This is a genomic window from Diaminobutyricimonas sp. LJ205 (assembly GCF_009755725.1).
In the GTDB taxonomy this organism is placed as follows: Bacteria; Actinomycetota; Actinomycetes; order Actinomycetales; family Microbacteriaceae; genus Ruicaihuangia.
Genome location: NZ_CP046619.1, coordinates 2220945 through 2278615 on the forward strand (window position 1 = coordinate 2220945; position 57671 = coordinate 2278615).

The 57671-nt window shown below is 67.5% G+C and carries 56 protein-coding genes and 1 tRNA gene (2 of these 57 cut by a window edge); 15 read left to right on the top strand and 42 right to left on the bottom strand.

The features are described from left to right. The 9 genes in view from GO591_RS10825 to GO591_RS10865 are tightly spaced (at most 18 nt apart) and all read left to right on the top strand, a layout consistent with a single transcriptional unit that may run on beyond the window. Positions 1–453 carry the 3' end of a flagellar motor switch protein FliM gene (locus tag GO591_RS10825; protein WP_232466142.1) on the top strand. Its footprint begins 477 nt before the window's first position, so the window shows 453 of its 930 coding nt (coding positions 478–930); its start codon lies off the left edge, out of view; its stop codon occupies positions 451–453. After that, positions 450–1166, top strand: a complete 717-nt coding sequence (gene fliN / locus GO591_RS10830) for a flagellar motor switch protein FliN (RefSeq protein ID WP_157156835.1) — start codon at positions 450–452, stop codon at positions 1164–1166. Before GO591_RS10825 ends, fliN begins: the two co-directional genes overlap by 4 nt. 3 nt (positions 1167–1169) lie before the next feature. After that, on the top strand, positions 1170–1628 hold the full coding sequence (locus GO591_RS10835; RefSeq protein WP_157156836.1) for a FliO/MopB family protein: 459 nt from the start codon (positions 1170–1172) through the stop codon (positions 1626–1628). Beyond that, positions 1625–2455 (top strand): flagellar type III secretion system pore protein FliP, encoded by an 831-nt coding sequence (gene fliP, locus GO591_RS10840; protein ID WP_232466143.1) that lies wholly within the window; start codon positions 1625–1627, stop codon positions 2453–2455. Before GO591_RS10835 ends, fliP begins: the two co-directional genes overlap by 4 nt. A 1-nt stretch (position 2456) precedes the next feature. Continuing rightward, a complete protein-coding gene (gene fliQ / locus GO591_RS10845) occupies positions 2457–2732 on the top strand; it encodes a flagellar biosynthesis protein FliQ (RefSeq protein WP_157156837.1) in 276 nt (91 codons plus the stop codon). Between the two features lies 1 nt (position 2733). Continuing rightward, the gene (locus GO591_RS10850) at positions 2734–3495 is read left to right on the top strand and encodes a flagellar biosynthetic protein FliR (RefSeq protein WP_157156838.1); all 762 of its coding nucleotides are present in this window, start codon (positions 2734–2736) and stop codon (positions 3493–3495) included. Next, entirely contained in the window at positions 3492–4577 is a 1086-nt protein-coding gene (locus tag GO591_RS10855) for an EscU/YscU/HrcU family type III secretion system export apparatus switch protein (RefSeq protein ID WP_157156839.1), read from the top strand. The genes GO591_RS10850 and GO591_RS10855 overlap by 4 nt, the downstream gene beginning before the upstream one ends. A gap of 18 nt (positions 4578–4595) precedes the next feature. Then, positions 4596–6644, top strand: coding sequence for a flagellar biosynthesis protein FlhA (locus GO591_RS10860; protein WP_157156840.1), 2049 nt, complete (start codon positions 4596–4598; stop codon positions 6642–6644). Next, positions 6619–7557: a hypothetical protein gene (locus GO591_RS10865; RefSeq protein WP_157156841.1), complete on the top strand. Its 939-nt coding sequence runs from the start codon at positions 6619–6621 to the stop codon at positions 7555–7557. The genes GO591_RS10860 and GO591_RS10865 overlap by 26 nt, the downstream gene beginning before the upstream one ends. Here the strand turns inward: GO591_RS10865 and GO591_RS15800 are convergent. From GO591_RS15800 to GO591_RS10875, 3 genes are all read right to left on the bottom strand, one after another. After that, the gene (locus GO591_RS15800) at positions 7554–7694 is read right to left on the bottom strand and encodes a hypothetical protein (protein WP_167138779.1); all 141 of its coding nucleotides are present in this window, start codon (positions 7692–7694) and stop codon (positions 7554–7556) included. The genes GO591_RS10865 and GO591_RS15800 overlap by 4 nt on opposite strands. 80 nt (positions 7695–7774) lie before the next feature. Continuing rightward, positions 7775–8662 (bottom strand): M48 family metallopeptidase, encoded by an 888-nt coding sequence (locus tag GO591_RS10870; RefSeq protein WP_157156842.1) that lies wholly within the window; start codon positions 8660–8662, stop codon positions 7775–7777. 37 nt (positions 8663–8699) lie between these two features. Beyond that, a complete protein-coding gene (locus GO591_RS10875) occupies positions 8700–9266 on the bottom strand; it encodes a LemA family protein (protein WP_157156843.1) in 567 nt (188 codons plus the stop codon). A gap of 107 nt (positions 9267–9373) precedes the next feature. On the opposite strand from GO591_RS10875, the gene GO591_RS10880 reads away from it, so the two are divergent. From GO591_RS10880 to GO591_RS10890, 3 genes are read left to right on the top strand one after another with little or no spacing between them, the layout of a single operon-like run. Continuing rightward, positions 9374–10027 (top strand): TetR/AcrR family transcriptional regulator, encoded by a 654-nt coding sequence (locus GO591_RS10880; RefSeq protein WP_232466144.1) that lies wholly within the window; start codon positions 9374–9376, stop codon positions 10025–10027. 8 nt (positions 10028–10035) lie between these two features. After that, entirely contained in the window at positions 10036–10782 is a 747-nt protein-coding gene (locus GO591_RS10885) for an ABC transporter ATP-binding protein (RefSeq protein ID WP_157156844.1), read from the top strand. Further along, positions 10782–11510 carry an ABC transporter permease gene (locus tag GO591_RS10890; RefSeq protein ID WP_370455278.1) on the top strand — a complete coding sequence of 243 codons (729 nt, stop codon included), beginning with the start codon at positions 10782–10784 and terminating at the stop codon, positions 11508–11510. The genes GO591_RS10885 and GO591_RS10890 overlap by 1 nt, the downstream gene beginning before the upstream one ends. Before the next feature lie 53 nt (positions 11511–11563). Here GO591_RS10890 and GO591_RS10895 read toward each other — a convergent pair whose 3' ends face one another. Genes GO591_RS10895 through GO591_RS10910 form a run of 4 tightly spaced genes read right to left on the bottom strand, consistent with a single transcriptional unit; the run spans position 11564 to position 14989 of the window. Beyond that, positions 11564–12343, bottom strand: coding sequence for an ABC transporter permease (locus GO591_RS10895; RefSeq protein ID WP_157156845.1), 780 nt, complete (start codon positions 12341–12343; stop codon positions 11564–11566). Continuing rightward, a complete protein-coding gene (locus GO591_RS10900; RefSeq protein ID WP_232466145.1) occupies positions 12340–13119 on the bottom strand; it encodes an ABC transporter permease in 780 nt (259 codons plus the stop codon). Before GO591_RS10900 ends, GO591_RS10895 begins: the two co-directional genes overlap by 4 nt. Continuing rightward, on the bottom strand, positions 13116–13937 hold the full coding sequence (locus tag GO591_RS10905; RefSeq protein ID WP_157156846.1) for an ABC transporter ATP-binding protein: 822 nt from the start codon (positions 13935–13937) through the stop codon (positions 13116–13118). Before GO591_RS10905 ends, GO591_RS10900 begins: the two co-directional genes overlap by 4 nt. Before the next feature lie 5 nt (positions 13938–13942). Next, a complete protein-coding gene (locus GO591_RS10910) occupies positions 13943–14989 on the bottom strand; it encodes an ABC transporter substrate-binding protein (RefSeq protein ID WP_157156847.1) in 1047 nt (348 codons plus the stop codon). 138 nt (positions 14990–15127) lie between these two features. On the opposite strand from GO591_RS10910, the gene GO591_RS10915 reads away from it, so the two are divergent. Next, a complete protein-coding gene (locus GO591_RS10915; protein WP_157156848.1) occupies positions 15128–17281 on the top strand; it encodes a hypothetical protein in 2154 nt (717 codons plus the stop codon). Positions 17282–17594: 313 nt separating this feature from the next. Here the strand turns inward: GO591_RS10915 and GO591_RS10920 are convergent. From GO591_RS10920 to GO591_RS10980, 13 genes are all read right to left on the bottom strand, one after another. Continuing rightward, a tRNA-Leu gene (locus tag GO591_RS10920) sits at positions 17595–17671 on the bottom strand. A gap of 189 nt (positions 17672–17860) precedes the next feature. After that, positions 17861–19189, bottom strand: a complete 1329-nt coding sequence (locus tag GO591_RS10925; protein ID WP_157156849.1) for an NAD(P)/FAD-dependent oxidoreductase — start codon at positions 19187–19189, stop codon at positions 17861–17863. 37 nt (positions 19190–19226) lie between these two features. After that, complete coding sequence (locus tag GO591_RS10930) at positions 19227–20501, bottom strand: S8 family serine peptidase (RefSeq protein ID WP_232466146.1); 1275 nt, start codon at positions 20499–20501, stop codon at positions 19227–19229. Then, positions 20474–20986, bottom strand: coding sequence for a DUF501 domain-containing protein (locus tag GO591_RS10935; RefSeq protein ID WP_157156851.1), 513 nt, complete (start codon positions 20984–20986; stop codon positions 20474–20476). The genes GO591_RS10930 and GO591_RS10935 overlap by 28 nt, the downstream gene beginning before the upstream one ends. Beyond that, complete coding sequence (locus GO591_RS10940; RefSeq protein ID WP_157156852.1) at positions 20983–21492, bottom strand: FtsB family cell division protein; 510 nt, start codon at positions 21490–21492, stop codon at positions 20983–20985. Before GO591_RS10940 ends, GO591_RS10935 begins: the two co-directional genes overlap by 4 nt. 10 nt (positions 21493–21502) lie before the next feature. Next, entirely contained in the window at positions 21503–22783 is a 1281-nt protein-coding gene (eno, locus tag GO591_RS10945; RefSeq protein WP_157156853.1) for a phosphopyruvate hydratase, read from the bottom strand. A 131-nt stretch (positions 22784–22914) separates the two neighbouring features. Continuing rightward, positions 22915–23448 (bottom strand): ferritin, encoded by a 534-nt coding sequence (locus GO591_RS10950; RefSeq protein WP_157156854.1) that lies wholly within the window; start codon positions 23446–23448, stop codon positions 22915–22917. 48 nt (positions 23449–23496) lie between these two features. Further along, on the bottom strand, positions 23497–23937 hold the full coding sequence (locus GO591_RS10955; protein ID WP_157156855.1) for a GNAT family N-acetyltransferase: 441 nt from the start codon (positions 23935–23937) through the stop codon (positions 23497–23499). 21 nt (positions 23938–23958) lie between these two features. After that, positions 23959–25191 carry a histidine--tRNA ligase gene (gene hisS / locus GO591_RS10960; protein WP_157156856.1) on the bottom strand — a complete coding sequence of 411 codons (1233 nt, stop codon included), beginning with the start codon at positions 25189–25191 and terminating at the stop codon, positions 23959–23961. A 301-nt stretch (positions 25192–25492) separates the two neighbouring features. Continuing rightward, a complete protein-coding gene (locus GO591_RS10965) occupies positions 25493–26158 on the bottom strand; it encodes a nucleoside triphosphate pyrophosphohydrolase (protein WP_157156857.1) in 666 nt (221 codons plus the stop codon). Positions 26159–26252: 94 nt separating this feature from the next. Beyond that, positions 26253–29879, bottom strand: coding sequence for a transcription-repair coupling factor (gene mfd, locus GO591_RS10970; protein ID WP_157156858.1), 3627 nt, complete (start codon positions 29877–29879; stop codon positions 26253–26255). A gap of 178 nt (positions 29880–30057) precedes the next feature. Continuing rightward, positions 30058–30645: an aminoacyl-tRNA hydrolase gene (gene pth / locus GO591_RS10975; RefSeq protein WP_232466147.1), complete on the bottom strand. Its 588-nt coding sequence runs from the start codon at positions 30643–30645 to the stop codon at positions 30058–30060. Between the two features lie 26 nt (positions 30646–30671). Beyond that, the gene (locus GO591_RS10980) at positions 30672–31274 is read right to left on the bottom strand and encodes a 50S ribosomal protein L25/general stress protein Ctc (RefSeq protein ID WP_157156859.1); all 603 of its coding nucleotides are present in this window, start codon (positions 31272–31274) and stop codon (positions 30672–30674) included. 208 nt (positions 31275–31482) lie between these two features. Between GO591_RS10980 and GO591_RS10985 the strand changes: the two genes are divergently transcribed. Beyond that, entirely contained in the window at positions 31483–32196 is a 714-nt protein-coding gene (locus tag GO591_RS10985) for a FadR/GntR family transcriptional regulator (RefSeq protein WP_157156860.1), read from the top strand. Positions 32197–32249: 53 nt separating this feature from the next. Here GO591_RS10985 and GO591_RS10990 read toward each other — a convergent pair whose 3' ends face one another. The 10 genes from GO591_RS10990 to GO591_RS11035 form a co-directional block, all read right to left on the bottom strand. Beyond that, positions 32250–33281: an L-idonate 5-dehydrogenase gene (locus GO591_RS10990; RefSeq protein WP_157156861.1), complete on the bottom strand. Its 1032-nt coding sequence runs from the start codon at positions 33279–33281 to the stop codon at positions 32250–32252. 53 nt (positions 33282–33334) lie between these two features. Continuing rightward, positions 33335–34108, bottom strand: a complete 774-nt coding sequence (locus tag GO591_RS10995) for an SDR family oxidoreductase (protein ID WP_157156862.1) — start codon at positions 34106–34108, stop codon at positions 33335–33337. Positions 34109–34190: 82 nt separating this feature from the next. Beyond that, on the bottom strand, positions 34191–35591 hold the full coding sequence (locus GO591_RS11000; RefSeq protein ID WP_157156863.1) for a GntP family permease: 1401 nt from the start codon (positions 35589–35591) through the stop codon (positions 34191–34193). After that, positions 35588–36106, bottom strand: a complete 519-nt coding sequence (locus GO591_RS11005; RefSeq protein WP_198295460.1) for a gluconokinase — start codon at positions 36104–36106, stop codon at positions 35588–35590. The genes GO591_RS11000 and GO591_RS11005 overlap by 4 nt, the downstream gene beginning before the upstream one ends. A gap of 264 nt (positions 36107–36370) precedes the next feature. Further along, complete coding sequence (locus tag GO591_RS11010; protein ID WP_232466148.1) at positions 36371–37324, bottom strand: sugar kinase; 954 nt, start codon at positions 37322–37324, stop codon at positions 36371–36373. Beyond that, complete coding sequence (locus GO591_RS11015) at positions 37312–37950, bottom strand: bifunctional 4-hydroxy-2-oxoglutarate aldolase/2-dehydro-3-deoxy-phosphogluconate aldolase (protein WP_232466149.1); 639 nt, start codon at positions 37948–37950, stop codon at positions 37312–37314. Before GO591_RS11015 ends, GO591_RS11010 begins: the two co-directional genes overlap by 13 nt. Before the next feature lie 5 nt (positions 37951–37955). After that, positions 37956–39152 (bottom strand): galactonate dehydratase, encoded by a 1197-nt coding sequence (dgoD, locus tag GO591_RS11020; protein WP_232466150.1) that lies wholly within the window; start codon positions 39150–39152, stop codon positions 37956–37958. Positions 39153–39156: 4 nt separating this feature from the next. Beyond that, entirely contained in the window at positions 39157–40032 is an 876-nt protein-coding gene (locus GO591_RS11025) for a carbohydrate ABC transporter permease (protein WP_157156864.1), read from the bottom strand. Further along, positions 40029–40949: a carbohydrate ABC transporter permease gene (locus GO591_RS11030; RefSeq protein ID WP_232466151.1), complete on the bottom strand. Its 921-nt coding sequence runs from the start codon at positions 40947–40949 to the stop codon at positions 40029–40031. The genes GO591_RS11025 and GO591_RS11030 overlap by 4 nt, the downstream gene beginning before the upstream one ends. Before the next feature lie 103 nt (positions 40950–41052). Further along, entirely contained in the window at positions 41053–42348 is a 1296-nt protein-coding gene (locus tag GO591_RS11035; protein WP_232466152.1) for an ABC transporter substrate-binding protein, read from the bottom strand. A gap of 135 nt (positions 42349–42483) precedes the next feature. Here GO591_RS11035 and GO591_RS11040 point away from each other — a divergent pair, with 135 nt between their 5' ends. Further along, on the top strand, positions 42484–43263 hold the full coding sequence (locus GO591_RS11040; protein WP_157156865.1) for a FadR/GntR family transcriptional regulator: 780 nt from the start codon (positions 42484–42486) through the stop codon (positions 43261–43263). An 85-nt stretch (positions 43264–43348) separates the two neighbouring features. Here the strand turns inward: GO591_RS11040 and GO591_RS11045 are convergent, their stop codons facing one another. The 12 genes from GO591_RS11045 to GO591_RS11100 all read right to left on the bottom strand — a co-directional run. Further along, positions 43349–43879 carry a gluconokinase gene (locus tag GO591_RS11045; protein ID WP_232466153.1) on the bottom strand — a complete coding sequence of 177 codons (531 nt, stop codon included), beginning with the start codon at positions 43877–43879 and terminating at the stop codon, positions 43349–43351. After that, positions 43876–45114, bottom strand: coding sequence for a D-mannonate dehydratase ManD (gene manD / locus GO591_RS11050; protein WP_157156866.1), 1239 nt, complete (start codon positions 45112–45114; stop codon positions 43876–43878). Before manD ends, GO591_RS11045 begins: the two co-directional genes overlap by 4 nt. Before the next feature lie 38 nt (positions 45115–45152). Further along, a complete protein-coding gene (gene uidB, locus GO591_RS11055) occupies positions 45153–46583 on the bottom strand; it encodes a glucuronide transporter (RefSeq protein WP_232466154.1) in 1431 nt (476 codons plus the stop codon). 45 nt (positions 46584–46628) lie between these two features. After that, positions 46629–48410 carry a beta-glucuronidase gene (gene uidA / locus GO591_RS11060; RefSeq protein ID WP_157156867.1) on the bottom strand — a complete coding sequence of 594 codons (1782 nt, stop codon included), beginning with the start codon at positions 48408–48410 and terminating at the stop codon, positions 46629–46631. 156 nt (positions 48411–48566) lie between these two features. Next, positions 48567–49334: a VOC family protein gene (locus tag GO591_RS11065; RefSeq protein ID WP_157156868.1), complete on the bottom strand. Its 768-nt coding sequence runs from the start codon at positions 49332–49334 to the stop codon at positions 48567–48569. 78 nt (positions 49335–49412) lie between these two features. Then, positions 49413–50804 (bottom strand): mannitol dehydrogenase family protein, encoded by a 1392-nt coding sequence (locus GO591_RS11070; protein ID WP_157156869.1) that lies wholly within the window; start codon positions 50802–50804, stop codon positions 49413–49415. Then, positions 50801–52201, bottom strand: coding sequence for a glucuronate isomerase (gene uxaC, locus GO591_RS11075; protein WP_157156870.1), 1401 nt, complete (start codon positions 52199–52201; stop codon positions 50801–50803). Before uxaC ends, GO591_RS11070 begins: the two co-directional genes overlap by 4 nt. A 72-nt stretch (positions 52202–52273) precedes the next feature. Further along, positions 52274–53266, bottom strand: coding sequence for a zinc-dependent alcohol dehydrogenase (locus GO591_RS11080; RefSeq protein ID WP_157156871.1), 993 nt, complete (start codon positions 53264–53266; stop codon positions 52274–52276). Between the two features lie 38 nt (positions 53267–53304). Next, entirely contained in the window at positions 53305–54165 is an 861-nt protein-coding gene (locus GO591_RS11085; protein ID WP_232466155.1) for a sugar phosphate isomerase/epimerase family protein, read from the bottom strand. A 96-nt stretch (positions 54166–54261) separates the two neighbouring features. Then, on the bottom strand, positions 54262–55311 hold the full coding sequence (locus GO591_RS11090; RefSeq protein WP_198295461.1) for a LacI family DNA-binding transcriptional regulator: 1050 nt from the start codon (positions 55309–55311) through the stop codon (positions 54262–54264). A 69-nt stretch (positions 55312–55380) separates the two neighbouring features. Continuing rightward, on the bottom strand, positions 55381–56244 hold the full coding sequence (locus GO591_RS11095) for an ATP-binding cassette domain-containing protein (RefSeq protein WP_157156872.1): 864 nt from the start codon (positions 56242–56244) through the stop codon (positions 55381–55383). Continuing rightward, positions 56241–57671, bottom strand: partial view of a dipeptide/oligopeptide/nickel ABC transporter permease/ATP-binding protein gene (locus GO591_RS11100; protein ID WP_157156873.1) — the 3' portion only. The gene runs 369 nt beyond the window's last position; only the last 1431 of its 1800 coding nucleotides appear in the window; the start codon falls outside the window, past its right edge; it ends in the stop codon at positions 56241–56243. Before GO591_RS11100 ends, GO591_RS11095 begins: the two co-directional genes overlap by 4 nt.

A 57671-nucleotide genomic window follows, 5' to 3' on the forward strand; every position in this document is an offset into this window, starting at 1 on the left:
GACACGATCCACTACAACTCCCAGTTCGCGCAGGCCGCCGCCACCACGGAACTGATGATCGTCGCGCGCTTCGAGATCCGGGTCGGTGAGAACAGCACGCACGCCACCCTGGCGATTCCGGCGGATGTGCTGCTGCCGCAACTCGGCGAAGCCAACCCGACCAGCACCACCGCGAACGCCAAGGAGCTGATGCGCGGCCAGCTCGCGCACACTCCGGTCGAGCTCGCGCTGCAGTTGGCACCGGTGAACGTCAAGCCGAATGTCGTGCTGCGCCTGGCCGTCGGCGACCTGATCGCCCTGCCGCATCCGACCCACCGGCCGATGAACATCGCCGTCGACGGACAACCGCTCGCCCAGGCGGCAGTGGGCTCGAACGGCTCGCGCCTGGCCTGCGTCGTCGTGGGCGAGAACACCAGCTCAGCACCGACCATGACCGAGGGGACCTCTCGATGACCACCACCACGCTGAACCAGACCGCCGCCGCCTCGGCCGAAGCGCTGATCGGGCTGCTGCCGAGCGCTGCCGCGATCACCGCGGCTCCGGCCACCGCCGCGCCGGCCGGTGCGGTCGAGAACTGCGTCGTCGCCTCCTTCGTCGGAGCGGTCTCCGCCGACTTCGGTGTCGTGCTCTATGACGGTGACGCGGTCAGCGCTGCCGCCGGCACCGACTCGCCGCTGGTCTCGGCCGCGGACGTGCTCCGGCCCGCCCTTGAAGCCGCCTCCGCGATGCTCGGCACCGGCGTGCTCGGCCCGGCCAGCATCGAGGATGCCGCCGCGCTGTTCGCCGACCCGGCCACCGCGGTCTTCGAACTCACCGCGGGCGGCACGCGCGCCGGCTGGTACGCCGTGCGGGTCCGTGAGAACGGCACGATCACCGGGCAGGGCGCAACCGCACCCGCCGACCGTGGCGCGATCGTCGGCAACCTGCACCGCATCAACAACGTCGAGATGGCGCTGACCGTCGAGATCGGTCGCACCCGGATGTCTGTGCGCGACGTGCTCGATCTGGAACCCGGCGCGGTGATCGAACTGGACCGCTCCGCCGGCGCCCCCGCCGACGTGCTGCTGAACGGCCGCCTGATCGCCCACGGCGAGGTCGTGGTCGTCGACCAGGACTACGCGGTGCGCATCACCAAGATCCTCGACGTCGCTGAGGGACTGGCCTGATCCGTGGAAACCCTCGAACTCACCCTGCGGGTCGTTCTTGCCCTCGCGGTGGTGTTCGGCCTGCTCTGGGTCGTGCAGCGAAAGGTCGCCGGGTCCAAGCGCACCCAGCCGGTCGCGCCGATCCAGGTGCTCGGGCGGCAGCGCGTCAGCCCGAAGGCATCGGTGGTGCTGATCGAGGCCGACGGCAAGCGATTCGTGCTGGGCGTCACCGACCAGGCGGTGACCGTCGTGCACGCGGAAACCACATCGGCCACGCCCGTCGAGCTGGGCTCTGACAGCCCGGCCGACGCGTTCGCCCGGTCGATGCGGACGGTGACGGATGTCCCGGCTCCTGCCCCCGCGGAGGACGACGTTCCCCTGCTTCGGCCCCGCCGCACCCGTGCCGCCTCGCCGATGGCGGGTTCGATCCTGTCCCCGGCGACCTGGCGGCAGACCCGCGACGCCTTCCGGTCACACCGGTGAGCAGGAACCGCTCAACCTGGACCACCGGGGTGGTCGTCACGCTCGCCGTAGCCGCCGCGGTGCTTGTCCCTCTGCTGCACGGCGCGCCGGCGTACGCCGTGCCCATCGACCCGGTGCCACCGACCGACCCCACCGCGCCGACCGCGCCCGATGACGGTGGCTTCTCGGTTGAGATCAACGGCCCGAACGGCGCACCGTCGGCCGCGATCGTCACCCTGGTCGGCATCACCCTGCTGTCGGTCGCGCCCGCGCTGCTGCTGATGATGACCTCGTTCACGAAGATCTTCGTCGTGCTGGCGATGACCCGGAACGCGCTCTCGCTGCCCTCGATCCCGCCGAACCAGGTGCTCGCGGGCCTGGCCCTGTTCCTGTCGCTGTTCATCATGGGCCCCGTGCTCACCGAGGTCTACGAGACCGGCGTGCAGCCCTACCTCGACGGAACCATGACCTTCGATGCGGCTGTGGAGACGGCATCCGGGCCCCTGCGTGAATTCATGCTTGCCCACACCCGCGAGGAAGACCTCGCCCTGATGACCCGCGCGGCCGACCTGCCGAACCCGGAGGACACCTCCGCCGTCGCGATGACCACACTGATCCCGGCGTTCATGATCTCCGAACTGCGCGCCGCCTTCATCATCGGCTTCGTCATCTTCGTGCCGTTCCTGGTGATCGACCTGGTCGTCGCCGCGGCGCTGATGTCGATGGGCATGATGATGCTCCCGCCGGTGATGATCTCGCTGCCGTTCAAGATTCTGCTGTTCGTGCTGGTCGACGGCTGGGGGTTGATCATCACCTCGCTGATCACCGGCTACCAGGTTGGGGGCTGACATGGATTCCAACGCTGTCCTCGACATCGGCCTGCAGGGCCTGCTGATCACCGCGAAGCTCGCCGCGCCCATCCTGATCACCGCGCTGGTCGTCGGCTTCGCGATCGGCCTGATCCAGTCGATGACCCAGATCCAGGAGGTCACCCTCTCCTTCGTGCCGAAGGCGGCCGCCGTGGCGATCGCGCTGGTGATCTCAGGGCACTGGATGATCTCCGAGCTGGTTTCGTTCACCAACAACCTGTTCGAGAAGATCCCGTCACTTCTCGGTGGCGGTTAGCGTGAACATCCCGCTGAACCTGCCGTGGATCGAGGCGGTCATGCTGGCCGGCGTGCGGATGACGGCCTTCATCGTGATCGCACCGCCGTTCTCGTACAACGCCATCCCCGCCAGGGTGAAGGCGATGCTCGGCATCGGTCTCGCCCTCGCCGTCTCACCAAAAGTCACTCCCGGATACGCGTCGCTCGGCACCGCGGAGTTCTTCGGCGCACTGGTGCTCGAACTGATGGTCGGCGCGATGCTGGGCTTTCTCGTGTTCATCGTCTTCTCCGCGGTGCAGGGCGCCGGTCACCTGATCGACCTGTTCGGCGGATTCCAACTGGCGCAGGGCTTCGACCCGCAGAGCATGGTCAACGGTGCCCAGTTCACCCGGTTGTTCCACATGACCGCGCTGGCCCTGTTGTTCGCCTCCGATGGCTACCAGCTGATCCTCCTCGGCCTCACCCGCACCTTCAACACGCTGCCGATCGGTGGCGGCATCGACCTCAGCTCCCCGGCGGAGGCCATGGTCACCGGGGTCAGCGAAATGTTCCTCTCCGCGGTGCAGATCGCCGGCCCGTTGCTGGTGGTGCTGTTCCTGGCCGATGTCGGGCTCGGCCTGCTCACGCGAGCCGCCCCGGCACTGAACGCATTCGCCATGGGCTTCCCGCTGAAGATCCTGATCACCCTCGTGTTCGTCGTGGTGGTCTTCGTCGCGCTCCCCCAGGTCGTCGCCGCGCTCACCGGTGACGCCGTCGGCTGGATCACGGGGGTGACTCGATGAGCGACACCGCCGAGGAACGCACCGAACAAGCGACCCAGAAGCGCATGAAGGATGTGCGCCAGAAGGGCAAGCTGACCCGGTCGCAGGATTTGACCGCCTGGGTCGGCGTGGGCGCCGCGGCTGTGATGGTGCCGACAACGATCGGGTTGGCCTCCCAGGCCGGAGCCACCCAGGCCGCCACCTTCACGAGCGTCATCGCGAACCCCGAACCGGCGCGCGCGGTCGCAGCCCTCGGCGACGGACTCGGCTCGATCACGGCATCCCTCACCCCCCTGTTCGCCGTGGTCGCGATCGCCGTGCTGATCGCTGCGGCAACGCAGGGCGGCATCCACTTCCGCCAGTTCAAGCCCCGCACCGAGCAGTTCAACCCGGTCACCGGCCTGAAGCGAATCTTCGGCCTGCAGGCCCTCTGGGAGGGCACCAAGGCGCTGCTCAAGGTCGTCGTGATCGCCCTGGTGCTGTGGGTCGTCATCCAGGGGATGATCCCGGTGCTCTCCTCCGCGGGCGGGCTGCCGGTGACGACGCTGCTGGATACCGCAGGCTCGGCCGCCGCCGCCCTGCTGCAGACAGCCGTCATCGCCGGCCTCGCCCTGGCCGCGATCGACCTCTTCGTCGTGATGCGGCGCAACCGCAAACAGACGCGGATGACGAAGAAGGAAGTCAAGGACGAGAACAAGAACTCCGACGGCGACCCGCTGATCAAGTCGCAGCGGCGCTCCCGCCAGCTCGCGCTGAGCCGGAACCGGATGATCGCCGCGGTCGGCTCCGCGGATGTCGTGCTGCTGAACCCGACCCACATCGCCGTCGCGCTCACCTACGAACCCGGCAAGTCCGCGCCGCGCGTGGTCGCCAAGGGTTCCGGTGAGGTCGCCGCACGCATCCGCGAGGAGGCCGAGAAGCACCGCGTGCCGATGGTGCGCGACGTGCCGCTCGCTCGCGCCGTGCACGCCGCCTGCGAGATCGGCCAGGAGATCCCCGTCGAGCTCTACAACGCCGTCGCCCGAGTGCTCGTGTTCGTGATGTCGCTGAAGACTCGCGGCGCAGGCCAGGGCGTCCACACCATGACCCAATCCGCCGCTTGATGTCAGGAGTCCAGTGACATGAACCGCAACCGCAACATCGCCAAACTCGCCGTCCCAGTCGGCGTGGTCGGCATCATCCTGCTGCTGGTCGTACCGGTGCCCTCACCGCTACTCGACGTGCTGATCATCCTTAACATCATGCTGGCGCTGGTCATCCTGCTCACCACGATGTTCGTGAAGAAGCCGCTGGACTTCTCGGTGTTCCCGTCACTGCTGCTGGTGGCGACCCTGTTCCGGCTCGGCCTGAACGTGGCATCCACCCGGCTCGTGCTCGGCGACGGCTACGCCGGCCAGGTGATCGAGGCGTTCGGGCACATCGCCGTCGGCGGCTCGATCATCATCGGCGCGGTGATCTTCCTGATCCTCGTCGTCATCCAGTTCGTGGTGGTCACGAAGGGCGCCGAGCGCGTCGCCGAGGTGGGCGCCCGCTTCACCCTCGACGCCATGCCCGGCAAGCAGATGGCCATCGATGCCGACCTGAACGCCGGCCTGATCACCGACGCGCAGGCCAAGGAACGCCGCGCCGAGGTCTCCGCCGAAGCCGACTTCTACGGCGCAATGGACGGCGCCTCGAAGTTCGTCAAGGGCGACGCCATCGCCGGCCTGGTGATCATCATCATCAACATCGTCGGCGGCATTGCGATCGGCATGATCCAGCGCGGCATGGAGATCGGCGAGGCCCTCGAGACCTACGCGCTGCTGACCATCGGCGACGGCCTGGTCACCCAGATCCCGGCGCTGCTGATGGCGGTGTCGACCGGCATGATCGTCACCCGCTCGAACGCGGAAGCCGACATGGGCTCCACCGCGTCGGCGCAGCTCAGCCAGTCCCGCAACGCGCTGATGATCGCCGGCGCCGCCGCGATCGTGATGGGCTTCATCCCCGGCATGCCGATCATCCCGTTCGTGCTGATCGGTGCGCTGCTGCTGCTCGCCGCGCAGCGGATCAAGGCGAGCGAACAGGCCAAGGAAGTCGAGGCCGCCGAGACCGCGGCGGTCGCTCCCCGCACCGAGACCACCGAGGACCTCATCGAACAGATGCGCGTGCACGCGCTGGAGATCCTGCTGGCGCCCGACCTGGTGGACGTGGTCTCCGGGTCATCCGATGACCTGCTCGCCCGGGTGCGGGCGCTGCGCCGCAAGATCGCCATGGACCTCGGCATCGTAGTGCCGCCGGTGCGCACCCGGGACAGCGTCGAACTGCCGCCGGCGACGTACGTGATCCGGATCGCCGGTGTCGAGGCCGCGCGCGGCACCGCCCCGTCGGGCAAGGTACTCGCCCTCGGCGACGCCCTCGACGCGCTGCCGGGCACCTCCACCCTGGAACCGGTGTTCGGGCTTGCCGGCAAGTGGGTGCCAGCCGAGATGCGGCACAGCGCCGAGATGACCGGGGCGACCGTCATCGACCGGGTGTCGGTGCTGGTCACCCACCTGTCGTCGGTGATCACCGGCAATGCCGCCCGGCTGCTCAGCCGCGAAGACGTCCGCCAACTCACCGAGAGCGTGAAACAGGTGAACCCCGCCGCCGTGGACGAGCTGATTCCCGGGCTGCTCACCCTCGCCGAGGTGCAGCGCGTGCTGCAGGGATTGCTGGTCGAGCAGGTGCCGATCAACGACCTGCCGCGCATCCTCGAGGCGCTCACCCTGCGCGCGAAAGCGTCCACCGAGCCCGAAGGACTCGTCGAGGCGGCCAGGCAGGCGCTCGGCCCGGCGCTGCTCAGCGCCCACCTCGACGGTCGAGTGCTGCGGGTGATCATGATCGACCCCCTGCTGGAGCAGGCCATGCTCGAGGCGCTGCGGCCGTCGGAGCTCGGCACCCAGATCCTGCTGGATCCGGCTCGCACCGAGCAGGTGATCAACTCGGCACGTGAGCAGGTCGCCAAGGTGGAAACCCGCGGCCAGAGCGCAGTGCTGGTCTGCGCACCCGCGCTGCGACCGGCGATCCGGCGGCTGGTGTCGGCATCGTCCGGCGGGCTGCCGGTGCTGTCGTACCAGGAAGTAACGTCGACTGGCGTCGACATCGAGACGGTGGGAGTGGTGCGTGGCGCCGAGACGCTTACAGCTTGAGGGTGCCTCGCTCGAGGAACTCACCGACCGGGTCTTCGCCGAACACGGATCGGCCGCGCGCATCGTCTCGGCCGAGAAGGTCACCACCGGCGGCATCCGCGGCTTCTTCGCCAAGCAGCACTTCGAGGTCATTGTTGAGCTGCCCGATCCCGGCCGCCGGTCAGCGCACCGGCAGCTCGACACGTCAGCGCGGCTGGGCATCGCCGCGCTGCTGGACGATGCGGATGCCGCCGAGGCGCAGTTGCACGGCGACGCCCCTCCGGCCGCAGTCTCCACAGGATCGCCCGACTTCGCCCGGCTGATGGACGATCTCACCTTCACGGTCGCGCCCGAGCCGGCGGCGCCTGCGTTCCCCGGATCGGCGGAAGCGGGGTTGCCCGGGCTGGGCGAACTGGCGGCGCGAGCAGCGGCAACGCCCGCGCTGGTTGCACCTTCCCGGCCGGCGCCGGCGCTGTCCCGTCGCGCCGGTGACCTGGTGCTCGTGGTCGGTGCCAGTCAGGACGCGTACACGGTGGCCAGGTCGATGGCTGCCGCGGCGGGCAGCCCGCAGGTTTTCGTCGGCGGCAGCCTGCTCGGCGCCGACCGGGTCGAGGACCGCCGCACCGCGAACGCCGCGCGCGCCCGCGGCGTGCAGGGCCAGCACAGCGTCTTCGTGGCGTTCGGGCTCGGCCGGGGCGGCCGCGAGGCCCATGAGCACGCGGCAGCCCTCACCGCCGTCGGCGCCGACCAGGTGTGGGTCGCGGTCGACCCCGGGCGAAAGCCCGAGGACACCGCAGCCTGGGTCGGCGTGGTGCGGGCCGCGGTGCCAGTCGACGGGATCGCGTTGGAGGGTGCGGAGGGCACCGCCTCCCCCAACACCGTCGACGGGCTCGGCCTGCCGATCGGCTGGCGCGACGGTCGCCCGGTTGGTTAGCGCTTCTTCTTCACCGAGTCGGTGATGTCGTTGCCGCTACGGTTCTCGACCTTGGACTTCTTGTCGGCGCGCTTCTCTTTGAGCGTCTTCGACGCCACGGTCTTGCCAGACGATTTCTTGGGCGACTTGTCAGCCATAGTCGGGCCCTTTCACTAGGGAGCCTGAATGGCGCCGGTGCCAGTCAACCGTACGCGACTTCCCGGCGCCGACAGACCAGTTAGAACTTCGTCGCGTTGTCGAGCAAGCGACGGATCCGGTCGGGCAGCGGCGGGTGCGTGGCGAACATGCGGTCGATCAGGCCAGGCTTGGTCGGATCGCTGATCCACATGTGCGCCATCGAGGTGTTCTGGCGGCGCATCGGCCGGCCGTATTCGCCGAGCTTGTGCAACGCGCTGGCGAGGGCCTCCGGATGCCGCGTGGTGAGCGCTCCGGTGGCATCCGCCAGGTACTCCCGCTCCCGCGATACCGCCGCCTGCACCATCGAGGCGACCAAAGGGGCGACCAGCATCGCCACGATGCCGACGACCAGCACGATCGGGTTGGAGTTGTTGTTGTTCCGGTTGCCGCCGGCGAAGAACGACATCCGCAGCAGCACATCGGCGAGGAAGCCGATCACGACGACCAGGCCGAACACGATCGTGGTCACCCGGATGTCGTAGTTCTTGACGTGCCCCATCTCGTGCGCCATGACGCCTTCGAGCTCGGAGTCCGTCATCAGCTCGAGCAGCCCGGTGGTCGCGGCAACGATCGCGTGCTCAGGGTCGCGCCCGGTCGCGAAGGCGTTCGGCGCCGGGTCGTTCACGATGTAGACCTTGGGCATCGGCATCCCGAGCGTGATCGAGAGGTTCTCCACGGTGCGGTACAGCCGCGGGTCATCCGCCTTGCTGATCTCGTGCGCGCCGGCCAGCGCCAGGGCCTGCCGGCTGGCGGCGAAGTACTGGATCACCACATAGATCAACGCGCCGACAATCGTGCCGATGAAGATCGTCCAGTCGCCGCCGCCCCAGATGTAGCTGGCGACGAATCCGAGCGCGGCGATGATCACGAGGAACAGCAGGATGATCAGGACGGTATTGCGCTTGTTCCGGGCTATCGCGCTATACAACTGTGCTCCACTCCGCGGCTGTCAGGCACCGCAGTGCTCAGAACTGCACGCGCGGCGGCTCGGCGATCGCCGCGGCGTCGTCAACCTCGAAGAACTCCCGCTCGCCGAAGCCGAGACCGCGCACGAACAGCGTGTTCGGGAACACCTTGATCTTCGTGTTCAGCTCGCGGACCCCGCCGTTGTAGAAGCGGCGGGAAGCCTGGATCTTGTCCTCGGTGTCGACCAGCTCGCCCTGCAGCTGCAGGTAGTTCTGGCTGGCCTGCAACTGCGGGTACGCCTCGGCGACGGCGAAGATCGACCGTAACGCCTGGTGCATGTGGTTCTCGGCGGCGGATGCCTCGGCAGGGCCGGACGCGGAGAGGGTCTCGGCGCGCGCGCGAGTCACGTTCTCGAAGACGGCCTTCTCGTGGGCGGCGTAGCCCTTGACCGATTCGATCAGGTTCGGGATGAGGTCGGCACGACGTTTCAGCTGGACGGTGATGTCGCTCCACGCCTCGTCAACACGGACGTTCAGCGTCACCAGGGAGTTGTACGTCGCCCACAGGTAGATCCCGACGATAACGACCAGCAGAACGATCACGCCGATGACGATGAGCAATTCCATAGACAGAATCATAAAGGAGCCGCTCTCAAATACCGCTGAATACCGGTGCTTCCCATCACACTCACGGCCAACTCGCGGTCGGCCGCGGCGGGCTTAAGCTCGGTTCCATGGCCACCGAATCGGATGCCGCCACCCCCGTCAAGCGCCGGGGTCGCCGCCGTGCGGACGAGGCATCCGATGCCCGCGCCCAGATTGTGACCGCGGCCGCCCAGGAGTTCGCCGCGCACGGGTACGACTCGGCATCCTTCCGCGCGATCGCGCGCCGCGCCGACGTCGACCCGGGCCTGGTGCGGCACTACTTCGCCGACAAGGCCGACCTGTTCGCCGAGGCGGTGACCGCCCCGGTGCGTCCGGACCGGATCGTTCGCGAGGTCCTCGCCGGGCCGCGCGAGGCGATCGGAGAGAACCTGGTGCGGCTGCTGCTGGCCAACATGGAGAGCCCGACCACGCAGAGCGGCGTGCTCGGCCTGTTGCGCACCGCGCTCGGACACGACTTCGCGGCCACCATGCTGCGCCAGTTCCTGGTGCGTGAGGTGTTCCATCGCATCGCGGACGCGATCGGCGTCGAGGACGGCGAGCTGCGGGCCACGCTCGCCGCGTCGCAGGTCGTCGGGCTCATGGTCGTGCGTTACGGGGTGCGCGCCGATCCGCTGGCGTCGGCGCCCGCGGACGAGGTGGTGCGGCGGGTCGGCCCGGTCATCCAGTGGCATCTGACCGGATTCCCGAAACCTCTTGACGACGGCTCCGCAGCGAGCGAATAATTCACCACATGGCGAATTATTCGGATGTCGCGATCCTCGCCGAAAACGTCAGCGTTCGACGGGGCAAGGTGCAGGCGCTTCAGAACGTGACCGTGCAGGTTCCGCGCGGTTCTCTCGTCGGCTTGCTGGGCCCGAGCGGCAGTGGCAAGACCACGCTGATGCGCAGCATCATGGGCGTGCAGCTCGGGGTCACCGGGCGGATCACGGTGCTCGGCTCGCCCGCTGGCAGCGCCGATCTGCGGCGCCGCATCGGCTACATGACCCAGGAGATCAGCGTTTACGACGACCTCACCGTGAAGCAGAATCTGGCGTACTTCCGGGCGGTGCTCGGGGCGCCACGCTCAGATGTCGACCGGGTGATTCTCGACACCGACCTCGGCGGGCAGACCGACCAGCTGGTCGGCTCGCTCTCCGGCGGCCAGCGCAGTCGGGTGTCGCTCGCGGCCGCCCTGCTCGGCAAGCCAGAACTGCTGGTGCTCGATGAACCGACCGTCGGCCTTGACCCGGTGCTGCGGGTCGAGCTGTGGACGATGTTCCGCGGTCTCGCCGAGCGCGGCACGACGTTGCTGGTCTCCAGCCACGTGATGGATGAGGCCACCCGCTGCGACCGGCTGCTGCTGATGCGCGATGGTGATGTGCTCGCCGACGAGACTCCGCAGGGTCTGCTCGAATCGACGGGGACGGATGATCCGGAGGCCGCGTTCCTCGCGGTCATCGCCCGCCATCCGAAGCCCGCGCGGGAGGAGGCATCCTGATGCGCCGCACCTTCGCAACCACCGGCCGGGTGCTCACCCAGATCCGGCACGACCCTCGCACGATCGTGCTGCTGCTGCTCGTGCCGAGCCTGCTAATCGGCCTGATGGCCTGGCTGTTCGAGAACACGCCGGTGTTCTCGGTGATCGGGCCGGCGATGCTCGGGCTGTTCCCGTTCATCGTGATGTTCCTGATCACGAGCATCACCACGCTGCGGGAGCGGCGCGGCGGCACCCTCGAACGGCTGCTCGCGATGCCGCTCGGCAAGTTCGAGTTCATCGCGGGCTACACGCTCGCGTTCGGGCTGCTGGCGATCATTCAGGCCCTCATCGCGGTCGGCTTCGCAGTCTGGGTGTGCGGACTCACGGTCGAAGGCGAGGCCTGGCTGCTCGTCGCGGTCGCCGTCTCCGACGCGCTGCTCGGCACCACACTCGGGTTGCTGGCCAGCGCGTTCGCGACCACCGAGTTCCAGGTGGTTCAGTTCATGCCGGTGTTCGTGATCCCGCAGATCCTGCTCGGCGGCATCCTCGTGGCCCGCGACCAGATGCCTGACGTGCTCGAGGCGATCTCGGACTGGCTCCCGCTGTCGCATGCGATCGAGGCGCTGAACACGGTCTCCACCGACGCCTCGGGAACCGAGATGGTGCTCTGGCACCTCGCCGCGGTGCTGGCGTTCGCGCTGGCCGCGATCGTGCTCGGCTCGATCACGCTGCGCCGGCGGACTCCGTGACGATTCGCTGATCGAGCTTGCCGAGATCTCGACAAGCTCGATCAGCGGTTTGCTCAGCGGACCGTGTCGCTCCCCCAGCGGCGCAGCACGAGCGACTCGACGAAAGCTGCGATCGCGTACAGCACCATCGACGCGAGCGTGATCGCGACGACGGATGCCCAGACCTCATTGATCTTCGCCCGGCCGATGGCCGAGACGATCGCGTAGCCGATGCCGTTGCCGGTGGCGAGCCACTCCGCGAGCAAGGCTCCGGTGATCGCACCGGGCACCGAGATCCGCACCGAGGCGAAGAACGCCGGCAGCGACGAGGGCATCGCGACGAGGCGCAACGCGGTCCACCGGCTTCCGCCGTAGACGCTGACCACATCGAGGATCTGCGGCGAGGCCGAACGCAGCCCGTAGACGATGTTCACCAGGGCGGGAAACAGCACCACGATGCCGCTCATCACTGCGACCACGGTGACCTCGCGGCCGAAGATCAGGATGATGATCGGCGCGAGCGCTACGAGCGGCACGCTGCGCAGCAGCATCGCGATCGGCATGAGCGCGTGTTCGATGCCACGGGACAGCGCGAACAGGATCGCCACCAGGATGGCCACCACCAGTCCGGCGACGAATCCGACCGAGGCATCCGTCAACGTCTGCAGCAGGTTGCCCCAGAGCACCTCGCGGTTCTCGGCCGCGGCCGGCATCGTGAACAGGTAATTCCAGACGTCGATCGGCCCCTTGCCTACGTATGGGGACACGTCGAACACCACGAGGGCGGCCATCCACAGCGCGACGATCGCGACCAGCGAGGCGACGCCGGTGAACAGGGCGCGGGTGAGCTTCATCGGGCGGCCTTTCCGGTCGACCAGGGGGTGACCAGCTTGGCGAGCAGCGCGAACACGGCGTATCCGGCTCCGGCGGCGAGGCCGGAGACCAGGGCGACACCCCAGACTCGCGCGACCTCGAGGCTCTGCTGGGCGTTGATCATGGCCGGGCCGAGGCCGGCGTCAACGCCGCCGATGTACTCGCCGAGCACCGCGCCGAGCACCGCAGCGGGAGCCGCGACCTTGAGCGCGTTCAGGATCGCCGGCAGCGCGGCGATCAGCTGCACCTTGATCAGTTGTTGCCACCGCCCGCCGCCGTATACGGAGACGAGGTCGAGGGCGGACTTGTCTGCCGAACGCAGGCCGAGCAGCGCACCGACCACGGTCGTGAAGAACACCGACATCGCGGCGAGGAAGATCGCGGTTCCGGAGGGTTCACCGGATGCCGGGGAGCCGATGATGATCCGGACGACCGGCCCGATCGCGACGATCGGGATGCAGTAACTGATCACGGCCAGCTGCATGGCGATCCCGCGGGTTGCGGGCAGCACCAGCACCAGCGCGGCAACCACGAGCGCCAGCCCATTGCCCCACAGGTAGCCGACGCCCGCCTCGGCGAGCGTGACGCTCAGGTTGCGCCAGTAGAACCCCGTGCCATCCTCGATCGCCTGCACGACGACGGCCCATGGCGTGGGGATCGTCTTACTCATGAACGTGGCGGCGACGAGCCACCAGAATGCCAGGATCCCCAGGAGCCCGCCGAGGCCGAGCATCCAGGCTGGGGCCTTGCGGGTCACACGGTCTCCTCGACGCGACCCGAGAAGAGCAGGTCGGAGGCGCGGTCGTGCAGTTCGTGGAACTCCGGGGTGCGCATCATCTCGGGCAGCCGCGGGCGGGGCAGGTCGACTTCGATGACCTCCTTGATCCGACCGGGCCGAGGGCTCATCACGGCGACGTGGTCGCTCAGGAAGATCGCCTCCGAGATGCCGTGGGTCACCAGCAGGGTGGTGGCCGGCTTCTCGGTCCAGATCCGCAACAGCTCGAGGTTCAGCCGCTGCCGGGTCATGTCATCGAGCGCACCGAACGGCTCGTCGAGCAGCAGCACCGAGGGGCGCACGACCAGCGACCGGGCAATCGACACGCGCTGACGCATGCCGCCGGAGAGCTGAGCCGGACGGGCCTTCTCGAAGCCGCCGAGGCCGACCAGCTGAATGAGCTCGGCGATGTACTCCTCGTCGACCGGCAGTCCGGCTACCTCGAGCGGCAGGCGGATGTTGCTGACCACGCTGCGCCACGGCAGCAGCGCGGCATCCTGGAACGCGATGCCGAGGCTGTGCGAGTTGCGCAACTGTTCCGGCGTTTGTCCGTCGACGGTCGCCTCCCCCGCGGTGGGCTCTTCGAGTCCGGCGAGGATGCGGAGGATCGTGGACTTCCCACAGCCGGACGGTCCGAGCAGGGAGGTGAACTCCCCCGCTTCAGTCGACAGGTCGACGTCGTCGAGCGCGCTGACGCGCTCACGGCCGAGCTTGAAGGTCTTGGAGAGTCCGGAGAGGTGAATGCCGGTGCCCGGGGAGTTGACTCCCCGGGCAGCGGTTGAAACGTCTGTGCTGGTCACTGGATTCAGTTAAGCAGTTCCGGGTGCTCTTCATAAACCTCAGCGAGCAGCGACATGTCGAACAGCTGGTCAGCCGCAATGTCGTACCCGGCGAGGGCGAGGATCTCGATGTTCGCGTCGATCAGCTCGTTGCTGATGGTGAACAGCCCGTTCGCGTCGGTCTCCTCGGTCACCACGAGCTGCTCGTTCTGGGCGATCGCCTGCTGCAGTTCCTTCTCCGGGTCCAGTCCGAGGTCGGCGCCGTAAACCTCGACCGCGAGCCGAGCGGACTCCTCGGGGTCGGCGAGGGCATCCTTCCAGCCGAGGATTTCGGCGTACAGGAACGCCTTCAGTGCCTCGCGGTTGGTGTCGATCGAGTCCTGGGTGACCACGAAGCTCTCGGCGATGAACGGCAGGCCGTTGTCGGCGAAGGGCAGCGAGTGCGGCTCGTGTCCGCCCAGTTCCAGCGTGAGGAGCTCGTTGGTGACGTAGCCGAAGAAGCCCTCGACCTCACCGTTCACCAGCACGCTCGGGTCGTACTCGACCGGCACGGTCTCGACCGACTCCGGGTCGATGCCGTTCGCCTCGAGCAGCGCCTCGAAGAGGGTCTCATTGCCGCCCGCCTGGACGCCGATCTTCTTGCCGACCATGTCCTCGGGGGTATCGATCGGAGCCGAGGGCAGCGAGACGATCGTGAAGGGGTTCTTCTGGTAGGTGGTACCGATGATCTTCAGCGGGGCACCCTCTTCGAGGATGACCGGGGCGACCGCGACCGGGCTGGAGAGTCCGACCAGCGCCTCCCCGGACAGAACGATCGACTCGGTCGCGCCGGGGCCGGCGAGGAGGTTGACCTCACTGAAGCCGGCTTCTTCGAAGTAGCCATTCTCCATCGCGAAGTATTCACCCGCGAACTCGGCGTTCTTGATCCAGGTGAGCTGGATCGACAGGTCGCCGAACCCTTCTTCGGCCGTGCTGCCGGATGCGTCAGAGCTGCTGCCAGAGCAGGCGGCAAGGGTGAGCGCTGCGGCCACTGCGGTCGCGGTGAGCGCGAGCGTACGAGTCTTTCGTGACATGGGGGTGCTGGGAACCTCTCAAGAGGGCAAGAAGGGGGACACGTCAACAATACCGACATGGTTGTTCCCCTTTTGTTACGGCAATCTTCACTAATCGGCTGACGTGTTTGTAGGTCTCCCCGTAGGGTGGAACGCACGGTGCACCCCTCGATTGCGAACGACTACCGCCGTTCGTCCCGCCACGTGGGCACGAATGCGCTTGCCCGGATGCTGGCTGTCGCAGCCATCGCCGGGCTCATTCTCGGTGGCTCATCACCGGCCTGGGCGACGACCGCGGAACCGACCCCGCCGGCCCAGAAGCAGACGCAGACGCCCACGGCAACGCCGACTCCGGATGTCACCAAGGAATCCACTCCGACCGCCGCGCCGCCGGACCTGACCTACCAGATCACGCCGACGCCCGCGGGCGACTTCATCCCGCAGAACCGGCTGAGCCTGACCGGCACGGCGACCACGGGCAACAAGGTGGTCGTCGCCGACGGAGCTGCGACGGTCTGCTCGGCCGAGGTCAAGGACGGCGCCTGGTCCTGCGTCGGTGACGTGAGCAATGGTGGCGTCACGCTGACCATCCGCGAGACGCTGCCGAACGGCAGCGTGGAGGAGGAGACATCCGCGAAACTGCGGGTGCTCGGGCCGCCGACCGTGGACGGCCCCTCCCCGGTGGTCACGACCGGGCTCATCAGCGGCGTCGGCTACCCCAACGCGCTGATCACGGTGGATGTCACCGGCCCGGTCTCGTTCACGCAGAGCGCCTGCCCTGCGGCGCTGACCAGCGGCTTCTGGTCATGTGCGCTCTCATCGGGCGGCGAGTTCCCCGACGGCACGTACCGCGTCACGGTGCGACAGGGCGCCCCGGACACCGGCCAGTTCTCGAACCCGTCGGCGGCGATGACGGTCGTGATCGACAAGACCGCGCCGGCGAGCCCGACCATCGATTCGGTGCGGGCGGGCGACCGCGTGATCGTTCAGCCGCACACCATCTCCGGTGCGGGCGAGGACGGCGGCGTCGTCGACCTGTTCATCAATCGAGACCGGCATTGCTCGGTCCCAGTGACCGGCGGCCGATGGGCGTGTGATGTGTCCGGCATCCCGGCTGGCGACCACACGTTTCAGGTTCTGCAGCGCGACGCTGCCGGCAACTACAGCGCCGTGAGCGACGGGTTCGTCGTCGTGTTCGGGATGCCGCATACGTCGACTCCGTCCCCCACACCGACGGCCACCCCCACGCCGACACCGTCCGAGACCACCGATCCGCAGACCGCCAGCCCGACACCGGCGCCCTCGCCGAGCGATCCCCCGGGAGCCACTTCCCCGCCGGACACTCCCCCGCAGCAGGCGCCGCCCACGCCGCTCACCTGGGGCACGCCGACTGACTTCGGCGTGCAGATCCCATCACTCGCTTCTTTCGCCGAGCACGGCACCCTGTGGGTGGCCCCACTGCTTGCGCTGGCCTTCGCACTGCTGGTCGCGCTTCCCTTGCGGCTGGTCTATCCGCTGCTCGCGGCCCGGATCCCACGGCCAGGCCGGCTCACCGGCCGGAACCAGGCGGTCAGCGCTGAGGACGAAGACACCCCGTTGGTGAAGCCCTGGGTGGTCATCGCCGGATCGGTGTTCGGGATGGCGCTGCTCGCGGCGCTGTCCGGCGGCATCCTCGGCGAAGTCCGGTACCTGCGCCTGGTCGTCGCGATCGGGATCGGGCTCGTCGTGCTGAACGGTGTCGGCATCGTGGCGAGCTCCTGGCTGGCTGCGCGGAAACTGCGGGTGGCGATGTGGTTCCGCTTCGTGCCGGGATATCTGGGACTCGCGGCGGTCGCCGCCCTCGCCTCCCGGATGATCGGCATCGAACCGCCGGTGATCCTCGGGGTGATCATCGCGAGCACGGTGCCGATGATTGCCGGCCAGGCGGCGCGCGGAGTGATCGGTCTCGCCCAACTGGTCACGCTTGCGGCTCTGGCCACCGCCGCATGGGCAGCGCACACCGCGATCGGCCCGGTGGACGGCTTCTGGGCGTCGCTGTTCTCCGAATCGCTCGCGGCGATCTGCCTGGCCGGGTTCGGGTCGGCCGTGCTGTTGACTCTGCCGCTGCGTGCGCTGCCCGGTCGGCTGGTCTACGAATGGTCGAAGCCGGCCTGGGTGATCGTCACCCTGGTCGTGGTCACGCTCGCGGCCGCAGTGCTCATGGCGCACACCGGCGCGCTCGTGGTCGGCGCGTTCCTGCTGGCTGGCGCGTTCGCGGCTGTCGCATGTGCGATCTGGGGCTGGGTGCGTTTCGTCGAGCCGGCGCGGCACTAGAGACATCCCCTCCCCCGCCGAGCCTGCGCGAGTGGTGTTATCGACTCGCCAGGAAATGCCTATCCCATGCACGATCATGGGCACTTTTTGGCGAGTCATTTTATTTGCGGATGCGCGAAGCCTCTCCCCCCTCTCCGACTCGCCACAAAACGCCCATCCCGCGCGACAACATGGGCGCTTTTTGGCGAGTCGGTTTGGCGAGTCGGTTTGGCGAGTCGGCTTGGCGAGTCGGTTTGGCGAGCGGACGCCTCGGATGATTCCACCGCACGGGCACCTGGGCGAACAGGTACCCGCCCGCTGTTCGCTGAGGGAATGGTGCCCCGGGAGGGACTCGAACCCTCAACTCCGCGATTTTAAGTCGCGCGCCTCTGCCAATTGGGCTACCGGGGCCCGCGCACGAGCCTAGCGGCGGGCAGCTCTGCGCGCAGGCGCTCGCCCTCCCCCGCGGCGCTAGCCTTTCGGCTCCGCGCCAGTGAAGTTGCGCTAGCGCAGAGCCGGAACACTAGCGCCACGGCTGTTACGGCGGGCAGGCGAAAGGCCCGCCACCGCTTCGGGTGACGGGCCTCTCGGTGAAGTGCGTTATGCCCGGGGCTTCGGGCGTGCAGCGAACTCCTCGAACTTGGCGCGGGGCTCCAGCACTGCCTCGATGGCGGCGTTGTCGCGGCCGAGGAAGAACTGGCCGGTCCAGTCGCCGAAGACGCGGATCTTGCGCTCCCACATCGGCATGGCCAGACCGTGGTAGCCGCGGTGCATGAACCAGGCGATGACGCCCTTGACGGCGATCTTCCCGGACTGGAACACACCGTGGCCGAGGCCGAGGCCGGCGACCGCTCCCATGTTCTTGTGGAAGTAGTCCTTCGGCTTCTCGTCACGCATGACCGCGACGATGTTCTTCGCGAGCAGCTTGCCCTGGCGCACCGCGTGCTGGGCGTTCGGCACGCAGAAGCCGCCAACGCCGCCTCCGGAGAGGTCGGGCACGGCCGAGATGTCGCCGGCAGCCCAGGCTCCCTCAACGATCTCGTCGGCGGTGCCGACGCGCAGGTCGGGGCGGGTGACGACGCGGCCACGCTCCTCGATCGGCAGGTCGGTGTTACGCACGATCTGCGGGTTGGCCATCACGCCGGCGGTCCAGACGATGAGGTCCGACTCGAAGGTCTCGCCGGTGGACAGCTCGACGACGCCGTCGACGGCCGACGCGAACTGCGTGTCCAGGTGAACCTCGGCGCCGCGCTGGGCGAGGTTCTTCAGCACCCAGTGGCTGGTCTCGAGCGACACCTCGGGCATGATCCGGCCCATGGCCTCGACCAGGTGGAAGCTGATGTCGTCGAATTCGATCTCGGGGAACTGCTTGAGCAGCGCGCTGGCGAGCGACCGCAGCTCGGCGAACACCTCGATGCCGGCGAAGCCTCCGCCGACCACGACGAAGGTGAGCAGGCGGGAGCGCTCCGGACCGGCAGGCAGCAGGGCAGCACGGGCGAAGTTCGAGATGACGCGGTCGCGGATGGCGACGGCTTCCTCGATGGTCTTCAGGCCGAACGCCTCATCGGCGACACCCGGGATCGGGAAGGTGCGCGATACCGCACCGCCGGTGACCACGACGATGTCGTACTCGAACGGGTACGCCTCGCCCTCTTCCGGCTGCAGCGTGGCGACGCGGTTCGCGTGGTCGATGTTGGTGACCTTCGCGGCGATGACCCGCGTGCGCTTCAGGTGACGGCGCAGCGGAACCACTGCGTGACGTGCCTCGATGGAGCCTGCGGCGACCTCCGGCAGGAACGGCTGGTAGGTCATGTACGGCAGCGGGTCAACGACCGTGACCTCGGCTTCACCTGACTTCAGCCACTTCTCCAGCTTGCGAGCCGTATAGAAACCGGCATAGCCGCCGCCGACGATCAGGATTTTGGGCACGAGTGGGGTCTCCTAGCGAAAATTTTCCGCACCGAGCCTACCGCCTCCGTAACTTCCGGAATTGCAGCACGGCGACGGCGACGAGCGTTATGAAAAGTGCCCCAAAACCCGTGAGAACCGCGAGTGGGACACCTACAAGACGTAACGAGTTTACCCCCGGCAACATTCCCAGCAAACCAACAGCCCTGTCCTCTTGCTTTGCCTCGGGAGTGGGGGCCGGCTCAGGTGCGGGTTCGTCTACCGGCGGGACTTGCACCGGGGCATCCGCTCGCCGGTGGAGCCGGATCCACTCGGAAAGGTCGCCCATCGGGTTCTTATCGACCTGCGGCACGATGTCGCGGACCGCGGCGGCAGCGTCGATCAGCCCGTTGCCGTAGAGCGGGTCGGGGCCGGGCGTTCCGGCATCCTCGGCGGTGGCGACGATCCGGTTGATCACGTTGGCGGCATCGAGCGCCGGGAACGCTGACCGCACCAGCGCGACCAGCCCGGCGACGATCGGCGTCGCCCCGCTGGTGCCCTGCCAGGTGACGTGCCCGCCGCCCGGCGCGGCGCCGACCAGGTCTTCGCTCGGCGCGGAGACGCCAATGGTGATGCCCTGCGACGAGGCGTCGAAGCTGGCCGTTCCGGACCGGTCGACGCCTGCCACGGTCAGCACACCCGGCATCGTCGCCGGCGCCCCGACCTCAACCGTGCCGCTGCCGCGGTTGCCGGCCGCTGCGACGACCACAACATCGTTCGCCATCGCGTACGAGAAGGCGTCGTCCCAGCTGGTCGGCCAGTCCAGGGTGTTGCGAGTGAGCGACATGTTGATCACGTCGGCGCCGTTGTCGACCGCCCAGCGCACGGCCTCGGCGATCTGGTCGTCGGAGGGCCGCGAGCCTTCACCGAAGCCCATCGACAGCGACAGCAGCGACGCCGCCGGGGCCACGCCGATCACCCCGTCGGTGCCGTTCGTGCCCCGACCGGCTGCGAGCGAGGCGACCATGGTGGCGTGGCCGTTGGTGCGCGGGTTGCCGACCGGAGTCTGCCCGTTGGCGGCACCCAGCCCCGAGAAGTCCTTGCCGCCGACCACCGCACCGGCCAGGTCGGGGTGGTTCGAGTCGATGCCGGAGTCGATCACGGCGATCGTGACGCCCTCGCCCTGGGTGGTGGTCCAGGCCTCGCGGATGCCGTAATCGTCCAGCCAGTATTCAAGCTCACGCACCTGGTCGGCCGAGGCCGGCGGGGCGATCAGGACGACGGATGCCAGGGCCAGCACCGCCGCCGGGGCGGCGAGCCGGCGCCTTACTCCGCGTCGTTGTAAGGCACGCACTCGCACACCTCCGGGCTCCAGGTGGCGCGCTCCAGCGCGAGGTCGCCGATCGGGTTCACCCCGGGACCTGCGGCCAGGGAGTGAGCGGCGAGCGCGTGCAGGCACTTCACCCGGGTGGGCATGCCCCCGGCGGAGATGCCGGCGATCTCGTCCACGTGCTCGATGCTCTCCCGGTCGGCGAGGTAGGAGTCGTGGGCGGCCTCGTAGGCGGCGGCGGTCTCGCCGGTGAGCAGTGCGGCCAGTTCGGGCATCACACCCTCGGCCTCGAGCGTGGAAATCGCGGCCGTGGCCGCCGGATGGCACATGTAATACAGCGTCGGGAACGGCGTGCCGTCATCCAGCCGCGGCTGCGTCGACACCACCGTCGGATTGCCGCACACGCAACGCGCCGCGATGCCGATCACGTTCCGCGCCGGGCGGCCGAGCTGCTGGGTGACGGTACGGATGTCCGCCTCGGTCGGCGGGTCGAATGGCGGCCTGGTCACTGCGCGGATCCTTGGATGTCGGGGGCTTGGAGCTGGTCAGGGGGCAACTCGGTGAGCCCGGCGGTGACGATTGAGCCGAGCATCGCGCTCAGCCAGTCGACCTCGGTGGTCTGGATCTCGTCGCTGATCGGCAGGCCATCGGCGGCGACCGGGGTCTGCCCGTCATCGATCACCAGATAGCTGACTTCGCCCGGGTAGACATAGTAGAGCCGCTCGCGCGCCTGAGCCTCCAAGTACGCTGGGTCGCCCCACCGGGCGACTTCCTGCTCGAGGTCTTCGACGGACTTCTCCTGCTCGGCGACGGCATCGCGCAACGCGGAGATCTGCTGTTGCTGCTCGATGAGCACGCGCAGGCTCGGTGCGAGCACCACGATCGCCGCGACCAGCAGGAAGAGCACGGAAACGGTGAAGCCGGAGAGCCGGATGCCGCGCAACCAGCTCCCCGGCGCCGTTTCCATCTGCGGCAGGGCGACCGGGACCTGCGTGGTCTTCTGCCGCTTCACCATGCCTTCGAGGTTAGGCGCTGAACCGCGGGAACGCGCTGCGACCCGCGTACACCGCGGAGTCGGCCAGCTCCTCCTCGATGCGCAGCAGCTGGTTGTACTTCGCGACACGCTCGGAGCGGGCCGGGGCACCGGTCTTGATCTGGCCGGAGTTGGTGGCGACGGCCAGGTCGGCGATGGTGGTGTCCTCGGTCTCACCGGAGCGGTGCGAGAGCACCGCGGTGTAGCCGGAGCGCTGCGCCAGCGAAACCGCGTCAAGCGTCTCGGTTAGCGTTCCGATCTGGTTCACCTTGACCAGGATCGAGTTGCCGACGCCGCGGGTGATGCCGTCGGCGAGGCGCTTCGGGTTGGTGACGAACAGGTCGTCGCCGACGATCTGCACCTTCGAGCCCAGCTCGCGGGTGAGGTGGTCGTAGCCCTCCCAGTCGTCCTCGGCCAGCGGGTCCTCGATGGTGACCAGGGGGTAGGCCGCGACCAGCTCGCTGAAGTACGAGGTCAGCTCGGCGGCGCTGAGCTGCTTGCCCTCGAACTTGTAGGAGCCGTTCTCGAAGAACTCGGTCGAAGCGACATCCAGACCCAGCGCGATGTCCTTGCCCGGGGTGAACCCGGCCTTCTGGATGGCCTCCATGAGGAAGTCGAGCGCTGCGCGGTTGCTGGCCAGGTCGGGCGCGAATCCACCCTCGTCGCCGAGGCCGGTGGCGAGTCCCTTGGCCTTCAGCTCACCCTTCAGCGCGTGGTAGGTCTCGACACCCCAGCGGAGTGCTTCGCTGAAGCTCTCGGCGCCGATCGGCAGGATCATGAACTCCTGGATGTCGACCGAGGTGTCGGCGTGCGCCCCACCGTTGATCACGTTCAGCATCGGCACCGGCAGCACGTGCGCGTTCGGTCCGCCGAGGTAACGGAACAGCGGCAGGTCGGCGCTGTCGGCGGCGGCCTTGGCGACCGCAAGCGAGACGCCGAGGATCGCGTTGGCGCCGAGGTTCTTCTTGTTCTCGGTGCCGTCGGCCTCGATCAGGGCAGCGTCGACGAGGCGCTGGTCGGATGCCTCGAAGCCTTCGATCGCCGGGCCGAGCTCGTCGAGTACGGCGTCGACGGCCTTCAGCACGCCCTTGCCGAGGTAGCGGTCCTTGTCGCCGTCGCGCAGTTCGTACGCCTCGAACGCACCGGTGGAAGCGCCCGAGGGCACCGCGGCGCGGGAAACCGTGCCGTCTTCGAGCAGAACCTCGACCTCCACGGTCGGGTTGCCACGGGAGTCAAGGATTTCACGGGCGCCAACGGCCTCGATCAACGACACGAAAGGTCTCCTTCAGAACTGGGATTGTCAGGCGGTCTGCCCTCAGCAATCCTAGACCGCGCCCTGTTGGTCGAGCCTGTCGAGACCGTGTGAGGGGGTCTCGGCAGGCTCGACCAGCGGGTGGCGTGCTTCTACAGGGCGCCGCCGGCCGCGTCCGGGTTATCCGACGACTGGCCGTGATCGCCGACGGTCTCGCGGGCGACGAAGTTCTCGATGTCGAAGTAGTTCGCCCCGGCCCGCTGCGCGATGGTGAGAAGCGTGGTCATCGACGCCACTTCCTCGACCTGCTCCTTGAGGAACCACAGCATCGCCTGCTCGCCGAGCGCGTCGTCTTCCTTGCGCGCGGCACGGAACAGGGCCTCGATCTGGCCGGTGACCTGCTTCTCCTGCGTCAGCGCGAGCTCGATCGGCTCCACCACGGTGCCGAAGTCGGTGCGGGGGGCTTCGACGCCCGGAATGGTCACGCCGAGATCGCGGTCCAGCCGGTACTGCACGAGCATCATCGCGTGGTTGCGCTCCTCGATCGACTGGCGGTAGAAGTGCCGGGCCAGCTGCGGCAGGTCGTGGTCATCGAACCAGACGGCGATCGCGATGTACTGCTGGGAAGCAGAGAACTCGTGGCCGATCTGCTGGTTCAGGAGCTCGTTGAAAGAAGTCTCGTTCATACGCCCGACGGTACTTGCGCCGGGGCCGCGGGCGCTAGGCAGGAAAGGCTAGCCTCCGTTGCCTGTGGTGGGCGCCCGATAGAACAGCTGGGAGCCATGGTCATCGACGCCGCGGACCGTGCCGACGTTCTCCCAGTGCAGTGAGGCCAGCAGCATCCGCATCGGGAAGTTGCTGTCCGGTGAGGCGGTGAACAGCCGGCCGGCGACCCGATCGGTGGCGGCGGACAGCAATGCCTTGCCGAGCCCGAGCCGGCGGTGGCTCTCGGCGACCGCGATCAGCGGCACGAACCTCTGGTCGAAGAAGGACTCATCTACGGCGATCACCCCGATCACGGCGCCGTCCAGCCGGGCGATGATCAGTTGCCCGGCGTCGAACCACGCCCGCAGGGCCAGGTGTCTGCGCTTGGCCGTGGCGACATCCGGCCAGGCCAGCATCGAGATCGCGGGCAGCTCGTCCTCACGAGGCAGGGTGATCACGACGCTGGGCACGTTCCGATGCTAGCGGCGAGCTCAGGACAGGTCGCGGAATTCCAGGTCGGATGCCACGGCTGAGTCGTTCACGAAGGCGAAGCGCGTGAAGCCCTCGCCCTGCAGCCGCTCGAGGATGTTCTTGATGTTCTTCGGCTTGCGCTCCAGCCGCACCCGGTGGCCGGCCTCGACGAGTTCGGCCTTGATCCGGCCGAGGGCGCCCGGGGTGACACCGGCGTCATAGAGCAGGGCCACGGCATCCGTTTCACCCTCCTCCTGGATCGCAACCAGGTCGACAAGTCGCTCGAAGCCGAGCGAGAAGCCGATCGCCGGCACGTCGGTACCGAGGAAACGGCCGATCATGCCGTCGTAGCGGCCGCCGCCGCCGAGGGAGTAACCGAGCCGGGGGTGCGCGACCTCGAAGATGGTGCCGGTGTAATAGCCCATGCCGCGCACCAGGGTGGGGTCGAAGACCAGGTCGGCGTTCGGCACGGCCGCCCGCAGTTCCAGCAGGGCCTGGTAGGCGTCGGTGTCCAGCCATGCGGGCGGGGCGCCGTCGAGCAGATCCCAGCCGCTGGTCTCGAGCGCGTCGGCGAGGCCGCCGGTCTGCACGCCCAGTTCGGTGAGCTCGGCGGCGACCCCGTCGACGCCGATCTTGTCGAGCTTGTCGATGGCGATGAGCGCGCGTTCGTGCAGTTCGGCCGGCACCTGCCAGTGCCCGAGCAGCGCCGTAAGGATGCGCCGGTCGTTGATGCGGATGCTGCAGCCCTCGAGTCCCAGCGCGTCCAGCGCGGCGCTGGTGGCGGTGATCAGTTCGATCTCGGCGAGCGGCCCGGCTTCACCGATGATGTCGATGTCGCACTGCATGAACTGCCGGAAGCGGCCCTTCTGCGGACGCTCTGCCCGCCAGACCGGGGCGATCTGGATGGCGCGGAACACCGGCGGCAGGGCGCCGTGGTGGCTGGCGTAGAAGCGGGCCAGCGGGACGGTCAGGTCGAACCGCAGGCCCAGGTCGGTGAGCTCGAGCGGCTCGGTGGCCTGTTGCAGGTCCTCGGTGGTGAGTCCGCGCTTGAGGATACCGAAGGCGAGCTTCTCGTTGTCGCCGCCGAGTCCGGCGTGCAGTCGCGAACTGTCCTCGACCACCGGGGTTTCGATCTCATCGAACCCGTGCGCCCGGTAGGTCTGCCGGATGATGGCGAGCACGCGTTCCCGTCGGCTCTTCTCGGCGGGAAGGAAGTCGCGCATCCCGCGCGGGGGGTTCACAGTGCTTGCCACCCGTCGATTGTTTCACGGCACCTGACCTCGCCCGCCACGCACACGACGGGGCGGCAACCGCTCGCCGTCTCCCCCGGCCGAACGGGGTACAACGCCGCGCCGAACTTTACCGCCGGAACGTTTGCCAATGGCATCGATTCCCATTAGCATCGGTATCGCTGGTCGGGCTTTTGGTCGCGTGAATGCACGTCTGGATCGGGTAGTCCAGGCCACAGTGCCCGCACCGAAATTCGACCGGTTGCGTTTCTCGTACATTCGGGTTGTAGTGAGAACGCCTAACGTCATCCGCCTGGTCTTCTGATCAGGCGGATGACTGTTTTTGCCCCTCGGCGTCGCGGATCTCGCCTTGCAGGTCGCGCAGCGTGGAGCGCAGCGCCCGCTCGGCGTCGAGCCCGTTCGCGCGGGCGGAGGCGACGATGGCGAGCAGCAGCGGGCCCAGTTCATCCTCTTCGGTGACATTGACCGCGGGGGCGGCGTCGGCGTCGATCAACCCGATCCGCTCGGCACGGCCGAGCAGCTTGTCGGCCAGCGCGAGGCTCGGCATTCCCTGCGGGATGCCCTCGAGCACGCTCGACCGATGCGTCTTCTCGGCCGACTTCGCGGCGTTCCAAACTTCGAGCACAGCATCGACCGTCGGCGCTGAGGCGTCGCCGAAGACGTGCGGGTGGCGGCGCACCATCTTCTCGGTGGCGGCGGCCGCGACATCCTGAATATCGAATTCCTCGCCCGGCGTGGTGGCCGCGATGTCGGCGTGGAAAACCAGCTGGTAGAGCACGTCGCCAAGCTCCTCCAGCATGCCGTCCCGGTCGCCGGTCTCAATCGCCTCGATGAGCTCGTACGTCTCCTCGATCAGGTAGGGCACCAGCGAGGCGTGGGTCTGTTCCTTGTTCCAGACGCAGCCGTCGGTGACGTCCCGCAGGCGGGAGAACTCGGAGGCGAGGTGGTCGAGCGCGGTGGCATCCGTCATGCGTCCCATGCTGTCATGCGCCCCTGAGTTAGCCGACAATGCTAGTGCCGCGAGCCGCAGACCAGCATTTTCGGCTAACTCACGACCAGAACGGTCAGGAGACCGCTTCGGATGCCGCGGTGGCAGCTGCAGGCTCGGTTGCGGGCGCCGGGAAGATGGCGTCGAAGAAGCCGGCCACCCAGACCAGCAACTCGGCGTCGCCGACCGGTTCGCCACCCTGCTTCGGCAGAGGCACAGAAATCGACGAGGTCTGCGCGAAATATCGTGAACCGGGGTACATCCGCTGCAGGCGCACCTGTAGTGAGTCCGGTAGCTCAGCTGGCGCGATGCGCAGGTTCTGGCCCATCACCACAACCTCGCTGAGCCCGGCCTTCTGCGCGCGCCGGCGCAGCCGCGACACGGTGATCAGGTTCTGCACCGGCAGCGGCACCTCGCCGTAGCGGTCGGTGAGCTCGTCGAGTACCGCGTCGATTGCGTCGTCCGGCGCCGCCGGCCCGCTCGCCGCAGACAGCTTCTGGTACGCCTCCAGCCGCAGCCGCTCGCTCTCGACGTACTCCTCGGGGATGTGCGCGTCGATCGGCAGTTCCAGCCGCAGCTCGGTCTGCCCCTCGGCGACGTCGCCCCGGAAGGCGGACACCGCCTCGCCGATCATTCGCAGGTACAGGTCGAAGCCGACGCCCGCGATGTGACCGGACTGCTCACCGCCGAGCAGGTTGCCCGCGCCGCGGATCTCGAGGTCCTTGAGTGCGATCTGCATACCGGCGCCGAGCTCGTTGTTGGCGGCGATGGTCGACAGCCGCTCGTGCGCAGTCTCGGACAGCGGCTTCTCGGCGTCGTACAGGAAGTACGCGTACGCCCGCTCCCGGGCGCGTCCGACGCGGCCACGCAGCTGATGCAGCTGGCTGAGCCCGTACTTGTCGGCCTGGTCGATGATCAGCGTGTTGGCGTTCGGGATGTCGAGGCCGGTCTCGACGATCGTGGTCGACACCAGCACGTCGAACTTGCGTTCCCAGAAGTCGACGATCACCTGCTCCAGCGAGGATTCGCTGAGCTTGCCGTGCGCGACGGCGACACGTGCCTCGGGCACCAGCTCGGCGATCTGCGAGGCGACCCGGTTGATCGAGGACACCCGGTTGTGCACGAAGAAGATCTGCCCCTCGCGCAGCAGTTCGCGGCGGATGGCGGCCGCGATCTGCTTGTCGGAGCGGGGACCTACGAAGGTGAGGATCGGATGCCGGTCCTCCGGCGGGGTGGCCAGGGTGGACATCTCGCGGATGCCGGTGACCGCCATCTCGAGGGTGCGCGGGATGGGCGTTGCACTCATCGCCAGCACGTCGACGTTGGTCTTGAGCTTCTTCAGCGCATCCTTGTGCTCGACGCCGAAGCGCTGCTCCTCGTCGATGATGACGAGTCCGATGTCCTTGAACTTGACCGAGTCGCTGAGCAGCCGGTGCGTGCCGATCACCACGTCGACGGTGCCCTGCAGCAGCCCGTCGATGGTCTCCTTGGCTTCCTTGTCGGTCTGGAACCGGCTGAGCGCGCGCAGGTGCACCGGGAACCCGGCGAAGCGTTCGGTGAAGGTCTCCAGGTGCTGCTTGACCAGCAGCGTGGTGGGCACGATCATGGCGACCTGCTTGCCGTCCTGCACTGCCTTGAACGCGGCACGCACCGCGATCTCGGTCTTGCCGTAGCCGACGTCACCGGAGATCAGCCGGTCCATCGGGATCGGCCGCTCCATGTCGGCCTTGACCTCGTCGATGGTCTGCAACTGGTCGGGCGTTTCGGCGTATGGGAAGGCCTCTTCCAGTTCACGCTGCCACGGGGAGTCCGGCGCGAACGAGTGGCCCTTGGACGCCATCCGCGCCGAATACAGCTTGACCAGCTCGACGGCGATGTCGCGCACCGCCTTGCGCGCCTTGCTCTTCGCGGACGACCAGTCGCTTCCGCCCATCTTGCTGAGGCTGGGCGCCTCGCCGCCGACGTAGCGGCTGAGCAGGTCCAGCTGGTCGGTGGGCACCGACAGCTTGTCGCCGGGATGCCCGCGCTTCGACGGCGCGTATTCCAGCACCAGGTACTCGCGGGTGCTCTTCACCGCGTTCCGGCCGCCGCTGGACACCTCGCGCTGCACCAGTTCGACGAACCGGCCGATGCCGTGCGTCTGGTGCACGACGTAGTCGCCCTTCTTCAGCGCCAGCGGGTCGACCACGTTCTTGCGCCGGGTGGCCAGTTTCTTCACCTGCCGGCCGCCGTAGCCGGCGCTGCGCCCGTAGAACTCCGCCTCGGACAGCACCGCAAGCTTCAGCTCGGCCGACTCGAAACCGTTCTCGATGCCCGCCTTGGTGAGGTAGGCGACTCCCGGCTCCAGCTCGGCAGGCAGTTCGTCGACGAGCCGGGCGGCGAGGTTCTGCTCGGCGAGCACATCGGCGGCACGCTCCAGCAGCCCGACGCCCTGCGCGGTGATGATGACACTCCAGCCGTCGCCGAGCCGTTCGGCGACGTGCCCGGTCGCGCCATCCGCTCGACCGGCGAAGCTCGGCACCGCGTCAGCCTCGACGCGCACGTAATCGTCGATCTCCTCGACCAGTTCGCTGTCGGTCGCACCCTCACCGAGCGCGGCGCCGCTATCGAAGGAACTGATCGTCCACCACGGGCGACCGGATGCCTGCATCCGCAGCCCGGACAGGGTGAGGAAGTCGCCAGCACCCAGGTCGATCGGCGCCTCGGCGCCGACGGTGGCGGCCTGCCAGGCCGCGGAGAGGAACTCCTTGTTGGTCTCGGAGAGGTGCGCGGCGCGGGTGGCGACCCGTTCCGGGCTGATCACGGCGATCGCGGCATCCGCCGGCAGGTAGTGCGTGATCGGCACCAGCCCGTCGATCAGCGCCGGGGCGAGCGATTCCATGCCGTCGACCGGGATGCCCTGGGAGAGTTTCTCGAGGATCGCGGACAGGCTCGGGAACTCGTGCAGCATCTCCCGGGCGCGCTGTCGCACCGGTTCTCCGAGCAGCAGCTCGCGGGCAGCGGGCAGGCGCAGTTCGTCGATCGGGTCGGGCAGCGACCGCTGGTCGGCGACGGAGAACAGCCGCATCTGTTCGATCTCGTCGCCGAAGAAGTCGACACGCACCGGGTGGTCGGCGATCGGCGAGAACACGTCGAGGATGCCGCCGCGCACGGCGAACTCGCCGCGGCGGGTGACCATGTCGACGCGGGCGTAGGCAAGCTCGACAAGGCTGCTGGCCAACTGCGCCAGGTCGTACCCTCGGCCGCCTGCGGTGAGCGTGATCGGTTCGAGTTCGGTCAGGTTGTCGGCGATCGGCTGCAAGGCGGCGCGCACCGACGCGGTCAGCACGATCGGTCCGACCGGTCCCTTGGACTGCCGCTTCGACCAGTCCTTCAGCCGGCGCAGCGCGTCGATGCGCTTGCCAACGGTTTCCGCGCTGGGGCTGAGTCGCTCGTGGGGCAGGGTCTCCCAGGCGGGGAACTCGATGATCTCGGCATCCGGAAGATAGCTGGCGAGCGCATCCCGCAGCGCCTCGGCTTCACGGCCAGTGGCTGTGATCGCGAGCAGCGCCTTGCGGTCGGGCCGCTGGGACAGCAGCCCGGCCAGCAGTGGCGCGCGCAGCCCGTCGCTGAGCGAGAAGTCTGCGCTGCCGGAGGCGAACCTCAGGGCGTTCTCGAACGTGCGGGCGCGCGAAAGGGCCGGAATTATCCGTTCGAGTATCACCCGACGATTGTACGCGCGCGCTGGAGCTGAGGGATCGCGTCAGCGCGCTGGAGCTATGCGAATCGCGCCAGCGATTCCGCGACGCCAGCGCCGCCGGAGCCTGCGACGGCGGTTCACGACTCCGTCGCCGCTGGTCGAGCTTGCCGAGATCTCGACAGGCTCGATCACCGGACGGGTATCAGACGCTCGGCGCGTGGAATTTCTGCTGCGCCGCGAGAAGTCCCTCGGAAGCGATCTGCAGGGCGGCGTCCGCGGCATCCGACAGCAGGTTCGGAAGCACCGCGCGCTCGGCGGACGCGAAGTCGTGCAGCACGTAGTCCGCCGGCGACTGGCGGCCGGGCGGGCGGCCGATACCGACCCGCACCCGGATGAAGTCCGGAGTGCCGACGGCCTTGATGATGTCGCGCACGCCGTTCTGTCCGCCGTGCCCGCCGCCGGACTTCAGTCGGATCGAGTCGAACGGGATGTCGAGGTCGTCATGGATGACGATGAGCTGCTCGGGCTCGATCTTGTAGAAGCGCAGCAGCGCGGCGACCGGTCCACCCGACACGTTCATGTAGGTGTTCGGCTTCGCGAGAATCAGCTTCGGGCCGGCCGGGAAGCTCCGCCCCTCGGCCACGGCAGCGTTCGTCTTGTGCGTCTTGAACGACGCGGACATCCGGTGCGCGAGCTCGGCGAGCACCATATGGCCGACGTTATGCCGATTACCGGCGTAGTCGGGCCCGGGGTTACCGAGCCCGACTACCAGCCAGTTGTTGCTGTCCACAGGGGCAGCTCTCCTGAAAAGGGGAATTACTCGGCCGACTCTTCAGCGGCGGCAGCCTCAGCTTCGCCCTCAGCCTCGCCAACCGAAGCGGCGGCGGGCACCATGATGTGCACGACGAGGAGTTCGGGGTCATCGGCCAGGGTCGCGCCCGTGGGCAGCTCGATGTCCTTGGTGTGGATCTGCGAACCCTCTTCGAGGCCCTCGATCGACACGACGACGCTCTCGGGGATGTGGGTCGCCTCGACCTCGAGCTTGATGGTGTTCAGGCTCGACACGTGGATGGTGCCGGGGTACGACTCGCCCTCGATGTGCACCGGGACCTCGACCTGGACCTTCTCGCCCTTCTTGACGACGATGAGGTCGATGTGCTCGATGATCTGGCGCACCGGGTCACGCTGCACGTCCTTGACGAGGGCCAGCTCCGGCTTGCCGTCGATGTCGAGCTCGAGCACGGCGTTGGCCTTGCGGATGATCAGCATGGTCTCGTGACCGGGCAGGGTCACGTGCTGCGGGTCGGTGCCGTGGCCGTAGATGACCGCGGGGATCTTGTTCGCAGCACGGATCTTGCGGGCAGCGCCCTTGCCGAACTGCGTACGGAGTTCTGCCGTGAGTTTGGTGTCGTCAGACATCCTGTGTCTCCTTCAGGGCCTGTGGGCCCGGTTCTATGTTCAACTCGAACGCATGTCAGCGTGAGGAAAGCCTGTGCCCACTCGCCGCGTCGATAACGGATGCGGATGCATCCCTCGCCGAAGTTCAGTGGCCGAGTCTACCGCACTCGGGCACCGCCCTCGGCATGTCAGGGGCGGTCCAGCGCCCGCCGCCAGTATCCTGAGCCGCGTGCCCCCGAGTTTGCATTCCCGAGTCGTTGATGACCTCGGCCGATTGATTGTCTCGGGCGACGCTGCCCCGGGCTCCGTGATGCTCGCTGATGAGCTGGAGCGACGGTTGGGGGTCAGCCGCTCGGTCATTCGCGAGGCGGTGCGCGTGCTCGAGTCGATGGGCCTCGTGGAGGCCGTGAAACGTGTCGGCATCCGGGTGCTGCCGATTTCGCGTCGGAACGCCTTCGATCCGCAGCTGATCCAATGGCGGTTGGGCGGGGACGGGCTGGGCGCGCAACTGCGCTCGCTCACCGAACTGCGGTCGGCGGTCGAACCCACCGCGGCAGAACTGGCCGCTCAGCACAGCCCGCCGGAACTCTCCGCCGAGCTCATGACGATCGCCGCGCAGATGCGCTCCGCCGGGCGGGCGGGCGACTTGGACCGGTTCCTCGAACTCGACATCCACTTCCACCGTCTGGTGCTGCACGGCTCGGGCAACGAGATGTTCGCGGCCCTGGACGATTCGATCGCGGCCGTCCTCACCGGACGCACCTCGCTCGGCCTGATGCCGACGCACCCGCATGAGGAAGCGATGCAGTGGCACGTCGACGTGGCCGACGCGATCCAGGGCGGACACCCGGACCGGGCACGGACCTCGATGGAGCAGATAATGCGACGCACGGTCTCCGAGGTGCAGTCGGTGTGGGCCGCCGAGCCCCGAGCGCTGGTGTGAAAAAGCGGCCGCAAGCCCACACGGGTGGACCTGCGGCCGCTCAGCTCAGAAGCTCAGAAGCTCAGCAGCACCTTGCCGGACACGGACGAGTCACGGGCCACTTCGAACGCCTGCAGCGCCTCGGATGCCGGAAACTCATGCGTAACGATCGGGTCGACGTACAGCGATCCATCCGCGAGTGCGGCGATGACCTCGTCGATCTCGTCGTTGAAGCGGAACGAGCCGACCAGTTCCAGCTCGCGAGAGATCGCCAGCGCGATGAGCGCGGGCTGCTCCCCCGACGGCAGCAGGCCGACCATGACGACTCGACCGCCACGCGCCGCACCCTGGAACGCCGAGGCCAGTCCGAAGCGGTTTCCGGATGATTCGAAGACCACGTCGGCCGCGACGGAGGCGATGGCCTCGGCATCCGTGGCCTGGATGGTCCGGGCGGCACCGAGCTTGACCGCGTTCTCAAGCGGCGCATCATGCACGTCGGTTGAGATGATCTCGGCGGCGCCGGCGCGCTTGGCGACGGCGGTGATGAGCAGGCCGATCGGCCCGGAGCCGGTCACGAGCACCCGCTTGCCCGTCAGGTCGCCGGCGCGCGAGACGGCGTGCCAGGCGACCGCAGCGGGCTCGACGATCGCGGCATCCCGCAGCGAGAGCGATTCGGGAAGGGTGCGCAGCATGCGTGCGGGAAGCGCGACGTGGCGGGCGAACGCGCCCTCGGTGTGCGGGTGGTGCGCGGCGCTGCCCAGGTAGGTGCCGCGGGTCGCGAGGTTCGCGCGCCCCTCCGGCCAGGTGCCGTTGGCAGTGGCCGGGTGCACAGCGACCCGCGTGCCGGCAACCGGTCCGGTTCCGTCCGCCGCCTGCTGCAGCACGGTCCCGACGACTTCGTGGCCGAGGATCATCGGCTCCTTCAGGATGGACTCACCCGCGGCGCCCTCCAGCCAGTAATGCAGGTCGGAGCCGCAGATGCCGCCATAGGCGATCTCGACGATGGCTTCGGATCCTTCCGGCGATGGCACCGCGATGGTCTCGACACGCAGGTCGCCCTTGCCGTGGGCGACGACGGCGAGGGTTTCGGTGGGGATCGTGGTCATGGTTACTCCTTGTTCCTGGTTCACGGTGCGTAGTTCACGGCGGGACGGATCGGTCAGACGACGACCGTCATCCCTCCGTCGATGAACACCACCTGGCCGTTGACGAAGTTCGAGGCGTCGCTCGCGAGCCACAGCGCCGGTCCGACGATGTCGGTGGTCGTGCCCCAGCGGTTCGCCGGCGTGCGGCCGAGGATCCAGGAGTTGAACTGCTCGTCGTCGACGAGGTTCTGAGTCATCTCGGTGTGGATGTAGCCGGGGGCGATGGCGTTGATCTGCAGGCCGTCCTTCGCCCATTCGGCGGTCATCGCTCGTGTGAGGTTGCGGATGCCCCCCTTGGATGCGGTGTACGGCGCGATGGTGGGACGGGCGAGGTCAGTCTGCACCGAGGCGATGTTGATGATCTTGCCCTTGCCCCGCGGGATCATGTGGCGGGCGGCCTCGCGACCGATCAGGAAGGCGCTGGTGAGGTTGGTGGTGAGCACTCGCTCCCAGTCGGCGACATCAAGGTCGAGCATCGGTACGCGATGCTGCACCCCGGCGTTGTTGACGAGGATGCTGAGCGGCCCGACCTCGGACTCGATCCAGGCGATGCCCTCGGCGGCCGCCTCGGCATCCGTCACATCGAATGCGCGCGCGAAGATGCGGTCCTCACCGAACTGCGCCGCGAACTCAGCGCGGGTGGCCTCCAAACGCTCGGCGTTCATCCCGTTGAGGACGACGATCGCTCCGGCCTGGGCGAGCCCTTCCGCGATCGCCTTGCCGATGCCACGGCTGGATCCGGTCACGAAGGCCACGCGACCGGTGATGTCGAAGAGTGGTGATGCCATGGGCATACGTCCTTTCGTTCAAGTGCAGGACGGGGGCCACGATCGCAATCGTGAGCCCCCGCCCTTCTCAGAGTGTGTAGTTCTAGAACATCCCGGCGATGAGGAAGAACGCCAGTGCCATCACGAAGCCGATGACTGCGATGAGCGCCTGCCCGACGGTCCAGGTCTTCAGGGTGGTCTTGGTGTCCATCTCGAAGAACTTGCTGACCAGCCAGAAGCCAGAGTCGTTCACGTGACCCGCGAACACCGAACCGGCAGCGACCGCGAGCACGATGGCGGCGAGTTCGAATGCGTTGAAGTCCGGGTTGCCCATGACCAGCGGCTGGATGAGTGCGGCCGCCGTGGTGAGCGCGACGGTCGCCGAACCCTGGGCGATACGCAGCGCGGCTGCAATGACGAAGCCGGCGACGATGACCGGCATGCCCATGGAATCGAGCGAGCCGGCGAGGGCATCGCCGATACCGGTCTGGCGCAGCACGTAGCCGTACATGCCACCGGCACCGGTGATCAGGATCACCGAGGACACCGGGCCGAGGGCACTGTCGATGACGGTCTCAACCAGGCTGCCGGGCTTGCGCTTGGACCAGCCGAGCAGCCACATGCCGAGCACCACGGTGATGAGCAGCGCAACCGGGGTCTCGCCGAGCGTGCGGAGCACCTGCACCCAGGTGTCCTCGAGCGAGACGACACCCGCCGTGGCGAGCATGTTGAGGCCGGTGTTCATAAAGATGAGCACGAGCGGCAGCAGCAGGAGCAGCAGGATGGTGCCGAGCGACGGCGTGGACTGGAAGGTCTTGTACCGCTGGTCTTCGCCGCTCAGGATCGAGGGCACCGGGATCTGGAAGCGGCGTCCAACCCAGCCGCCGAACCACTGACCGACAATCACCCAGGTGGGGATGGCGATCACGAGACCGAGTAGCAGCACCAGTCCGACGTCAGCGCCGAGCAGGCCGGTCGCAGCCACCGGGCCGGGGTGCGGCGGCACGAAGATGTGCATGACCGAGAACGCCACGGCAGCCGGGAAGGCATAGCCGAGGAAGGACCCGCCGAGGCGGCGCGCCACCGAGAAGATGATCGGCAGCATGACGACCAGGCCCGCATCGAAGAAGATCGGGAAGCCGAACAGCAGCGACGCGACGCCGAGCGCGAGCGGAGCCCGCTTCTCTCCGAACTTGCGGATGAGCGCGTCGGTGAGCACCTGGGCGCCACCGCTCAGTTCAAGCATCCGGCCGAGCATCGCGCCGAGACCCACCAGGAGCGCGACGCTGCCCAGGGTGTTGCCGAAGCCGGTGGTCGCCGTGCTCACGATTGAGCTCGCCGGCATGCCCGCCGCGACCGCGGTGAGCAAGCTGACGATGATCAACGCCAGGAAGGCGTGGATCTTGAACTTCATGATCATCACGAGCAGCAGCGCGATGCCTGCTGCCGCGATCCCCAGCAGAGCCGGTGCACTGAGCACCCAGTTCAGCTCCAATTCGGTCATCGTTGTCCTGTTTCTTTCTTGATGCGCCCGACGATCTCGTCGGGGGTTCGGGAAAGGTCGACGACGGCTCCCGCCTCGTCGGCCTCGAGCGGCTCGAGCGTCGCGAACTGCGAGTCGAGCAGGGTTTGGGGCATGTACTCGTGATTCCGCTGGGACAGGCGCTCAGCGATGAGCTCCTGGCTGCCACTGAGGTGAACGAACAGCAGACTGGGCACGATCTGGCGCATCAGGTCGCGGTACTGCCGCTTCAGTGCCGAGCAGGCCACGATGATGGAGTCGCCGGTCACGAGGGCGTCGGCGATGGTCTGCGCGATGCGCGTCAGCCACGGGCGACGGTCATCATCCGTCAGCGGATGTCCGGACGCCATCTTCGCTTTGGCTTCCGGCGTGTGAAGGTCGTCCCCGTCGATGAACCGACGGTCGAGAGATGCCGCGAGGTCCCGTCCGATGGTGGATTTTCCAGAGCCCTGGACGCCCATCACGATGATGGGGCGTGGGGAGTTCACATCGGTCATTGACGCTCCGGTACTGCTTAGCCAGACGGTTCACATCTGATAACTCAACAGGGGGCCGTCAATAAATCAGATTACATAGAAAACTGTAACAGTTGATTTCGGCTCGAAGGACAGCGCGCGTTCAGGAGCGTGCGTGAGCGGGGACAGCGTCCCGGACCGGGTTGGGTCACTCGCGGCGCACGATGAACGCGCGGGCGCACGGAAGATGCAGCGCCCGTGCGTCAATCGGGCGCCTCGACCGATCGGTCGAGCGGGAGAGGTTTGCTAGCGGACGGTGCTGCCCGCTGCCTGATCCAGCAGCGGCAGTTCGGCGCGGGTCGGCAGGCTCTCCCAGTCACCTGCGGCGGTGACCGCGAAGGCTCCGAGAGTCGTGCCGCGCTCGAGTCGGCCGGCGACATCCTCACCGTCCAGCAGCGCAGACAGGTAGCCGGCGGTGAAGGCGTCACCGGCTCCGATGGTGTCGACGACCGGCACGCGGCGCGCGGGAACTGACAGCGTCCCGCCCGCGTGGTACACCCCTGCGCCGTCGCCGCCGCGCTTCACGACGACCTCGCTGACGCCGGCGCGCAGCAGTTCGGCGGCCGCATCCGCCTCGGCGCCCTCGGCGACCAGGCCGAGTTCGTCGTCGGAGGCGAACACGATGGACGCCGTGCGTGCGATCGGGGCGAGGACCGCGGATGCCGCTTCCCGCGTCCAGAGCTTGCGGCGGTAGTTCACATCGAACGAGATCGTCACGCCGAGTCCTGCGGCACGGCGGGCCAGTGCGGTGATCGCTTCGGCGGCGGACGCCGACAGCGCGGCAGTGATGCCGGTGATGTGCAGCACGCGAGTGCCTGACCGCAACAGGTTCTCAACGTCGGCCACCTCGAGCGCCGAGGCGGCCGAGCCTGCCCGGTAGTAGGCGACGCGGGAGATGTCGGCGATCCGGGTCTCGACCAGCAGCAGGCCGGTCGGCCTGGTGGCATCGATCATCACCGCAGTGTCGACGCCCTCGGCACGCAGGGTGCGGGTGACCAGTGCGCCGACCTCGTCGTCGCCGAGCCGTCCGGCCCAGCGCACGCGGTGTCCGAGTCGGGACAGGCCGATGGCGACGTTGGACTCTGCCCCGGCGATGGTGATGTTCGCGCCGCCGCCGAGCCGCAGCATCCCGCTCGCCCGGACCGATCCCATCGATTCGCCGATGGTCAACACCTCGGCGTCAGCGCTCATCTCAGCCATGGGGCAACGGTATCCCGGAAGCGTGCGGCCCGATCGCGCAACGCGTCGAGGCTGCCGCCCTCCCCCGCGTCGCCGACGAGCGGGCCACCCAGCCCGAGCGCCACGGCGCCTGCGGCGAGATAGTCGGCCGCCTGGTCGAGACCGACGCCGCCGACTGCAAGCAGCGGCACCGTGGGCAGCGGATCGCGCAGCGCCTTGAGGTAGCTCGGTCCGCCGACCGACGCCGGGAACAGCTTCACCGCGGTGGCGCCCTGCTCCATGGCGGTGATCACCTCGGTCGGCGTCATCGCCCCAGCGAGCACCGGGAGTCCGATCCTGGCGCACTCGGCGATGCTGCCGACGACAGCGGGGGTGACCGCGAAGGTCGCCCCGGCGTCGCGAACCCGGTGCACGTCGTCGGCAGTCAGCACCGTTCCGGCGCCGATCCGGGCATCGGCCGGCGCCTCACGCGCGACGGTCTCGATCACCGCCAACGCGTCGGTGGTCGTGAGCGCCACCTCGACGTGGCGGACGCCCGCGTCGATCAGGGTGAGCGCCGCCCGCACAGAGGCGTCACGGTCGGTGCCTCGGATGATCGCGAGCAGCCGGTCTTGCCGCAGGCTGTCGAGCAGATCCACGTTCGTCACGCCGGTCACCACTCCGCCAACGATCCGTCCGAGTGCCGCCAGAGCGGGGTACGCCAGGCGTTGCCAACGGCGTCCGCGGCGCGAACCGCCTCCTCGTCGATCTCGATGCCGAGCCCGGGTGCGGTGAGCAGCTCGAAGTGGCCGTCGACGAATTTCAACGGTTCGGTGTCGGCGACGTAGTCGAGTACTTCGGCACCCTGGTTGTAGTGGATGCCGATGCTCTGCTCCTGGATCAGGTAGTTCGGCGTTGCGAACCCCACCTGCAGGCAGGCGGCCAGCGCGAGCGGGCCAAGCGGGCAGTGCGGCGCCAGCTGCACGTCGTAGACCTCGGCGAGTGCAGCGATCCTGCGCACCTCCGAGATGCCGCCGGCGTGTGCGAGGTCGGGCTGCGCGACGGCGATGCCTGCCTGCAGCACCGGGAGGAACTCCTGCCGGGAATACAGCCGTTCGCCGGTGGCGACCGGGATGGTCGTCGACCGGGTGAACTCGCCGATGGCGTGCGAGTTCTCGGGCACGAGCGGTTCTTCGATGAAGAACGGGTGCAACGGCTCTAGCAGCGGCGCGAGTCGGCGTGCCGTGGCCAGCGTGAACCTACCGTGGAAGTCGACCGCGACATCCCGCTCCGGCCCGAGCACCTCGCGGGCGGCGGCCACCCGCTGCACGACGGCGTCGAGTTCCGCGCTGGATCCCATCTTGCCCATGCGCCCGCTGGCGTTCATCTTGACCGCGGTGAGGCCGACCTCGATCTGAGCCTGAATGTGGTCGCGCACCTCACTGGGGTCGTCGCCGCCGACCCAGCCATAGGCCCGGATCCGGTCGCGCACGGCGCCGCCGAGCAGCTGGTGCACCGGAACGCCGAGGCGTTTGCCGGCGATGTCCCAGAGCGCGTGGTCGATCCCGGACACCGCCGAGGCGAGCACGGCTCCGCCGCGGTAGAAGCCACCCTTGGTGAGCACCTGCCAGTGGTCCTCGATCCGGCTGGCGTCCCGGCCGACGAGGTACTCGGCGAACTGGTCGATCGCGGTGCGGACGATGCCGGAGTTGCCCTCGAGCGACCCCTCCCCCCAGCCGACGATGCCGGACTGGGTTTCGATCCGCACGAACAGCCAGCGTGGGGCGACCAGGAAGGTCTCGATCCGGCTGATCAGGTCGGGTTGGTCCCGTGCGGCCGACGGGTCGTCGGCCGTGAGGTGGAGCGTCACGGGGTTATCCCTTCGTTGCGCCGGCGGTGAGGCCGGAGACGATGTATTTCTGGGTGAACAGTGCGATCACCATGATCGGGATGGTGATGATCACGGCGGCGGCCATCAATCCACCCCAGTCGATCGACGCGTAGGCGACGAAGTCGAAGATCGCGACCGGGAGCGTCTTCGTGCGCGCCCCGGACAGCACCAAGGCGAACATGAAGTTGTTCCACGAGAAGATGAAGGACAGGATGCCCGCGGTGGCGATTCCCGGCACCGACAGCGGCAGGCTGATCCTGAGGAACGCCCCGATCGGGGTGAGCCCATCCACCTGCGCCTGCTCCTCGAGCTCGAGCGGGAGCGAGTCGAAGAACGACATCATGATGTAGACGATCAGCGGCAGCGCGACGAACATGTGCGACAGGATCAGCACCTCGTAGCTGCCCACCAGGCGCAGGTTCGAGAAGATCAGGTACCAGGGCACCAGGAGGCTGACGCCGGGGATGATGCGGGCCAGCAGCACCAGCGCCGCCGACTTCTTCATCACGAACCGGCTCATCGAGTACGCCGCCGGCACACCCAGGATCAGCGACAGGGCCGTGGATGCGAGGCCGATCCAGAAGCTGTTGAAGATGTACTGCAGGTAGTTGGCCTGCCCGAACACCGTCTCGTAGTTCTGCATCGTCGGCGAGAACACGAACGCCGATTCCGGGTTGTAGATGTCGACGTTGGTCTTGAATGATGCGAGTACCATCCACGCCAGCGGGGCGACGAAGGTCAGCACGATGACCGCGAGCATGATCACCCGGAAGGCGGGGTAGGCGGCTGACTTGCGCTTGCGGGGCTGCCGTGTCCGCGGTGCGGTTGCCGGTGTCTCCCGAACAAGGGTCGAGGTCATGAGTTGCTCCTCTTCTTACGGATGGTGAGCAGCCAGATGCAGCCGATGATCATCAGGAAGAAGATGATCAGGACCGTCGACGAGACGCCGTAGTCGTTGTAGTCGAAGCTGAGGCCATAGGCGTAGACATTGAGCGTCTCGACCTCATGGAATGAGCCGCCGCCCTTGCCCTTGGTTGCGTACAGGATGTCGAAGGTCTTCAGCGCGTCGATGCCGCGCAGCAGGATCGCCGTGATGAAGGTCGGCATGATCAGCGGGAAGGTGACGTACCAGAACCGCTGCCAGGCGGTGGCGCCGTCGACGCGCGCCGCCTCATCGGGCTCGTCGGACAGCGAGGTCAGGCCGGCGAGCAGGATCAGCACGACCATCGGCGTCCACTGCCAGATGTCGATGAAGATCAGGGTGGGCAGCGCCGTGGTCTGCCCCGACAGCCAGGGCTGGGCGGGGATGCCGAACCAGGAGAGCATCTGGTTCGCGAAGCCGATGTTGGGCTCGAAGATCAGTCGCCACATCATGCCGACCGCGACCGGCGTTGCCACCAGCGGCAGCAGGATCGCGACGCGCACCCACTTCTCGCCGCGGAACGGGCGCCAGAGCAGCAGTGCGATGCACATGCCGAGGCCCATCTCGAACAGCAGCGCACCGCCGGTGAAGGCTGCGGTGCGCAGCACAGCCGGCCAGAACCGTTCGGTGTCGGTAAGAACGTCGAAGTAGTTCTCGAGGCCGATGAATTCGGACTCCGCCCTGACCGAGCCGGAGGCGTCGGTGAGGCTGAGGTAGAGGGTCCAGCCGACCGGGAAGATGATCAGCAAGGCCACGAAGACCATGGCGGGGGCCGCGAGGACCCACTTGCGGTTGTGATTGGCCCAGCGTGAGAACGCGTCGAAGGGGCCGCGGGGGCGGGCGAGTACGCTCACCGGTCACCTCTCTTGAATCGTGGACGCGGATGTGCGCCACGACGTCGTGGTTGGGGCGGGTGTGGCGGACCTGCCTGATGAGCAGGCCCGCCACATCCGTGTGTTACTCGTTCTCTTCGTCCAGGAATTCCTGGAACTTCGCCTGGGCGGCGGCGATTGCCGCATCGAGGTCACCACCGGTGATGGAGGTCACGATCGGCGCGCCCACGATCTCGCGGGCCTCGGCAACCGAGATCACGAGCGGGCGGTCGTAGCCGACACCGGTCTCGGCGCTGGCGAGGATCGCCTCGGCGAGGTCGGCCGGGTAGGTCTCGACGCCGGCCGGGTCCTCCCAGACCGAGGTGCGCGGACCGGGAACGCCGGCCTGCTGGATCTCGAGGGTCTTCTCCTTGCTGGTCGCCCATTCGATGAACTTCCACGCGTTGTCGTAGTTGCTTGACGCGGCGTTGATGCCGAGCGCCCACGACGGCACGTTGTAGGCGCGCGAGCCCTCGTCACCGGCGGGGAACTGGGCGAAGCCGACCGTCTCGGAGACGGTCGAGTTGGCCGGGTCGGCGGCGTTCTTGTAAAGGCTGTCGGCCTCGGTGTAGAACGCTGCGTTGCCCTGCGTGAAGATTGCCATGGCTTCCGGCCAGCTCATGTCGGTGCTGACGTTCTCCGGCCCGTGTTCACGGATCAGGCGCCCGTACAGCTCGTACGCCTTGCGGGCTTCCTTGGTGTCGAGGGTGGCGTTGCCGTCCTCGTCGAAGAAGTCGCCGCCGCTGGAGTGCAGGAAGCTGGAGAACTGGGTCACCGCAGCCGAGACACCGGTGCGGGCGACGAATCCGGCGATGCCGGGGTTCGCCGCTGCGATGGTTTCGGCCGCTTCCTCGAGCTCCTCGAGCGTGGTCGGAACCTCGAGTCCGGCTGCTTCAAGCAGGTCCTTGCGGTAGTAGAGCACCTCACGCTCGGTGATGATCGGCACGCCGACGACCTCACCCTCGAAGGTAGTCGCCCCGACCGGACCGGCCTGGAAGTCGTCCCAGTCCCATTCGGCGTTCTCGCCGACCGAGTCGGAGATCTCGGCGAGGTAGCCGTTCTGCGCGAACAGCTTGCCCTCCTGGAGCGGGCGGTACATCATCACGTCGATCTCATCGGTTCCGGCGTTGAGCTTGACGTTGTACTGGTCGGACAGCTGGTCCTCGCCGAGCTGGGTGAGGGTGACCTTGATGCCGGTCTCTTCCTCGAACTCCGGCAGAGCCTCCTTGACGATGTCCGTCCAGACGTGGTTCGCCAGAGTGACGTTGAGGACGTCCGAGCCCTCGTCACCACTGGTCGAACTGCACGAAACCAGAGTTGCTGCCGCGAGCGCTGCCGCGGTGACAACACCGGCGACGCGAATGCTGCTGTGCTTCTTCACATTGCCTCCATTCCGGGTGCCAGCGTCATCGCCAGGCACCAGGGCAGTCGCATCCTTACGTCTGCCTCAATGAGGGAGAATAGCCTTAATGATCTGATTTATTCAACCGGATGTGGCTTTGGGTATGATTTGCCAATGGATGCGCCTGCAAAACCGAGCCCGGACGCCGCAGTGGCGGCCGCCCAGCCCGTGACCGACCTGTCGGCGCTGCACAATCGGGTGCTCGATGCCCTCGGTCAGGCCATCTGCGAAGGCCGGCTCGCCGCCGACAGCACCATCACCACCGAGGAACTCGAACGGCACTACGGTGTGTCCCGGTCGGTCATCCGCGAGTCGCTGCGGGCGCTCGAGGCTATGGGCATGGTCACGTCGAAGCGGCGCGTCGGCAACCGCATCCTGCCGAGCGACGAGTGGAACGTGTACGACCGCAACGTCATCCGCTGGCGACTCGCGGGCCGCGACCGGCTCTCCCAGCTGAAGTCCCTGATCGAGCTGCGCACCGCGATCGAGCCGGCTGCCGCCGGTCTCGCCGCCAGCCGGGCGAGCCTCACCCAGGCCAGTGACCTGGTCGGGCTGGCCGGCAGGCTCTGGGCGGCCGGACGCGGCGGCGACAGCGAACTGTTCCTGGAGCTCGACGTCCAGTTCCACGCGCTGGTGCTGGACATGAGCGGCAACCAGATGTTCGCACGGCTGAATGACCTGGTTTCAGAGGTGCTGATCGGCCGTACCCATTACGGCCTGATCCCCCAGTTTCCGAACCATGAGGCGCTGCAATTGCACGTCGACGTCGCGGGCGGCATCCAGAGCGGCAACGCCGAAGCGGCCAGTCGGGCGATGATCCAGATCATGGAGCGCTCGATGGCCGAGACATCCGAATTATGGGAGCGGAACGCCCCGGTCGAGGCCTCGCCCTGACCGGCATCCGCGCCACCAGAAAGCCGCTCGCCGCACCCGATATGACGGGTGCGGCGAGCGGGTTTTCTGGTGCGGTGACTGGCAGCTAGTCGCGGCTGCGGACGCCCGCGACCGCCTGGTCGAGGATCTCGCGCACCGTGCCGGCAACATCAACGACGAAGCCCGGCTCGTCGGAGGCCAGTTCTTCGAGGGAGGCGAACTGGGAGTCCAGGAGGCTCGGCGGCATGAAGTGGTCGCTGCGTCCCTCGGTGCGGGCTCCGAGAACCTCGCGCGAGCCGTGCAGGTGCACGAACAGCGTGCCGGGCGCCTGCTGCCGGATCGCATCCCGGTAACGACGCTTGAGCGCCGAGCAGGCCATCACGAGTCCCGTGCCGGATCCGCGACCTGCAGCGAGCGCGTCACCGACCTTGGCCAGCCACGGCCAGCGATCGTCGTCGTCGAGCGGCTGGCCGGAGGCCATCTTCTCGATGTTCTCCATCGGGTGCAGGTCGTCGGCGTCGGCGAACGGGACGCCGAGGTCGCGGGCCAGCAGGGCACCGATGGTGGATTTACCCGACCCCGAAACGCCCATCACCACGATGATGGGCGCCTCGGTGTCGGTCGATTCGTTCGTCACCAGTCGTGCACCGTGCCGTCGGCGAGACGGTTGTACGGCAGGTAGGCGGTCTCGTACGGGTACTTGCCGGCCTCATCGACGTCCATGGTGACGCCGAGACCGGGCTTGTCGCCCGGGTGCAGGTAGCCGTCGATGAAGGTCATCGACTGGTCGAACACGGCGTTCGTCTTGTCGCCGTGCTGCATGTACTCCTGGATGCCGTAGTTGTGGATGGCGAGGCCCACGTGCAGCTGCGCGGCGAAGCCGACCGGCGAGATGTCGGTCGGTCCATGGAAGCCGGATTTGATCTGGTACTGGGCGGCGTAGTCCATGACCTTCTTCAGTGGGCTGATTCCACCGAAGTGCGTCGATGCTGCGCGCACGTAGTCGATCAGCTGTTCCTTGATGAGGTTCTGGAAGTCCCAGACGGTGTTGAAGATCTCACCGATGGCCAGCGGGGTGGTGGTGTGCTGGCGAACCAGACGCAGCGCCTCCTGGTTCTCGGCCGGGGTGCAGTCCTCGAGCCAGAACAGGTCGTAGGGCTCGAGCGACTTGCCGAGCTTCGCGGCCTGCAGCGGCGTCATCCGGTGGTGGCCATCGTGCAGCAGCGGGAGTTCGGGGCCGAACTCGTTGCGAACCGCCTCGAACACGGTCGGCAGGTGGCGCAGGTACGAACGGGTGTCCCAGTCCTCCACTGAGGGCAGTGCACCGCGCTGCGCGGGCTCGTGGTCGTAGCGCACGCCCTCGTTGCCGGGCAGGCCCTTGTTCGAGGCGATGCCGTAGATCGACTCGAGGCCGGGAACGCCGGTCTGCACGCGGATCGAGCGGTAGCCGAGCTCCTGGTGCTCGCGGATGCTGTCGAACAGCTCGGGCAGTTCCTTGCCGGATGCGTGGCCGTACGCCATCATTCCGTTGCGCGAGGCGCCACCGAGCAGCTGGTAGACCGGCATCCCGGCCGCCTTGCCCTTGATGTCCCAGAGGGCCATGTCGACGGCGGCGATGGACGCCATGGTCACCGGTCCGCGACGCCAGTAGGAGCTGCGGTAGAGGAACTGCCAGGTGTCCTCGATGCGGTGCGCGTCGACGCCGATGAGCAGCGGCACAACGTGCTCCTTGAGATACGAAACCACGGCGAGCTCACGCCCGTTCAGGGTTGCGTCTCCGAGGCCGACGAGTCCGTCATCCGTCGTCAGCCGAAGCGTGACGAAGTTGCGGTCCGGGCTGGTGACGATGACCTCGGCTTTTTCGATGATCACAGTTGTTTTCTTCCTCTTCTGGATGGTGGATCGGGGCTTTAGGGGCGGGCGTCCGAGCGCGGCACCTTGAATGCGGCGGTCGACAGCGCGGGATTGATTGCCGGTCCAGTCTGTCCGGCGGCGCGGCGCTCGGCGATCTCGGCGACGATCTCTGCGTGCCGCCTGTCAGTGAGCGGGTAGATCAGCATGATCAGGATAGCGAGCAGCGCGAACACCGCCGGAATTCCGCCGGTGGCGGCCCGGATGCCCCATTCAGCTGACACGGTCTGCTGGTCGGCACCCGCCTGGTAGCCGCCGAACGCAATCGCGTACGCGGCAAGCGCACCGCCGACGGCCTGGCCGGTCTTGCGGGTGAACGAGAACAGCGCGTAGGTGATGCCCTCGGTGCGCACCCCGGTCGTCCACTCGCCGTATTCGACGGTGTCAGCTTCGAGCGCCCAGACCAGCATGTTGACCAGCATGATGCCGAGCAACGCCAGGACCATGCCACCGAACGCCAGCGGAATGTTCTGCGCCGGGGTGAACAGCACGATCAGGCCGCCCACCATCATCAGCGCAGCCGCGGCGATGTACGAGCGCTTCTTGCCGAACCGGCGTACCAGGGTCGGCACGATGGCAGCGAGTGCGAAGGTGCCCACCAGCTGAACGATGGCGTAGACCCGGTACAGGCCGATGTCCCCGAGCACGTCGCGGAAATAGTACAGCTGCACGGTCTGCATCGCCATCATGCCGGTGAGGAACAGTACCGAGCTGAGGCAGAGCAGCAGCAGCGGCTTGTTGTGCCTGAGCGTCTCGAAGCTCTGCTTCATCGTGACGTTGTTCACGTCACGCTTGACTCGCTCCTTGGCGGTGAACACCGTGAAGAAGTAGAAGATGGTGCCGACGACCACGAAGCTCAGCGTGACGGTGGTGAACATGGTCTGCAGGTCGGCATCGGGTACCAGCAGCGGTGCAATGAAGATCCCCAGGAACGCCCCAACCACCGCGGCACCGATGGTGCGAGCGGCTGCGAGCTTGGACCGCTCCCCCGCGTCCTGGGTCATCGCCCCGGCCAGTGAGCCGTAGGGAATGTTCACCAGGCTGTACGCGAGGCCGAGCGCCGCGTAGGTCAGGTAGGCGTAGATCAGCATCCCGGTCTCGCCGATCTGCGGCACCGAGAAGGTCGCAACACTCAGCAGCAACAGCGGGATCGAGCCGAACATGATGAACGGCCGGAACTTGCCGAAGCGCTTGCTGTACGAGCGGTCGACCATGCGCCCGGCGAATACGTCGGCGAACGCGTCGAACACGCGGACGACGAGCAGCAGGGTTCCTGCAGCCGCGGCGGAGATGCCGGCGACATCGGTGTAATAGACGAGCAGGAACATCGTCGCCGTGGTGAAGGCCAGGTTGTTCGCCGCATCGCCGGCGCCGTAACCAACGATCGAGATCTTGGGAAGTTTGCCCAGGGTCTCAGGCTGATTCTTCATTGAATTCATTGCTTGGTACTTACTTTCTTTGTGCCGCGGGCGGGTCTACTGGCCGAAGTTGGTCCAGCGCTTCCGCAGCGCGTGCGCGGCGGCCTTGGGGCGGCGATCGCGGGTGAAGACACCCTTTTTATTGCCGTCGACGCGGAAGACCCCGTTCGACGTTTGGAAATCCGCGAAGTTCCAGACCTGCTCGCCGACGAAGGCGTCGATGCGGTCGAACACGCGGTGGTTCATCTCGAGGTAGGCGACCTGGTACTCCTCGGACCAGGGCGAATCGAAGATGGAGTGCACGCCGGGCATGGTGTCGGCACCGTACTCGGTCATGATGATCGGCTTGCCGAACTTGTCGGCCCAGCCGCGCAGTTCCGCCTCGAGGTGCTTCTCGGCGGCGACCAGGTCTCCGGTGTCGACGTACCAGCCCCAGTAACGGTTGAGGCACATGACGTCGAACAGGTCGGCGATCAGGTCGTTCTCGAAGGTGGCGAACATGACGTTCACGAAGGTCACCGGGCGGGTCGGGTCAAGCTCACGCGTGAGCGTCGCGAGCGGTTCGAAGTACTCGCGGGCGCCCTTCTCGCTCGACGAGGGCTCGTTCGCGATCGACCACATCACCACGCTGGGGTGGTTCTTGTCACGGGCGATGAGCTCGCGGATCGCCTGGGCGTGGGCAGCCTGGGTGGCGTCGTTGATGGTCTCGGGCGAGAAGGTGTCCTGCTTGATGCCGCCGAAGATGCCGCCGCCCATGGCGAGGTTCAGGCCGACTGCGGCGGTCTCGTCGATGACGACGATGCCGTGCCGGTCGGCGAACTCCATGACCTCTTCGGCGTACGGGTAATGCGAGGTGCGGAACGAGTTCGCGCCGATCCACTCCATCAGCTGGAAGTCGTGCACCAGGTAGGCGTTGTCGTGGCCCTTGCCGCGCACCGGCGAGTCCTCGTGCTTGCCGAATCCGGTGAAGTAGAACGGCGTGCCGTTGATCAGGAACTCGGTGCCGCGCACCTCGACCGTGCGCACGCCGATCGGCAGGGTGTAGCTGTCAACCGGGGTGCCGTCGCTCAGCGTCTCGACCGTGAGGTCGTACAGGTAACCGGCGCCGGGCTGCCAGAGCGTGACATCCGAAATGCGAACCGAACCGCTGGTGCCGGATGCCTCGCCGACCAGTCGTCCCGCGGCGTCGCGTACGCTGACCCGCACCTCGGCGGGAGCGGTGGTGACCGCCTCATAGTTCACGATGCCGGTGCTGCCCTCGACATCCGTGGTCACGGTGATGTCGTCGAGGCGCACCTCGGGGACGCTGTACAGCCACACCGACCGGGCGAGGCCGGCGTAGTTGTAGAAGTCGTGCAGGTACTTCTGGGTGCGGCGACCGTCTTCGTCGACCGTGATCGTGCCAGGGGGGATGGTCTCATTGGTGAGTTCGTTGTTCACCGCGATGGTCAGCAGGAACTCCTCGCCGGCGCCGACCAGATCGGTCACATCGGCTTCGAACGGGGTGTAGCCGCCGACGTGCTCGGCAACCAGCAGGTCGTTCACGTAGACCTGGCCCTGGTGGGTGGCTGCGTCCAGGCGCACGAATATGCGCTGGCCGGCCCAGCCGCGGGGCACGCGCACGCGGCGCTGGTACCAGACCCAGCCGACGTGGTCGCGGATCGAGGAGTCGGCGAAGAGGTCGTTGTAGCTTGCGGGAACCGGCGCCTCGAGGCGGGTGTCGAGCGGGTCGGTCCACCACTGGTCGACGTGACCGGTGCGTTCTGCATCGACCTTGAACTTCCACAACCCGTCGAGGTTGCTGAGTTCACGCGTGCCGGTGGACTGGGGCTTCAACATTGATCGCCTTTCTCCGCGTCAGATTGCGACTGCAGGAGCCTGTCTTCAATCGAAGGGCTCGGGGTGGGAATGATCAATGGAAACACAGCAGGAAAATTTTGGCAAACGGTTGCCAATACTTTCAGGCCGTACCCAGAAAGTGGGGCAAATGGCGCGTTACGCGCGCTCGACCAGCTCGAGCGTCACCCCGTTCGGGTCGAGGATCTCCGCCATCCGGCCGGGCCCGGACTGCAACGGCCGCGGTGTGCCGGCTTCCGGGTTCACGCCGATCGTGGCCAGGGCGGCGTCGAGGTTTCCCACCCGCAGGGCGATGTGCGGGAAGCGTTCCAGACCGGCCGGTGCGCCGAAGGAGTGCAGTTCGAGCACGTGGCCGTCCAGCCCGACGTAGCCGAGCGCGAAGTCCGAATCTGGAATGTTGATCGTCCGCAGGTGCTGCAACCCCAGCCCGTCCCGGTAGAACCGGAATGCGCCGTCCAGATCGCGTGCGTGCACGGCGATGTGGTCGATCGCGAGGACGGTGTCCGAGACGATCGACGGATCAGGGACCGGGGTGTCACGCTGCAGCAGCTCGACCCGCGCCCCGTTCGGGTCGCTCAGAAACGCCGTCCGCCCGTTGCCGCTGCCGGCCGTCTGCGGCTGCTGCTGCGCCTCGAAGCCCGCATCCATCAGTGCAGCGAAGTCAGCATCCACATCATCGGTGATGAATCCGATGTGGTCGACGCCCAGCGGCCGATCGGCAGCGACCTGGGGCATGTGCAGCAGCTCGATGAATCCACCGCCGAGCTGGACGTAGACGAATCGCAGGCCGATGGCCGGGACCTCTCCCGTCCAGGCGACGGTGCCACCGAGTCGGCCCTCGTAGAAGTCCACGGACTCCGTCAGGTCGCGGGTCAGGATCGCGATGTGGTTCAGCTCGGTGATCACGCGTGTACGCCTCTCAGGTGAATTCGCTGGTCGGGCTTGCCGAGACCGGTCTCGGCAAGCCCGACCAGCGGGGTTGGGTCAGGCGAAATCGGCGAGCCGCGCCTCGACCGCACTGACGACCTCGGGGTCGGCAGCGAGGTTCGGGTCGACCACGGCCAGCAGCGGCGCGATTCCGGATTCGGATGCCGCAGCCTTGACCTTCTCCTCGGCGCGGTCGGCGGGCACGTTGCCCGCTCGCACGGCCCGCACCCAGGCGGCGAGGGCTCGGGCGGAGCCGTCTCCGTCGCGACCGGCAGCCCGCTCGGCGAGCAGGATCGGCGCGATGCGCACCCGTAGCTTGGTGACCCCGTCCATGCCGATCTGGGCGAGCCGGTGCTGGATCCGGCCATTGTCGAAGCGGTCGAGCAGCGCGGACCGGTAACTGTCGAGGTCGAGACCCTCGGGCAGGTGAGCGGATGCCTCGGTCCAGAATTGCTCAACCCATTCGCGTGCGATCGGGTCGCCGATCGCGTCGGCGACGCTGTCGTGCCCGCGTGCGGTGCCGGCGTAGGCCAGCAGGCTGTGCGCGCCGTTCAGCAGCCACAGCTTGCGGCGCTCGAACGGTTCGATGTCGTCGACGAATCGGGCGCCGGAGGTCTCCCAGGCGGGTCGTCCGGCCGGGAAGTCTCCGCTCAGCACCCAGTCGCGGAACGGCTCGGTGACCACCGGGGCGGCGTCGGTGAATCCGCTGAGCGCGGCGACCGCGTCAATGTCCTCCTGGGTGGTCTTCGGGGTGATCCGGTCGACCGAGGTGGAGACGAAGCTGACCCGCTGATCGACGTACTCACGCAAGTCATCCGAGACACGCTCGGCGAGCGCGAGCAGTCCGCTGCGCACAAGCGGGCCGTTGTCCGGCATGTTGTCGCAGGGCACGATCGCGATCGGTTCACCGCCGGCCCGCCGGCGTGCCTCGAGGCCGGCGAGAACGCGGGCGAGGGTCGAGCCGGGTGCATTGCTGAGGTCGACGGTCGCGGCGGTCAGGTTGGTGCTGAGCCACTCGATGTCGCGGGCGACCTGCTCGTCCGAGGCATCCGGCTGCCCATCGGCGGTCAGTCGGTAGCCGGCCTCGGTGATGGTCAGCGTGACGAGGGCGGTCTCAGTGGCGGCGAGCCGGCCGACGAGGTCGTCGACGCGGGCCCCGTCGACGGCGCGGGAGATGCTCCCGACGACGCTGACCCGGTCGCCATCGACGGCGCGCTCGAGCACGCTGTAGAGGCCGTCCTGGGCGGCGAGTTCTTCGGCGGCCTTCGGACTGCGGCCGGTGTACGCGGTGATGCCCCAGTCGGCGGCGTCAGTCGCGGTATCCGTGTACCAGGCTTGGTGGGCGCGGTGGAAGGCACCGAGCCCGATGTGCACGATTCGCTCGGGCGCCGCGTCGGCGCTGCGGCCGGCCTGCTCGGCGAAGGTGGAACGGTTGAGCGGGGTGGTCACAGCTTGAAGACCTTTCGGGGTTGCGAGTCGGTGAGGTCGACGATGATCCGGTCGGCCATCGACTGCGAGACCCGGCCCTCGCGCACCAGGCGGGCGAGGAAGGCGGAGTCGAGCCGGCGGGCCATGTCGTGGCGGGCGGGAATGGACAGGAACGCGCGGGTGTCGTCGATGAATCCCGAGCTGCGGTAGAAACCGGCGGTCTCGGTGACCGCGGCGCGGAAGCGCAGCACCGCATCCGGGGCGTCGATGAACCACCACGGCGCGCCGATGTAGAGGCTCGGGTAGAAGCCGGCGAGCGGCGCGATCTCACGCGAGAAACCGGTCTCGTCGATGGTGAACAGCACCACGTGCAGGTTCTTCTCGAGGCCGTACTTCTCAAGCAGCGGCCGCAGGTTCTCGGTGTAGCTGGTCTGGAATGGGATGTCGTGCCCGGTGTCCGGGCCGAATCGGTTGAACGTCTCGGTGCTGTGGTTGCGGTACACGCCGGGGTGGATCGTCATCACGAGTCCGTCGGCGACGCTCATCCGGGCCATCTGCAGCAGCATGTGGCCCCGGAAGGTGCGTGCCTCCTCGGTCGACAGTTCGCCGCGCACCGCGCGCTTGTACAACGCTGCGGCGTCGGTCTCATCCAGGTCGACCGTGAGCGGTTCGTCCACGCCGTGGTCGGCGGAGACGGCCCCGTGCTCGATGAAGTAGGCGCGGCGCCCCTCCAGGGCGCGCAGGTAGCCGGTGAAGTCGTCGACCGGCGTGCCGCTCCACTCGGTGAGTGCGGCGACCTTCTGGGCGAACAGCGGCGAGGCCGGGTCGAGGTATGCGTCGGGCCGGAACGTCGGTAGCACCCGCCCACGGAAGCTCGAGTCCGCGGCGAGCGCCGCGTGCATGGCGAGGTCGTCCATCGGGTCATCGGTGGTGGCGAGCACCTCGATGCCGAACCGTTCGAACAGTGCGCGCGGCCGGTATGCCGGGGTTTCCAGCTGGCGGGCGATGGTGTCGAAGATGGCGTCGGATGTCTGGGCGCTCGGTTCCACGTCGATTCCGAACAGGGTGACCAGCTCGTGCGTCAGCCAGTAGCCCGAGGCGGTGCCGGCGAACAGGTGCCAGTGCTCGCAGAAGATCCGCCAGGCGGCGCGCGGGTCGACCGGGGCACTCGTGCCAACCCCGAGGTTCACCAGGTCGACTCCGGCGGCATGCAGTAGCCGGAACACATAGTGGTCGTAAGTGAGGAACAGGTTCGCGGCATCAGGGAACGGTTCGTCATCGAGCAGCAGGCTGGGCGCTACGTGCCCGTGCGGCGAGATGATCGGCAGCTCGGCCACGCGTTCATAGAGTCCGCGCGCGACATCCCGGGTGGCGGGGTCGGTGGGGAACAGGCGATCGGGGTCAAGCTGCAACGTCATTGGCACTCCTTCAGTGAAACGCGGGGCAATCCATATGTCAACCGGTTGCCAAGTTTATTCGTCCGGGCTGGGTCAGTCCTCGTAGCGAAGCACGACGCCGAGGTACTCATCGAGGTCGCGTTCGATCCCGTCGTACAGGCGCGGAGCGTCGGTGAACGGCAGCACATGGGTTCGGATGCTGTCCAGGCCTAGCGGGCCCCCGCAGAGAGCGAACAGGTAAGGCACGTCCTTCGCCCGGGTGGCGGCATCGACCGACATGGTGTGCGCGCCGATGACCGTCAATCCCTTCAAATGGATGTCGGTGTACGGGTCGATCTCCATCGGCCGCCGCGGGCTTCCCAGCAGGACGACGCGGCCACCGTTCTTGGTGGCCTTCAGGCACGCATCGATGTTGGCTTCGACACCGGCTGCCTCGATGCTGACGTCGGGGCGCTGGTCCGGCCGCGATTCGTACCAGTCCACCAGCGATGTTTCCGAGAGGTTGACGACCGAACTCGCGCCCATCCGCTCCGCCCGTTCCAACCGTCCCGTGGAGAGGTCGGCGACCGCGAGGTCGGCTCCGGCGATCTGGTAGAGGCGTGAGCACAGCACTCCCACCAGCCCCAGGCCGCTGACCAGCACCGACTCGCCGAGCACGATCGGTGCCCGGCGAACCGCGGTCATCGCGATCTGCACCAGGCCGAAGAACACCGCATCCTCGGGGGCAATCCCTTCGGGCACCAGCTCGCAGACATCCGCTCGAATCGTGCCGGAGGTCGCGTGCTGGCCGGAGTGCCAGACGACATCCCCGACGCTGAGCCCTGTCACGCCGCTGCCCACCTCGGTGACCCGGCCGACTGCCGCGTAGCCCGGGTAGAACGGGTACTGGATCCACTTCTCCATGAACCCGCCCGTCGTGTAGGCGCGGTGGGTCTTGCGGAGTACGGCAAGCTCCGTGCCCGCGCTCATCAGCGACACGATGTTCTTGACCCGGACCTCCCCTTCAGCCGGGGCTACCGGCACGAATTCCTCGATCTGGCAGTCATCCTTGCCTGCGAAGACGATCCGGTAATCAGTGTTATTCACAACTTCTCCAGTGGTCAATTTCGGGTGCACAGCGGTGCTCAGAAGAGATCGGCGTAGCCGAGGGCGACGAGGTTGTCGTAGGAGGTCTGCAGAGCCTCGAACACGGTTCGGCCGTAGAGGTCGTCCTGCTCGACGAGCAGGTATTCGGCACCGCTTGCCAGCGACTGCTCGATGATGGCGCGGAAGTCCAGGTTGCCCTCCCCCACCTCGGCGAATTGGACGACGCCGGTGAACGCCGCCATGAATGCCGGGAAGTCACCGTTGCCCAGCGCTTCGAAGGCACTGTCTGGCATCTGCCCGATCCGGTAGTCCTTGAGGTGCACCATCTTCACGCGGCCGGCGTACTGCTCGATCACCGCGACGGGATTCACGCCGCCGCGCTGCAGCCAGTGCACGTCCAGTTCCAGTCCGACCCGGGGCGCGCGGTCGGCGATGATGTCGAGCAGGAAGCGGCCGTCGTACTTCGCGAACTCGATGTGGTGGTTGTGGTAGTACAGCCCGATGCCGTGTTCGTTCAGGCGTTCGGCGACCTCGTTGGTGCGGTCGCAGAAGTCGAGCACCTTGTCGAGTGAGGCCATCGCGTCGAATGGCAGCATGCCGATCCGCACCATTGAGGCATCAAGTTTCTTGCAGTCGGCCACGATCTTGTCGAAATCGTCGGTGAGCGACTCCCCCGGCATCCCGACCGGCTTGGTGAGTCCGGCCGAGAGCGAGGCGATGTCCATGCCCAGTTCGGTGCGCGCGCGGTCAAGCTCAGCGACGTTCTGTTCGGTCATCGGGATCTGCGAGATCTCGACGGCGTGGTAGCCGATCTCGCTGATCTTTCGCAAGGTCTCAAATGCGCCGACCTCTTCGATGCTGCCCTTGAGCATCATTGCCTGCACGCCGATCTTGGCCACGTGTTTCTCCTTTGAATTTCGGTTGTTTCTCTGGTTTCCGAATGGAAACCGGTTGCCATCGCAAACGCACTACTCGCGCTTGGGCGGCAGGTCTTGTCAGTTCGTGAGGTCCAGCAGGCGGGTCGCCGGAGGCGTCCCGGTCGAGGCGCGCATCACCAGTTCGGTGGGCAGCAGCTCATCGCCTGAGCCGATCCGGCCAAGCAGCGTGGACACGGCGCGGCGGCCGGCCTCGTCAAGCGGCGTGCGGATGGTGGTCAGCGGCGGCGTTGTGAAGTCTGCACCGAAAATGTCGTCGAAGCCGACAACGCTGAGCACGGTCGGCACTGCCGCCCCGCGCTCCGCGATCTCGCGCATGAGTCCGATCGCCATCAAGTCGTTATAGGCCAACACCGCGGTCACGCCAGCGAGGGCGACGCTGGAGTATGCGGCACGTCCGCCGTCGACCCTGGGAACGCCCGGCCCGATCTCGACAAGGTCCATCCCCTGCTCGGCCGCGACCACGGCGATCATTTCACCGCGTCGCCCGCTGATCCAGGATGTTTCCGGACCTGCCAGGTACGCGATCCGGGTGTGACCCAGGCTGTGCAGGTGGTGGATGGCCTGCTCGATCCCGGGTCGGAGGTCGGGCAATACGCTCGGCACGCCCTCAACGTCGCGGTTGATGAGCACCAGCGGCGTTCGCTCGGCCAGTTCGCGGATCTTGTCGTCACTGAGCCGAGAGGTTCCGAGCACGAGTCCGTCGACCGACGGCATGACGCGTTCTGCTGCGGTCGCTTCCCGCTCCCCGGATTCCTGGGATTCCGCGATGACGAGCGTGTACCCCGCTGCGGCGGCGGCCTGCTCGGCACCTCGCACGACACCGAACATCACCGGGTTGGTGATGTCCGCGACGATCAGGCCGAGAGTGAAGGTGCGGCCGGTCGGCAGCGCTCGCGCGATCGGGTTGACCCGGTAGTTGAGCTGCTTCGCCGCGGCGCGGATACGTTCCTCGGTCTTGATGTTGATCCGGCCGGGTTGGCTCAGGGCTCGGGAAACAGTCGAGGGGTTGACGTCGGCGAGCCGGGCGATGTCGTAGATCGTCGCGGCCGTCTTGCGACGCAATGACGGCGTGCGCGGCGTCTCGGCCTGTTCATCATTGATGGTCACGGCTGCTCCTTTCTCATCGAGGACTCAAGCATCCATCAACGCTAGTGCGTCGAGTGCGGGAATCGGTGTTCACGCGACCGCTCCGGCCTGCTCGTTTTGCTGCTCCTGCTGGGCGAGCAGCCGCAGCCGGTTCGCCCGCCGCTGCTCCTGCCGATCGGGATCGGGCACCGGCGAGGCGAGCAGCAGCCGCTGGGTGTACGGATGCTCCGGGGCCGCGGTCACGGCGGACGCGGGACCCTGCTCGACGATGTCGCCGCGGTACATCACGGCGACGTCGTGGCTGATGTGCCGCACCACGTCGAGGTCGTGCGAGACGAACAGGTACGACACCCCGGTATCACGCTGAATCTCAAGGAACAGGTCGAGCACGCGCGCCTGGGTGGTCAGGTCCAGGGCACTGACCGGCTCGTCGCAGACGATGAGCTTCGGCTTCAGGGCGAGCGCCCGTGCGATCGCGACACGCTGCCGCTGGCCGCCGCTGAACTCGCGCGGCAGCCGGTTCACCGCGTCCTGTGGCAGGCCCACCCGGTCCAGCAACTCACGGATCCGGGCCTTGGCGTCCTTGGAGCTGACGCCCTGAATGGTGATCGGTTCGGCGAGGATCTCGCCGATTTCCATGGCCGGGTTGAGTGAGGTGTACGGGTCCTGGAAGACAACCTGCAGGTCTCGGCTCAGGATGCGGCGATCCTTCCGGCTGGCGTGGGAGATGTCCTTGCCGTCGAAGGTGATCGTGCCATCGGTGACCGGCGCCAGCCCGAGCAGGGCCCGGCCAAGGGTGGTCTTGCCTGAACCGGACTCGCCGACGAGGCCGAGGGTCTTGCCTGCCTCGATCGCGATCGACACCTTGTTCAGCGCCCGGAACGGCCTCGCTCGAAAGCCCTTGCCCGGGTACTCGACGACCAGCTTGTCGACGGTGAGCAGTCGGTCGGTCATGATGCCACCTCCTGGGTGAGCTTCGTCATTGGTGTCTTGTCCTCGAGCATCGAGGCCAGCAGGGTCTGCGTGTACGGGTGCTGCGGGTTGCGCAGGATGTCACGCACCTGCCCCTCCTCGACGACCCGGCCGCTCTGCATGACCACGACACGATCGGCGAGGTCAGCCACGACCCCGAAGTTGTGCGTGACGAGGATCACTCCGACGCCCAGGTCTTTCTGCATCCTGCGCAGCAGGTCGAGGACTTCAGCCTGGACGGTCACATCCAGCGCGGTGGTCGGCTCATCTGCAATGACCAGGTCCGGCTCGCAACTGATAGCACCGGCGATCAGCACACGCTGGGCCATGCCACCCGAGACCTCGTGCGGGTACGCGTCGAAGGTGCGCTGCGGGTTCGCGATGCCGACCTTGTCGAGCAGTTCCAGTGCCCGCCGGGTCGCTTCCGCCTTCGAGATCCTGAGCACCTTGACCATCGGCCGCACGAGCTGTGAGCCGATCGTGAAGGCAGGGTCGAGGTTCGACATCGGTTCCTGCGGGATGTACGAGATGCGCTTGCCGCGCAACTCAGCGAGCCGCTGCTGGGAGACCACGTCGTCACCGGGAGCGACCGTGTACTTGCCGTCGAACTGGATCGCTCCCCCGACGATGCGGGCGGTGTCAGGCAGCAGCCCGAGGATCGAGAAGGCGGTCTGCGACTTGCCCGACCCGGACTCGCCGACGATCCCGAGCACTTCGCCGCGGTCGACGTGCAGGGACACGTCATCCACGACCTTCTTGATCGAGCCATCCGCCTGCGGATAGCCGACGGCGAGGCCGGTCACCTTGAGCAGGTGCTGCTCGGTTCCCACCTGGACGGCGGGGACGATCTTGCGAAGCCGCCCGGTGGTGCGCGGGGCGGACCGGTCGACGACCTTCCGCGGCTTCTTGATCTTCTGGCCGTCCTCGAGTGCATCCCGGACGGCGTTCCCGAGCAGCACCAACGCTCCCACCGTGACGCCGATAGCCAGGGTGGGCCAGAGCATCAGGAGCGGGCTGAGATAGATGTTGCGGAAGCCGTCGCTCAGCATCACCCCCCAGGTCGCGGTGGCCGGGTCACCCAGCCCCAGGAATTCAAGTCCGGACTGCACGGCGATGGCGACGCCGCAGACGATCGCTGTCTGGATGATGATCGGCGCTCGGACGACCGACATGATGTGGCGGGCGATGATGCGCCCATCGCTGAGGCCCGCGACCCGGGCGGCATCGACGTAGAGCTCGTTCCGCACCGACTGCACGGCGGTCCGCGTGAGGCGGAAGTATCCGGGACTCAGCAGCACACCGAAGACGATCATCGAGATCCAGACCGACGGGCCGAAGGCCGCGCGCACGGTGAGCAGGACGATGATGCCGGGCAGGCTCATCAGCAGGCCGGCGATCCAGTTCACACT

Excerpts from the sequence above, each read along its gene's own strand:
- uidA (WP_157156867.1), bottom strand. The coding sequence starts at position 48,410 with ATGTTGAAGCCCCAGTCCACCGGCACGCGTGAACTCAGCAACCTCGAC.
- GO591_RS11025 (WP_157156864.1), bottom strand. The coding sequence starts at position 40,032 with ATGACCTCGACCCTTGTTCGGGAGACACCGGCAACCGCACCGCGGACA.
- GO591_RS10910 (WP_157156847.1), bottom strand. The coding sequence starts at position 14,989 with ATGTCACGAAAGACTCGTACGCTCGCGCTCACCGCGACCGCAGTGGCC.
- GO591_RS10895 (WP_157156845.1), bottom strand. The coding sequence starts at position 12,343 with ATGAAGCTCACCCGCGCCCTGTTCACCGGCGTCGCCTCGCTGGTCGCG.
- GO591_RS10965 (WP_157156857.1), bottom strand. The coding sequence starts at position 26,158 with ATGACGGATGCCACCGCGCTCGACCACCTCGCCTCCGAGTTCTCCCGC.
- fliQ (WP_157156837.1), top strand. The coding sequence starts at position 2,457 with ATGGATTCCAACGCTGTCCTCGACATCGGCCTGCAGGGCCTGCTGATC.
- GO591_RS11000 (WP_157156863.1), bottom strand. The coding sequence starts at position 35,591 with ATGACCGAATTGGAGCTGAACTGGGTGCTCAGTGCACCGGCTCTGCTG.
- GO591_RS10890 (WP_370455278.1), top strand. The coding sequence starts at position 10,782 with ATGCGCCGCACCTTCGCAACCACCGGCCGGGTGCTCACCCAGATCCGG.
- GO591_RS10885 (WP_157156844.1), top strand. The coding sequence starts at position 10,036 with ATGGCGAATTATTCGGATGTCGCGATCCTCGCCGAAAACGTCAGCGTT.
- GO591_RS10855 (WP_157156839.1), top strand. The coding sequence starts at position 3,492 with ATGAGCGACACCGCCGAGGAACGCACCGAACAAGCGACCCAGAAGCGC.
- uidB (WP_232466154.1), bottom strand. The coding sequence starts at position 46,583 with ATGAAGAATCAGCCTGAGACCCTGGGCAAACTTCCCAAGATCTCGATC.
- uxaC (WP_157156870.1), bottom strand. The coding sequence starts at position 52,201 with ATGACGTTGCAGCTTGACCCCGATCGCCTGTTCCCCACCGACCCCGCC.
- GO591_RS10950 (WP_157156854.1), bottom strand. The coding sequence starts at position 23,448 with ATGAACGAGACTTCTTTCAACGAGCTCCTGAACCAGCAGATCGGCCAC.
- GO591_RS10880 (WP_232466144.1), top strand. The coding sequence starts at position 9,374 with ATGGCCACCGAATCGGATGCCGCCACCCCCGTCAAGCGCCGGGGTCGC.
- GO591_RS10980 (WP_157156859.1), bottom strand. The coding sequence starts at position 31,274 with ATGTCTGACGACACCAAACTCACGGCAGAACTCCGTACGCAGTTCGGC.
- GO591_RS11010 (WP_232466148.1), bottom strand. The coding sequence starts at position 37,324 with ATGGCTGAGATGAGCGCTGACGCCGAGGTGTTGACCATCGGCGAATCG.
- GO591_RS10940 (WP_157156852.1), bottom strand. The coding sequence starts at position 21,492 with ATGGTGAAGCGGCAGAAGACCACGCAGGTCCCGGTCGCCCTGCCGCAG.
- fliN (WP_157156835.1), top strand. The coding sequence starts at position 450 with ATGACCACCACCACGCTGAACCAGACCGCCGCCGCCTCGGCCGAAGCG.
- GO591_RS10860 (WP_157156840.1), top strand. The coding sequence starts at position 4,596 with ATGAACCGCAACCGCAACATCGCCAAACTCGCCGTCCCAGTCGGCGTG.
- GO591_RS11040 (WP_157156865.1), top strand. The coding sequence starts at position 42,484 with ATGGATGCGCCTGCAAAACCGAGCCCGGACGCCGCAGTGGCGGCCGCC.
- GO591_RS15800 (WP_167138779.1), bottom strand. The coding sequence starts at position 7,694 with ATGGCTGACAAGTCGCCCAAGAAATCGTCTGGCAAGACCGTGGCGTCG.
- GO591_RS10875 (WP_157156843.1), bottom strand. The coding sequence starts at position 9,266 with ATGGAATTGCTCATCGTCATCGGCGTGATCGTTCTGCTGGTCGTTATC.
- GO591_RS11005 (WP_198295460.1), bottom strand. The coding sequence starts at position 36,106 with ATGACCGATGTGAACTCCCCACGCCCCATCATCGTGATGGGCGTCCAG.
- GO591_RS11095 (WP_157156872.1), bottom strand. The coding sequence starts at position 56,244 with ATGACCGACCGACTGCTCACCGTCGACAAGCTGGTCGTCGAGTACCCG.
- GO591_RS10990 (WP_157156861.1), bottom strand. The coding sequence starts at position 33,281 with ATGACCACGATCCCCACCGAAACCCTCGCCGTCGTCGCCCACGGCAAG.
- GO591_RS10995 (WP_157156862.1), bottom strand. The coding sequence starts at position 34,108 with ATGGCATCACCACTCTTCGACATCACCGGTCGCGTGGCCTTCGTGACC.